The sequence below is a fragment of the Oculatella sp. LEGE 06141 genome (assembly GCF_015207605.1).
Classification (GTDB): Bacteria; Cyanobacteriota; Cyanobacteriia; order Elainellales; family Elainellaceae; genus Oculatella.
Map to the genome: position 1 here is coordinate 287,050 of NZ_JADEWO010000001.1, position 57,671 is coordinate 344,720.

The 57,671-nt window shown below is 52.2% G+C and carries 49 protein-coding genes and 1 tRNA gene (1 of these 50 running past the window's edge); 20 read left to right on the forward strand and 30 right to left on the reverse strand.

Annotation, left to right across the window (positions count from 1 at the left end):
- Positions 1-399: 399 nt before the first annotated feature.
- Together IQ268_RS01320 and IQ268_RS01325 are read left to right on the forward strand one after the other, a co-directional pair.
- Positions 400-1,071: a bifunctional 4-hydroxy-2-oxoglutarate aldolase/2-dehydro-3-deoxy-phosphogluconate aldolase gene (locus IQ268_RS01320; protein WP_193874855.1), complete on the forward strand. Its 672-nt coding sequence runs from the start codon at positions 400-402 to the stop codon at positions 1,069-1,071.
- A 346-nt stretch (positions 1,072-1,417) separates the two neighbouring features.
- Positions 1,418-2,488 (forward strand): isopenicillin N synthase family oxygenase, encoded by a 1,071-nt coding sequence (locus IQ268_RS01325; RefSeq protein WP_193874723.1) that lies wholly within the window; start codon positions 1,418-1,420, stop codon positions 2,486-2,488.
- Between the two features lie 18 nt (positions 2,489-2,506).
- Here the strand turns inward: IQ268_RS01325 and thrB are convergent, their stop codons facing one another.
- The 3 genes from thrB to IQ268_RS01340 all read right to left on the reverse strand — a co-directional run bounded on the left by thrB (position 2,507) and on the right by IQ268_RS01340 (position 5,336).
- Complete coding sequence (gene thrB, locus IQ268_RS01330) at positions 2,507-3,436, reverse strand: homoserine kinase (protein WP_193874725.1); 930 nt, start codon at positions 3,434-3,436, stop codon at positions 2,507-2,509.
- Between the two features lie 293 nt (positions 3,437-3,729).
- The gene (mazG, locus tag IQ268_RS01335; protein ID WP_193874727.1) at positions 3,730-4,560 is read right to left on the reverse strand and encodes a nucleoside triphosphate pyrophosphohydrolase; all 831 of its coding nucleotides are present in this window, start codon (positions 4,558-4,560) and stop codon (positions 3,730-3,732) included.
- A 149-nt stretch (positions 4,561-4,709) separates the two neighbouring features.
- Positions 4,710-5,336, reverse strand: a complete 627-nt coding sequence (locus tag IQ268_RS01340) for a metal-binding protein (RefSeq protein WP_193874729.1) — start codon at positions 5,334-5,336, stop codon at positions 4,710-4,712.
- 106 nt (positions 5,337-5,442) lie between these two features.
- Between IQ268_RS01340 and IQ268_RS01345 the strand changes: the two genes are divergently transcribed.
- A tRNA-Val gene (locus IQ268_RS01345) sits at positions 5,443-5,514 on the forward strand.
- A 105-nt stretch (positions 5,515-5,619) separates the two neighbouring features.
- Here the strand turns inward: IQ268_RS01345 and IQ268_RS01350 are convergent.
- From IQ268_RS01350 to IQ268_RS01380, 7 genes are all read right to left on the reverse strand, one after another.
- On the reverse strand, positions 5,620-6,534 hold the full coding sequence (locus IQ268_RS01350; RefSeq protein ID WP_339383336.1) for a YihY/virulence factor BrkB family protein: 915 nt from the start codon (positions 6,532-6,534) through the stop codon (positions 5,620-5,622).
- Positions 6,535-6,643: 109 nt separating this feature from the next.
- The gene (gene ureC / locus IQ268_RS01355) at positions 6,644-8,353 is read right to left on the reverse strand and encodes an urease subunit alpha (protein WP_193874731.1); all 1,710 of its coding nucleotides are present in this window, start codon (positions 8,351-8,353) and stop codon (positions 6,644-6,646) included.
- A gap of 165 nt (positions 8,354-8,518) precedes the next feature.
- Entirely contained in the window at positions 8,519-9,130 is a 612-nt protein-coding gene (locus IQ268_RS01360) for a glutathione S-transferase family protein (RefSeq protein ID WP_193874733.1), read from the reverse strand.
- A 40-nt stretch (positions 9,131-9,170) separates the two neighbouring features.
- The gene (locus IQ268_RS01365; RefSeq protein ID WP_193874735.1) at positions 9,171-9,566 is read right to left on the reverse strand and encodes an urease subunit beta; all 396 of its coding nucleotides are present in this window, start codon (positions 9,564-9,566) and stop codon (positions 9,171-9,173) included.
- A gap of 9 nt (positions 9,567-9,575) precedes the next feature.
- Positions 9,576-9,878, reverse strand: a complete 303-nt coding sequence (ureA, locus tag IQ268_RS01370) for an urease subunit gamma (protein WP_193874737.1) — start codon at positions 9,876-9,878, stop codon at positions 9,576-9,578.
- Positions 9,869-11,200 carry a Na+/H+ antiporter NhaC family protein gene (locus tag IQ268_RS01375; protein WP_193874739.1) on the reverse strand — a complete coding sequence of 444 codons (1,332 nt, stop codon included), beginning with the start codon at positions 11,198-11,200 and terminating at the stop codon, positions 9,869-9,871. The genes ureA and IQ268_RS01375 overlap by 10 nt, the downstream gene beginning before the upstream one ends.
- 75 nt (positions 11,201-11,275) lie before the next feature.
- Positions 11,276-11,770 (reverse strand): GNAT family N-acetyltransferase, encoded by a 495-nt coding sequence (locus IQ268_RS01380; RefSeq protein ID WP_193874741.1) that lies wholly within the window; start codon positions 11,768-11,770, stop codon positions 11,276-11,278.
- Between the two features lie 160 nt (positions 11,771-11,930).
- On the opposite strand from IQ268_RS01380, the gene IQ268_RS01385 reads away from it, so the two are divergent.
- Positions 11,931-12,836 (forward strand): LysR family transcriptional regulator, encoded by a 906-nt coding sequence (locus tag IQ268_RS01385; RefSeq protein ID WP_193874743.1) that lies wholly within the window; start codon positions 11,931-11,933, stop codon positions 12,834-12,836.
- 6 nt (positions 12,837-12,842) lie between these two features.
- Here IQ268_RS01385 and IQ268_RS01390 read toward each other — a convergent pair whose 3' ends face one another.
- Positions 12,843-13,703, reverse strand: a complete 861-nt coding sequence (locus tag IQ268_RS01390; protein WP_228034976.1) for an urease accessory protein UreD — start codon at positions 13,701-13,703, stop codon at positions 12,843-12,845.
- A gap of 153 nt (positions 13,704-13,856) precedes the next feature.
- On the opposite strand from IQ268_RS01390, the gene IQ268_RS01395 reads away from it, so the two are divergent.
- From IQ268_RS01395 to uvrC, 3 genes are all read left to right on the forward strand, one after another.
- Positions 13,857-14,075, forward strand: coding sequence for a hypothetical protein (locus tag IQ268_RS01395; RefSeq protein ID WP_193874745.1), 219 nt, complete (start codon positions 13,857-13,859; stop codon positions 14,073-14,075).
- A gap of 396 nt (positions 14,076-14,471) precedes the next feature.
- Complete coding sequence (locus IQ268_RS01400; RefSeq protein ID WP_193874747.1) at positions 14,472-15,062, forward strand: sigma-70 family RNA polymerase sigma factor; 591 nt, start codon at positions 14,472-14,474, stop codon at positions 15,060-15,062.
- 109 nt (positions 15,063-15,171) lie between these two features.
- A complete protein-coding gene (gene uvrC / locus IQ268_RS01405; protein ID WP_193874749.1) occupies positions 15,172-17,076 on the forward strand; it encodes an excinuclease ABC subunit UvrC in 1,905 nt (634 codons plus the stop codon).
- A gap of 252 nt (positions 17,077-17,328) precedes the next feature.
- Here the strand turns inward: uvrC and IQ268_RS01410 are convergent, their stop codons facing one another.
- Positions 17,329-18,213, reverse strand: a complete 885-nt coding sequence (locus IQ268_RS01410; RefSeq protein ID WP_193874751.1) for a M48 family metalloprotease — start codon at positions 18,211-18,213, stop codon at positions 17,329-17,331.
- 643 nt (positions 18,214-18,856) lie between these two features.
- Between IQ268_RS01410 and IQ268_RS01415 the strand changes: the two genes are divergently transcribed.
- The 4 genes from IQ268_RS01415 (at position 18,857) to IQ268_RS01430 (ending at position 21,660) form a co-directional block, all read left to right on the forward strand.
- A complete protein-coding gene (locus tag IQ268_RS01415; protein ID WP_193874753.1) occupies positions 18,857-19,156 on the forward strand; it encodes a hypothetical protein in 300 nt (99 codons plus the stop codon).
- A gap of 24 nt (positions 19,157-19,180) precedes the next feature.
- Positions 19,181-19,546, forward strand: coding sequence for a hypothetical protein (locus IQ268_RS01420; protein ID WP_193874755.1), 366 nt, complete (start codon positions 19,181-19,183; stop codon positions 19,544-19,546).
- Between the two features lie 222 nt (positions 19,547-19,768).
- Positions 19,769-20,794, forward strand: a complete 1,026-nt coding sequence (locus IQ268_RS01425) for a permease (protein ID WP_193874758.1) — start codon at positions 19,769-19,771, stop codon at positions 20,792-20,794.
- Between the two features lie 71 nt (positions 20,795-20,865).
- Complete coding sequence (locus tag IQ268_RS01430; RefSeq protein WP_228034977.1) at positions 20,866-21,660, forward strand: TIGR03943 family protein; 795 nt, start codon at positions 20,866-20,868, stop codon at positions 21,658-21,660.
- 146 nt (positions 21,661-21,806) lie between these two features.
- Here IQ268_RS01430 and IQ268_RS01435 read toward each other — a convergent pair whose 3' ends face one another.
- Complete coding sequence (locus IQ268_RS01435) at positions 21,807-22,085, reverse strand: photosystem I reaction center subunit PsaK (protein ID WP_193874760.1); 279 nt, start codon at positions 22,083-22,085, stop codon at positions 21,807-21,809.
- Positions 22,086-22,637: 552 nt separating this feature from the next.
- Here IQ268_RS01435 and menA point away from each other — a divergent pair.
- Entirely contained in the window at positions 22,638-23,543 is a 906-nt protein-coding gene (gene menA / locus IQ268_RS01440; RefSeq protein ID WP_193874762.1) for a 2-carboxy-1,4-naphthoquinone phytyltransferase, read from the forward strand.
- Positions 23,544-23,803: 260 nt separating this feature from the next.
- Here the strand turns inward: menA and IQ268_RS01445 are convergent, their stop codons facing one another.
- A complete protein-coding gene (locus IQ268_RS01445; RefSeq protein ID WP_193874764.1) occupies positions 23,804-26,104 on the reverse strand; it encodes a glycosyltransferase in 2,301 nt (766 codons plus the stop codon).
- 414 nt (positions 26,105-26,518) lie between these two features.
- Here IQ268_RS01445 and IQ268_RS01450 point away from each other — a divergent pair, with 414 nt between their 5' ends.
- Positions 26,519-27,262, forward strand: a complete 744-nt coding sequence (locus tag IQ268_RS01450) for a DUF4079 domain-containing protein (RefSeq protein ID WP_193874766.1) — start codon at positions 26,519-26,521, stop codon at positions 27,260-27,262.
- Here IQ268_RS01450 and IQ268_RS01455 read toward each other — a convergent pair.
- The 4 genes from IQ268_RS01455 to IQ268_RS01470 form a co-directional block, all read right to left on the reverse strand.
- Positions 27,259-27,573 carry a TMEM14 family protein gene (locus tag IQ268_RS01455; RefSeq protein WP_193874768.1) on the reverse strand — a complete coding sequence of 105 codons (315 nt, stop codon included), beginning with the start codon at positions 27,571-27,573 and terminating at the stop codon, positions 27,259-27,261. The genes IQ268_RS01450 and IQ268_RS01455 overlap by 4 nt on opposite strands.
- Positions 27,570-28,334 carry a carbohydrate ABC transporter permease gene (locus tag IQ268_RS01460; RefSeq protein ID WP_228035004.1) on the reverse strand — a complete coding sequence of 255 codons (765 nt, stop codon included), beginning with the start codon at positions 28,332-28,334 and terminating at the stop codon, positions 27,570-27,572. The genes IQ268_RS01455 and IQ268_RS01460 overlap by 4 nt, the downstream gene beginning before the upstream one ends.
- A gap of 172 nt (positions 28,335-28,506) precedes the next feature.
- Entirely contained in the window at positions 28,507-30,132 is a 1,626-nt protein-coding gene (locus IQ268_RS01465) for a 2-isopropylmalate synthase (RefSeq protein ID WP_193874773.1), read from the reverse strand.
- Positions 30,133-30,434: 302 nt separating this feature from the next.
- Positions 30,435-31,100 carry a pseudouridine synthase gene (locus IQ268_RS01470; RefSeq protein ID WP_193874775.1) on the reverse strand — a complete coding sequence of 222 codons (666 nt, stop codon included), beginning with the start codon at positions 31,098-31,100 and terminating at the stop codon, positions 30,435-30,437.
- Between the two features lie 318 nt (positions 31,101-31,418).
- On the opposite strand from IQ268_RS01470, the gene IQ268_RS01475 reads away from it, so the two are divergent.
- The 3 genes from IQ268_RS01475 to IQ268_RS01485 all read left to right on the forward strand — a co-directional run bounded on the left by IQ268_RS01475 (position 31,419) and on the right by IQ268_RS01485 (position 36,107).
- Positions 31,419-31,727 (forward strand): hypothetical protein, encoded by a 309-nt coding sequence (locus IQ268_RS01475; RefSeq protein WP_193874777.1) that lies wholly within the window; start codon positions 31,419-31,421, stop codon positions 31,725-31,727.
- Positions 31,728-31,924: 197 nt separating this feature from the next.
- Entirely contained in the window at positions 31,925-33,652 is a 1,728-nt protein-coding gene (locus tag IQ268_RS01480) for a succinate dehydrogenase/fumarate reductase flavoprotein subunit (protein ID WP_193874779.1), read from the forward strand.
- A 763-nt stretch (positions 33,653-34,415) separates the two neighbouring features.
- A complete protein-coding gene (locus tag IQ268_RS01485; protein ID WP_228034978.1) occupies positions 34,416-36,107 on the forward strand; it encodes a HAMP domain-containing sensor histidine kinase in 1,692 nt (563 codons plus the stop codon).
- Positions 36,108-36,253: 146 nt separating this feature from the next.
- On the opposite strand, the gene IQ268_RS01490 is transcribed toward IQ268_RS01485, so the two are convergent.
- The 5 genes from IQ268_RS01490 to IQ268_RS01510 all read right to left on the reverse strand — a co-directional run bounded on the left by IQ268_RS01490 (position 36,254) and on the right by IQ268_RS01510 (position 41,752).
- Positions 36,254-37,654, reverse strand: coding sequence for a 2-succinylbenzoate--CoA ligase (locus IQ268_RS01490; protein WP_193874781.1), 1,401 nt, complete (start codon positions 37,652-37,654; stop codon positions 36,254-36,256).
- Complete coding sequence (locus IQ268_RS01495) at positions 37,639-38,640, reverse strand: o-succinylbenzoate synthase (RefSeq protein ID WP_339383337.1); 1,002 nt, start codon at positions 38,638-38,640, stop codon at positions 37,639-37,641. The genes IQ268_RS01490 and IQ268_RS01495 overlap by 16 nt, the downstream gene beginning before the upstream one ends.
- Before the next feature lie 222 nt (positions 38,641-38,862).
- Positions 38,863-39,501 carry a DUF3318 domain-containing protein gene (locus tag IQ268_RS01500; protein ID WP_193874783.1) on the reverse strand — a complete coding sequence of 213 codons (639 nt, stop codon included), beginning with the start codon at positions 39,499-39,501 and terminating at the stop codon, positions 38,863-38,865.
- A gap of 236 nt (positions 39,502-39,737) precedes the next feature.
- The gene (locus IQ268_RS01505) at positions 39,738-40,982 is read right to left on the reverse strand and encodes a DNA double-strand break repair nuclease NurA (RefSeq protein WP_193874867.1); all 1,245 of its coding nucleotides are present in this window, start codon (positions 40,980-40,982) and stop codon (positions 39,738-39,740) included.
- A gap of 125 nt (positions 40,983-41,107) precedes the next feature.
- A complete protein-coding gene (locus tag IQ268_RS01510) occupies positions 41,108-41,752 on the reverse strand; it encodes a pre-peptidase C-terminal domain-containing protein (RefSeq protein ID WP_193874785.1) in 645 nt (214 codons plus the stop codon).
- A gap of 226 nt (positions 41,753-41,978) precedes the next feature.
- On the opposite strand from IQ268_RS01510, the gene crtO reads away from it, so the two are divergent.
- Positions 41,979-43,670: a beta-carotene ketolase CrtO gene (gene crtO, locus IQ268_RS01515; RefSeq protein ID WP_193874787.1), complete on the forward strand. Its 1,692-nt coding sequence runs from the start codon at positions 41,979-41,981 to the stop codon at positions 43,668-43,670.
- A 155-nt stretch (positions 43,671-43,825) separates the two neighbouring features.
- The gene (locus IQ268_RS01520) at positions 43,826-44,971 is read left to right on the forward strand and encodes a saccharopine dehydrogenase family protein (RefSeq protein ID WP_193874789.1); all 1,146 of its coding nucleotides are present in this window, start codon (positions 43,826-43,828) and stop codon (positions 44,969-44,971) included.
- Positions 44,972-45,005: 34 nt separating this feature from the next.
- Here the strand turns inward: IQ268_RS01520 and IQ268_RS01525 are convergent, their stop codons facing one another.
- From IQ268_RS01525 to IQ268_RS01535, 3 genes are all read right to left on the reverse strand, one after another.
- A complete protein-coding gene (locus IQ268_RS01525; protein ID WP_193874791.1) occupies positions 45,006-46,031 on the reverse strand; it encodes a long-chain acyl-[acyl-carrier-protein] reductase in 1,026 nt (341 codons plus the stop codon).
- Positions 46,032-46,267: 236 nt separating this feature from the next.
- Positions 46,268-47,977, reverse strand: coding sequence for an ABC transporter ATP-binding protein (locus IQ268_RS01530; RefSeq protein WP_193874793.1), 1,710 nt, complete (start codon positions 47,975-47,977; stop codon positions 46,268-46,270).
- 145 nt (positions 47,978-48,122) lie between these two features.
- The gene (locus IQ268_RS01535; protein WP_193874795.1) at positions 48,123-52,205 is read right to left on the reverse strand and encodes an ATP-binding protein; all 4,083 of its coding nucleotides are present in this window, start codon (positions 52,203-52,205) and stop codon (positions 48,123-48,125) included.
- 235 nt (positions 52,206-52,440) lie between these two features.
- Between IQ268_RS01535 and IQ268_RS01540 the strand changes: the two genes are divergently transcribed.
- Positions 52,441-52,659, forward strand: a complete 219-nt coding sequence (locus tag IQ268_RS01540; RefSeq protein WP_193874797.1) for a hypothetical protein — start codon at positions 52,441-52,443, stop codon at positions 52,657-52,659.
- Between the two features lie 138 nt (positions 52,660-52,797).
- On the opposite strand, the gene IQ268_RS01545 is transcribed toward IQ268_RS01540, so the two are convergent.
- The 3 genes from IQ268_RS01545 to IQ268_RS01555 form a co-directional block, all read right to left on the reverse strand.
- Entirely contained in the window at positions 52,798-53,400 is a 603-nt protein-coding gene (locus tag IQ268_RS01545) for a sulfite oxidase-like oxidoreductase (RefSeq protein WP_193874799.1), read from the reverse strand.
- A 146-nt stretch (positions 53,401-53,546) separates the two neighbouring features.
- Positions 53,547-53,723, reverse strand: a complete 177-nt coding sequence (gene rpmF, locus IQ268_RS01550; RefSeq protein WP_193874801.1) for a 50S ribosomal protein L32 — start codon at positions 53,721-53,723, stop codon at positions 53,547-53,549.
- Between the two features lie 81 nt (positions 53,724-53,804).
- Positions 53,805-54,272, reverse strand: coding sequence for a hypothetical protein (locus IQ268_RS01555; protein ID WP_228034979.1), 468 nt, complete (start codon positions 54,270-54,272; stop codon positions 53,805-53,807).
- 329 nt (positions 54,273-54,601) lie between these two features.
- On the opposite strand from IQ268_RS01555, the gene IQ268_RS01560 reads away from it, so the two are divergent.
- Positions 54,602-56,788 (forward strand): caspase family protein, encoded by a 2,187-nt coding sequence (locus tag IQ268_RS01560; protein WP_193874805.1) that lies wholly within the window; start codon positions 54,602-54,604, stop codon positions 56,786-56,788.
- A gap of 76 nt (positions 56,789-56,864) precedes the next feature.
- Here IQ268_RS01560 and IQ268_RS01565 read toward each other — a convergent pair whose 3' ends face one another.
- Positions 56,865-57,671, reverse strand: the 3' portion of a protein-coding gene (locus IQ268_RS01565; protein ID WP_193874807.1) for a hypothetical protein. The gene runs 279 nt beyond the window's last position; only the last 807 of its 1,086 coding nucleotides appear in the window; its start codon lies beyond the right edge, outside the window; the stop codon is at positions 56,865-56,867.

A 57,671-nucleotide genomic window follows, 5' to 3' on the forward strand; every position in this document is an offset into this window, starting at 1 on the left:
AAGAGGGTCATTTTGGCTCATCCTCCTAATGACTGAACGCTCATTTAACTAAGTGGATAGAGTAGCGTTGTAGCGATCGCTGCCTCCATGATTTGCAGTCAAATGATTGAAATGACTGGCCTCCAACTCGTTTTCATCTATGTTGTAACGAAGCAAATTAGCTATCAGCAAATGTCGAGATGGCAACAGAGTAGTTAGTGTTCCTCAAAACCAAAACACTCTCTGATAAACGAAAAAATATTGTAGACTGTACATCTCTATAAACAAACATCTCTATTGAAATCATATGAAATTACATTGAATTGAACTTAAGCTAAATTTCATTTTTTGACGCAAATTAAATTTCGTTTATCTTAATTTCTGAACTCAGCAACTCTAAATACTTTGTAGCGATCGATGATGAGCGATAAACCTGTGCCTAAATTCAGTGCGGCCTGGTTGAATATGGTGCGACAGCAACGGGCAATTGCCGTCATTCGAGCAGACCAGATGGAACAGGGACGAAGAATGGCGCAGGCGGTGGCAGCAGGCGGCATGAGGCTAATTGAAATTACCTGGAACAGCGATCGCGCTGCGGACTTAATTCGGCAACTTCAGCAAGACCTGCCGGACTGCACCATTGGAACCGGAACGCTATTAACGGCGGATGACGTGCAGCAGGCGATCGCCGCTGGGGCACAGTTTTTGTTTAGCCCACACACAGATGCCACTCTAATTCAGATTGCGGTTACAGCCGATGTGCCAATGGTACCGGGGGCGCTCTCACCTTCCGAAATTGTGGCGGCATGGCAAGCGGGTGCCACGGCTGTCAAAGTGTTTCCCGTTCAGGCAGTTGGGGGCGCAGGCTATATCCAGAGTTTGCAAGGTCCACTGGGGTCGATTCCGCTCATTCCCACCGGTGGCGTGACGATCGACAACACTCTGGACTTTTTGGCGGCTGGCGCGATCGCAGTTGGCCTGTCGGGGCAACTTTTTCCAACACAGGCGATCGCCACCCATAATTGGGCACTAATTACTAATCGGGCTAAAACATTAATGCAATATCTGCAAAATTCCGTACCGCCTATTTAGATCATCCTGAACGGTAATCTTTAGCACCCATTTGCGCTTCAAGAACAACTGCCATTTGGGAGATATTAAAGACATCGGAAACAGAAGCGGCTACGTGCTTTTTCAGCCCGTTGGCGAAGGCTCATGAAGAAACGAAGGGGCTGAGGCAACTTTGAACACTCGTAGAGAAAACCAGGATACGCAGCAGAGCGTGTAGTGTTTTCTGAGGCAGTGGAGTACGGCGAATTGCAAATCATCGATCGCAGCTAGTTGCGGCCAGTTGGAGCTGTTAGCTTTGCTTGATCCTGGGAAAAGTGGAAGTAGATTTTGACATCCTCTGCCCCACAAGTAGCCATAAGGACTTGAGATGACTGATTTGAAAACGTTGCATCTACCTCAAACCATCACGGGAACGCAATCTGACATCGACCTGGCACATGAAATGATTCAAGCCTGGAGAACCGACGGAATTGTTCAGGTTGCGACTAACGCCATTCAGCATCAAAAGACCGAGCGTGCCTTTGACGCAAGCAAACGGTTCTTTCGTATGCCTTTAAACTTCAAATCGCAATGCATCAGCGATCTAACCTACAGCGGGTATATTGCTTCGGGTGAGGAAGTTACCGATGGGCAAGCCGACTACTCGGAAATATTCACGGTCTGCAAGGATGTTCTGCCAGATGATCCCCGTGTGCAAAAGCAATGGCCGTGTCATGGGCCAGTACCCTGGCCAGATCAGAACTATCAGCAAAGCATGACCGCATTCATGGATGAACTGGGTTGCATTGGCAATGTATTGCTAAAGTTACTCGCCCTTGGTCTGGGGTTGAACAACATCAATGCTTTAACAGAACTGACAGACGATGGTTGGCACCATATGCGTGTGTTGCGGTTCCCAGCAGCATCGGCACACTCGGCGAGGGGAATTGGTGCCCACACCGATTATGGGCTGTTGGTGATCGCCGCCCAGGACGACGTAGGCGGTCTCTATGTTCGTCCCCCTGTTGCCGGAGAAACGAGAAACCGAAACTGGCTACCCACTGAAAGTTCTGCGGGTATGTATGAAAACGAGGAGCCGTGGACGTTTGTAAAGCCCGTACCAAAGGTGCTGACCGTATTTCCTGGCGATATTCTACAGTTCATGACCCACGGTTACCTGCTCTCAACGCCGCACAAAGTCAGGCTGAATACAAGAGAACGATTTGCGCTGGCATACTTCCATGAGCCTAAGTTCAGCAGATGCGTTCGTCCGTTGTTTTGGCCGTTGGGCAATGACCACATTGACTACGGGACGCACTTCACTAACATGTTCATGCGGTCTTACCCCGACCGGATTACAACACGACGCATCATCGCCGAAGATCGCCTGACGAACTGGACTCGTTTTGCTCAAAGCCCCCGCGAACGGGTAGCGGGCGGGCAACCTGCTATGTTGTAGCGATCGCCCCTGGACGGATTAATCCTGTAGATGAATGCTGGCACCATAGGTATCAATTTGCAGCGATCGAACATCTACTGCAATTCCATGAGATCTCCAGGCTTCGGTTATGGCTGTTTCTACACCATTGGCCTGCGCCGAGTTGGCTAACGCCAATAACGTTGGGCCTGCACCGCTGATGACCAGGCCATACGCCCCGGCGGCCATCGCGGCAGAATGAACGGCTTCGTATCCCACAATCAGGGATTGCCGATAGGGTTGGTGGATGCGATCGTGCAAGGCCGTTTGTAGCCAGTCGGCACGTCCCGTCTCCAACCCTCTCACTAACAAACCCAGGTGGGCAACGTTGAAAATGGCGTCAGCACGGCTATATTGGGTGGGCAACACCCGTCTTGCTTCAGCGGTGGACAGTTCAAAGTTGGGAATAGCCACGACCGGAACGAGGTCTTCGTGCCAGGGAATATCGCTAATCATCCAGTCTCCAGCGGTGCTGAAGGCGGACAAGCGGCAGCCCCCAATTAAGGCAGGGACGACATTATCGGGATGACCTTCAATGGCGATCGCCAACTGCATAACGGCATCTCGGTCGAGCGGCGACTGTGCCAGCAGGTTAGCACCAATCAGACCGCCCACAATTGCAGTGGCGGAACTGCCTAACCCTCTAGCCAGCGGTACTTCTAGCTGAATAGTGATCTGAACGGGTGGTACAGGCTGATTGAGATGCTCGTAAAGCTTAACAAATGCCTGATAGGCCAAATTACTTTCATCTGTTTTGACGCGATCGGCTTCTGCGCCACTCACTTCAATGTTGACGGTTGCAGGCGTGGCCGATTCAAGTAATGAAAACTGAAATTGATTATGCAGCGACAAAGCCGCGCCAACACAGTCAAAGCCAGGGCCTAAGTTGGCTGTGGTTGCAGGAACACGGACAGTTACGGTTTTAATCATGCTAAATCAGCGATTTGACTCTTTTTCAGGGAGAGGCAGCGGGCGGTTCACCGGGACGGAAACTAGCCTAATGGAATCAGGCGATATCGATAAAGTCGGCAGTTAGGAACGGTTGAGGAGCAACGTTGGCAGTTGGTGGAGATTCTTTAAAATCAACTATGTCGCTGCGATCGCCTGATGGCTCTCTATCCAGCCTGGTTTGTTCAACTCTGTACAGATAGATCACTGTATCAGCTCTGGCTACTGCTGCGGGAAGCAACTGCTGCGGTTGGCGAGGCGGGGACAGTGTTAATTTACTGACCAGCCAGACGAGCCTTAGCTTGCTGCCAAAAAGCTTCCAGTTCCTCTAAGGAATAGCTGGAAAGGGGGCGATCGATCGCTTCTTCGACTTGAGTAAACCGTTGAATAAAGCGGCGATTGGTTTCCTGTAATGCCTCAGATGGGTCGAGGTCGTGCCAGCGAGCAATGTTGATTAGCGTGAACAACACGTCTCCCAGTTCCGCTTGCTGTCGGGCTTTACTTTCTTCGGCAATTGCATGGTGAAATTCGGCTAGCTCTTCATGAAACTTCTCCCAAACGCCCTCGATGCTGTCCCACTCAAATCCTACCGCAGCAGCTTTTTGCGAGATTTTCATTCCGGCCATCAGCGGCGGAAGCGATCGCGCATAGCGGCTGAGCCGGGGCGAGAGCCGCTGATCGTCTGTTTTTTCAGCTTCTTCAACGGCCTTAATTTGCTCCCAGTTTTGCCGCACCTCGTCTACGTTCTCAACGTTGATGTCTCCAAACACATGCGGGTGACGGCGAATTAGCTTTTCGCTGATGTGGTCTGCTACGGTTTCCAGCGTAAATTGTCCTGACTCGCTGGCAATTTGTGCGTGCAAGACCACTTGCAGCAGCAAATCCCCCAGTTCGTCGGCGATCGCGCTTGAATTACCCTGGCGGATAGCGTCTACCACTTCGTAGGCTTCTTCAATTACGTAGGGCATCAGCGATTCGGGCGTTTGGGCGAGATCCCAGGGGCAGCCACCTTCGGGCGATCGCAGTTGAGCTACCACCTCAATCAACCGTTGCAGAGCGGCAAGGGTGGAAGCGCGATCGGGTGACTGAGATGCAGGTGAAGCCATAAGTGATACCTATTCAAAAAGAATTGCAATGCCTTGTAAGACACGTTGAATCACAGCGATGCAGAACGAAGTCGGCTCCAGATACCGCAGACCGTTCAAGCGAACCCTCAGCAGGATAAAACGACGCTGTTGGTCATTCTAAATAATTTTCAACGGGGCATTGAGGACTTCTTAGACCCTTTGCGGCGTTTGGGGGCATTGGGCGATCGCGGTTTGGGTGGTCGCCCAGCAGAACGGCGTTTGGCTGGCTTGGGCAACAGCGCTTTCCACCCCTTTGTCTTGACGCGCTTATAGCTTGAAACCGTCCAATCGGCGGTGTAGTGGCTCAGCGCTCCCAGTTCCAGCCCAATCAGTAAAGCAATCCACTCGGCCTGGTGGTGTTGCAGCCCATTTCGCACTCGCTCAACGAATTCTGACCAGGTTAAGCCAAGCTGCCCAATCTCGTTGGCGATCGCCACACCGACAAAGCTCACCAGCCCAACCCAGAGCAGCAGATAAGCAACTCTCAGCACAGTTCCTGTAATGGGAGCATGGGAAAGGGGCGATCGGTGGCGGACACTGCCCCGATAGGGCAGCCAGATCCAGCGCAGCCAGCCCCAGCGTTTGTAATGGACGGAGTGGGTGTCTAAGTCGGGGCCAAGCATTAACCCGCCAAACAAGAACCCGGCACAAACGATGAGGGTAATGGTGCCGCTACGAGACAGCAACAGGGCTGCGATCGCCGTCACAGGCAGAGTCCAGAGTGTGATGCGATCGTGCGTCCGACCTGAAGGCATAGAATTCTGGGGGGTTTAGCCGTTTCACATTAGAATTTTCACATTCTCTTGAGCGATTTAGTGAAAGTTAGCTCGTTCGTCTGCTACAATCAGTTACTGTGTGAACGGGCGATTAGCTCAGTGGTAGAGCGCCTGCCTTACAAGCAGGATGTCACAAGTTCGACCCTTGTATCGCCCATATTGAGCAAGGATTTTGTCCAGCGCATGTGTAACCTGCTTACATAGGGCAGTGTTTGTGCGTGCAGGGGATCTGTTTGACCAGATATGGAGCAACCGCCTGACCCTACTTTTCCTGAAGGCTGGGGGAGGCGATCGCCATTTGCGGCACCCGCACCGCCTGTTCTGAGGGGACGATCGGTGTGCCTCGCCGTTCGGCATACACCTGGGTAAACTCAGCCCCTAGCAAGAGCAGATGAGCGGCGTAATAAATCCAAACAATGACAATCACCAGAGAACCCGCTACACCATAGGCCGACCCCAAACTGATGTGGCCGAGAAATTGACCAAACAAAAACTGCCCAATGCTAAACAGCAGTGCCGTGATGGCTCCTCCCACACCCGCCGCTTGCCATGCCACCCGCACATCGGGCAGCACTCGATAAATTAGCGCAATTAGCAACGTGGTTACGGAAAAGGAGACCAAGAAGTTAACGACTTTCCAGAGATAAATCAAATCAGAATTGATCGCGCTCAGTGCGTCTACGAAATAGCCTAAAACAGCGCTGAGAATAAACGATACTAGCAACAAAAACGCAATCATCAGCACCATTGCAAAGGACAAAAACAGTTTGCGGAAAAAGTAGAGAAACCCATGCTTTGGTGTTGGCACAATGTTCCAAACCTGATTCAGCGCTCGCCGAATTTGAAAAAACAGATTGGATGACCCCACAATCAAAAAGGTGATGCTGAAGAGAACCCCAACCGGGTTGCGGCTGTTGGTGGACTCTCTCATATTGACGATCGCCGTCTCAATCACCTGCGCCCCGTCCCGACCCACAAAATGCTGAAGTTGCTCTACAACCCGCCCTTCTGCACCCGCCTGCCCAAAGAGAACGCCAACCACACCGATGACAATCACCAGCAGCGGTGCCAGCGAAAATACTGTGTAATAGGCCAGGGATGATGCCAGCAACGACGCTTGCCTGAATTGCCATTGAGCCAGCGTGGTTCTCAATAGCGCCCACATTTCCTTGACCACCCGTTCGCTCTCCACCAATCCTTATTGTGTTAAGGATAATGATTTCTGAGTGTTAGTGGCTACAGGGGACGATCGCTACCTCCCTATTTCTGCGAACCCACTAAATTGTTCAAAACAGAAAATAGCGCTGTGCCATTGGCAAAACGGTGGCAGGCTCGCAGGTCAGCAACTCACCATCTGCACGCACTTCATAGGTTTCAGGATCGACCTCTACATGAGGGGTCAGGTCATTCAGCTTCATCTCTTTTTTGGTCAGTTGACGAATGTTAGACACCGCAACCGCCGCTTTTTGAAGCTTGAGCTGGTCTGGAATACCGTCATCTAATGCGGCTTGCGAGACAAATGTGAAAGACGTTGCGGTCATTGCACCGCCAAAACTGGCAAACATAGGACGCATGTGGACGGGTTGAGGGGTGGGAATGCTGGCATTGGCATCGCCCATTTGCGCCCACGAAATCATGCCGCCTTTAATTACCAGTTCGGGCTTCACCCCAAAGAAAGCCGGTTTCCACAAACACAGGTCTGCCAGTTTGCCCACTTCAACCGAGCCGACATGGGCGGCAATACCGTGGGTAATGGCTGGATTGATGGTGTACTTGGCGATGTAGCGCTTGGCGCGAGTATTGTCGTTGCGATCGCTATCCTGACTCAACACACCGCGCTGCACTTTCATCTTATGCGCCGTTTGCCAGGTGCGAATCACCACTTCGCCAATGCGCCCCATGGCTTGCGAGTCGGACGAGATCATGCTGAAGGCTCCCAGGTCGTGCAGGATATCTTCAGCGGCGATCGTTTCTCGCCGAATGCGGGATTCGGCAAAGGCTACATCTTCTGGAATGCCGCGATCGAGATGATGGCACACCATCAGCATATCCAGGTGTTCTTCCAGGGTGTTAACGGTATAGGGACGGGTGGGATTGGTGGAGGACGGTAACACGTTCAGTTCGCCGCATACCTTGATAATGTCGGGCGCGTGGCCGCCTCCGGCTCCTTCGGTGTGGTAGGTGTGGATGCAGCGATTTTTGAAGGCCGCCACCGTGTCTTCGACAAAACCTGATTCGTTCAGCGTATCGGTGTGGATAGCCACCTGGATATCATACTCATCTGCAACGCTGAGGCAATTGTCGATTGTGGCTGGAGTGGTGCCCCAATCTTCGTGCAGTTTCAGCCCCATTGCCCCTGCCCGCACCTGTTCCACTAAGCCCTGCGGTTGAGCGCTGTTTCCTTTACCCAGTAGGCCAATGTTGATCGGAAAGGCATCAGCCGCTTGCAACATGCGATAAAGGTTCCAGGGGCCGGGGGTGCAGGTGGTGGCATTGGTGCCGGAGGCTGGCCCCGTACCGCCACCAATCAGGGTGGTGACACCCGAAGCGATCGCCACTTCAATTTGTTGGGGGCAAATCATGTGAATGTGAGCATCAATGCCGCCTGCGGTGAGGATCATGCCCTCGCCTGCGATCGCCTCTGTACCGGGGCCAATCGTGATGGTGACATCATCTTGAATGTAAGGATTTCCGGCTTTGCCAATGGCGGCAATTTTGCCATCTTTGATGCCGATATCGGCTTTAACAATGCCCCACCAGTCTAAAATCAGCGCATTGGTAATGACGGCATCCACCGCACCATCGGCGTTGGAAATGGGCGATTGCCCCATGCCATCACGGATGACCTTGCCGCCGCCAAACTTGACCTCATCGCCATAGGTGGTGTAGTCTTGCTCCACTTCAATGATCAGATCGGTGTCGGCTAACCGGACGCGATCGCCCACGGTTGGGCCAAAGGTTTCAGCGTAGGCGCGGCGATCCATGCGGTAACTCATAAGCACTCCCCAAAGATATCTGAAGCTCAGAAGACCGATCTTCCAACCAAAACAGCCCACTCATTGTGTGTTTGGTTACTAACCAGGCCAGAGTACCACGCCAGATTTACTGAACTCTCGAATTTGCCCAAAAGTTAAGGTTTGGGTCGAGCGATCGCCCTCTCATTACTGGAATTGTGCCTGCGTGATGGGAACGTGGCGCGGTTGGGCTTGTATGCGTTGAATCCAGGCCTGAATGCCGGGGTAGTGGTCTAAACTAAACCCGCCTTCACTGGCAACGTGGGTGTAGGCAAAGAGGGCAATGTCGGCAATGGTGTAGCGATCGCCCACCAGAAAAGGATGCGCCTTCAACCGTTTTTCCATTACACCCAGAGCCGCATAGCCAGGGTCTCTCTTCTCCTCTAGCGCTTGCCGCTTTTGCTCTGCCATGTCGTGCATCAGCCAAAAGCGAGAGGTGGCAATGTACGGCTCATGGCTATATTGCTCAAAAAATAGCCATTGCAACACTCGCGCCCGTTCCAGCTTGTCATCCGGCAAGAAAGGCGTGCCTTCACTGAGGTAAACCAAAATGGCGTTGGATTCAGACAGGTAAACGCCTGATTCTAGCTCCAGTACTGGAATACGGCCATTCGGATTTTTTTCGAGAAAGTCGGGGGTGCGAGTTTCGCGCTTGATAATATCCAGTTCAATGAACTCAAAGGGAATACCAAGCTGAGTCAACAACAGACGAACCTTGTATCCATTTCCAGAGGGACGAAAATCATACAGTCGATACATATGGAGGCTTCTCGGCTACGTGTGCCATTGCTGCGATCGCTCACTTTTTCTTTTTCTTGCCGCCTTTCTTTTTACCATCTTCCTTAGGCTTACTCTCGGATGATGGGTCTTGCTTGGCTGTATCGGCTGCATCTAATGAGCCATTGATTAAACCGTTCAGCCCATACACTTCACGGCTGCCCACCAGCGCTACCAGCGTTACCTCTTTTTCGTCCCCCGGTTCAAACCGAACCGCTGTTCCTGCGGGAATGTTGAGCCGCATTCCTCGCGCCTGCTCTCGCTCAAAGGAGAGGGCTTTGTTCACTTCAAAAAAGTGAAAGTGGGAGCCAACCTGAATGGGGCGATCGCCCGTATTGGCGACCGTTAGCGTTACCGTTGGGCGACCCACGTTCAGTTCAATCTCGCCCGGTTCAATCAGCAGTTCACCTGGAATCATGATTCACCTCTAGCGAATAGGATCGTGAACGGTCACCAGTTTGGTTCCATCGGGAAACGTCGCTTCCACCTGGACCTCATGCAGCATTTCGGAGATGCCGTCCATCACGTCATCTTTTGCTAACAATGTGGTGCCGTAGCTCATCAGTTCAGCCACGGTGCGACCCTCTCTGGCTCCTTCTAAAATGGCCGCAGAAATGTAGGCCACCGATTCGGGATAGTTGAGCTTTAACCCTTTATCTTTGCGGCGTTCTGCCAACAGAGCAGCAGTGAAGATCAGCAGCTTGTCTTTTTCCTGGGGCGTTAGTTGCATAGTCTCAGCTTGGGCGGCGTACTTAGTCTAATCTGAATTAGGTTTATTAAAGGAATAAGATACAGGTAAAAGGCATAGGGAATAAAGCCCGGATCGGTCATCAGAATAGTAGCGGGCACTAACCCGGCAATATTCCAGGGAATTAGCGGCGCAATCACCACTACTGTATTCTCCAGGTCAAGCGCCAGTTTGTAGTGGCCCTGTTCGTTTTCTTTATACTTGTTTTCGACGAGCTGTTGGGTCAGTAAGATGGCGATCGTTTGGGTACAGCCAAAGGCAGCAGAACCGATGCCAATTAGACAGGTGCTAAGAAAGCGATCGCGTCGAGATTTGACATTTACCAAAAACAATTCGATACGCTGCAAGGCTTGCGTTCCAGCAAAGATGCCGACAAAAGCCGTAGAAATAATCACCACAATGGAGACCTTCACCATTGAAAGGACTCCCCCTCCCAGCAGAATTGATTGCAGCGGTGTCTCTTCTGCAATGCCAAAGCCGAGCAGCATAAATTGGCAGAGTTCAATGACCGAGTAATGCTGATAAAACAGGGCGATCGCAATCGCAACCACAATACTAATCACCATTGATAGTTTCACTTCAACCCGCAGCACCGACAGCAGCAGAATTGCGATCGCAGGTAATAAATCAATGACATTAATGTTAAACAGTCTGGCAATTTCAGCCGAAAAATGATCATTGGCAATCTGTACCGGGTTGAGTAACGACAGTATCCAGTACAGAAAGGTCGTTAGCAGCAATGGTACGATCGCCGTTAGCCACATGTTTTGAATATTGGTATAGAGCTTGGTTTTGGTGACGCTGGCAATTAAGTTGGCACTGGATGACATGGGAGAACAGCGATCGCCAAAATAGGCTCCGGCAATGATTGCTCCGGCAATGATGTGAGGATTTACAGTGCTGCTACTCGCCATAATCATCAGAGCAATGCCAATGGTGCTAACCGTACCAAAGGAGGTGCCAATGAGTAGCGACACAAAGCTGCTTAACAGAAACGTCGCCAGCACAAAGTATTGTGGATCAATGAACTGAATCCCGTAGTAGACGATCGCCGGAACCGTACCCGCCGCCATCCAGATGGCCGTTACTGCACCAATTAGCAGCAGAACGCTGAGAACTGAAAAGGATTTTTTACTGCCTACAACCGCCATTTTGAGCAAGCTTTTCAATGAAAATCCCTGGCGACATAACACCATCATGATCAGGATCATTGAAATGAACAGCGGATAAGCAATGAAATAGCCCTTAAAAGCGCTGAACAACAGAAGCAAGAACGAAATGAATAACGCGATCAACAGGTTCATATTCACTCATTCACCCAACATCAAATCCGCTTGGCCTACCGTCGAACCGTTTCATGTGGCCTCTCAGGGAATGGCTCAAACGGGATGACCACTTAACACGGCAGCTTGGGCGATCGCCTCTCCATCCAAACGGCACAGCCGCACAGACTCCTGAATCGACGCGCCCAGGCGTTGATAGAACCGAATACCGCCTGCATTGCCTGTAGCCACCGTCCAATCAATTCTGCCGCATCCAGTGGCGATCGCAATTTCAGACAAACGAGCAATCAGCGCCTGCCCAATGCCGTGATTGCGATAATTGGGTTTGAGATAGAGATCGTCCAGCCAGATACCCGGTTTTGCCAGAAAGGTGGAATAGATGGAATGATAGGTGGCAAAACCAGCCAGTTCACCGTCTACGTCAGCCAGCAATACGGATGCCAGAGGGTTCTCACCAAAGAGATCGGTTTCTAACGCCTCAGCCGTTGCCAACACTGAATTTGGGCAACCATCAAATTCTGCTTTTAAATGAAGTAATTCCAGAATGTGAGGGAGATCGCTTAAAGCCGCATCTCGAATGATAACTCTCATACGTAATCGTGCGATCGAGCCGACACCGAAGTAATGTCTTCACCCTAGTAGAGCGAGAGTGGGAAATCAAAGCAGGGGCTAGATGGTGTCCTATCGATAAAATCGATAGATATTCCGTCAGTAATTCTGTATTGGTGTAGGTAACACAAGGGTTGCCTCCATGAATGACATCAGCGGCTATAAGTTAAAAGTCTCGCAGCTTCAGGCATTTGTCACCGTGGTTGACTTTGGCAACTTCAGCCTGGCGGCGCTTCATCTGGGGTTATCGCAATCTACCGTGAGCCATGCGATCGCCACCCTGGAAGACGAGCTTGGCGTGGTGCTATTAGCCAGGGGGCGGCACGGTGCCGTGCTGACCTCCGAAGGGGAAGAAATCATTGAAGACGCGCGGCGAGTGTTGCAGTTGTTGGACTCGATTCAGCACAAAGCCAATTTAGCCAAAGGGCTGCAAGGGGGGCAGGTGCGGGTGGCCTCGGTTCGCAGTATAGCCACCCACCTGTTGCCAGAGGTGATTTCTCAGTTTCGCGCTAAGTTTCCGATGATTAGCGTTGCCCTTTCAGAGTTCGATCGCTACGTGGAAGTGGAACAAGCCCTGCGCGAGGGACAGGCCGAAGTGGGCTTTACCTCGCTGCCCACCACGGCTGATTTTCAAACCTGGGAGTTAATTCGCGACGATTTTGTGGTTCTGCTACCGCCCGACGCTCATCACACGGCTCCTCCCTTAACCTGGGAGCAACTAGCCACCTATCCCATGATTGTGAACCGCCGCACCTCCCAACATAACAAAGCCGTTCGTGACCACTGTTTGCAGTTTGGCTGCACGCTCAAGGTCGATTATGAAGTGCGAGAAGACTCTACCATTATCAGCATGGTGAAACAGGGATTAGGAGCCACCGTCATGGCGCGACTGGCCGCCAAGCCGATTCCACCCGAAGTGCAAATTAGACCGTTACCCGTACCGCTGGAGCGAGTGATTGGCGTTGCCATCCTGGCCGAGGCGCTCTTGCCCCGCTCTGTTTTTGCGTTTCTGGATGTCCTCAAAACGGTGGGACAGCCTTCTACCTAACAAGATTCATCGCTGCCAAACCCTGGGAGAACAGGCCGGACGCTGCAAGAGGTCTAGCCGCGCTAAATTCCATACCTGGGTAAACCAACGACGCACTTCTGCCGTTGAACTGCCGCGATAACGGCACAGCAGCCCTGCCATCAACCGAGTCACGCCCGCTTCCCCGTGATAGTTGCCGTCTGTCCAGAGCTGTCTGGCTTTTTCGACCATGTCTTGAGAGGGCGATCGCCCCACAATGGCAAAACTGCCAATCACCGGATATCCTGCTAACCCGTGTGGACTCGTTAACATCTCGCTGCCTCCTTGCAACCACTGGGCATCAATCCACAACGGAGCGTTGTGCTGCCACACTTCGATGCGCGATCGCCACTCCCCGGTTAAAAACTGTTCGCCTCTGGCACTTCGCCCCAACCGAGCCACATCCCACCCCAGCCACAGCGCATCCGCTGCTAAATCGACCCGCAGCTCTTGCCGATAGCGTGCCCCATCAAACACGATCGCCTCTTGCGGCAACCATTCCAAACAGGCACCTGAAGCGACGTGAATCGCTGTGGATTGGGTGGCTTCTGCACCATTACTGCGGTAGACCTTGGCGGCAGCAGCCGTTGTGATCAGGGCTTGAGCCTGGGGATGAAGCTGAATATCAACAGAGAGGCGATCGCCGCCCACAATTCCGCCCGCCGTGTGCAGCATAACGGTATGACAAACGCCTTCACCTTCCGGATAAAAGGGACGCTGCACTTTCAAAGGGGCTTGGGCATAGCTGCGGCTGAGCTGCGTCTTGTCCTGCGAGTGGGCAAATTCCAGTTGTAAGGTGCCATGCCAGCGGCTGGTGGCGATGTTGCTGATGTCAGGAGAAAGGGTCAATGGCTTCGACTTGAGGGTTGATTAGGTTAAAGGTTGATTAGGTTAAACGTATCATTCCTGTGAGCCGGAGGCGCGATCGGGGCGCAGACTGCGGCAACGCTGGCACCGTTGCTTTATTCAACAAAAGAGAAGTTGGTACGCTGCCACCCTGTCATGTTGCAGCAGACATCACCTCTAAACGTACTGTATAGGGCGATCGCTGCTCTCGATCTAACGTATCTATCCCGACAATTCTTGCAGTCGTTGCGGAATACGAGCAATCGAGTTGAATTAGGAATAGAGGCTCGAAGAGTGAGGCTTTCGGTGGTGCAGGCAAATGCAGGTGGTTCATACCGTAAATCAGCCGTAGACAAAGTAGCCAAAACAGTATGACCCGATGCCACAGCCATCAAAATTGGGGTGCCAAAGCCAGGGTGTGTTTGGCTAGAGACCTTGTCTGAACAGTTGCCCTCTTTTCTACTGGGTTAACTGACCTGCTCAGAGGTGCAGCGTGTTTTGGCAGCAGCAGGCTCGTTCCTGTGGCTCTGGACTTCAGTCTGTGGGTTATATTTGCTGGGATGCTTCTGCAAAACTGGCGAATTCCAAGTTCAGACGTTTGTTGACCGTTCTACAGGGTCTACCGTGTTGGTCGTAGCATCCTCTTCTCAGTAACCGGAAATTAACCTGGCAGTGTTCAGTGCCGAGAAGCGATCGAAATGGGTTTAAGGGTTCAATCGGGGAATGCCAGCTCAAGATTGCCGGGTTAACAACACCTATTCTTCAGAACACATGCATTCTGATTCACCTGGTAACCAACCGCGATCGTTACTGCAACAAACCGATGCAGAACTATTCGTATCCCTCAAAGCTGGGCGGACTGGTGCGCTTGGTATTCTGTACGATCGCCATTCTGCATTGGTTTACGGATTAGCGCTGAAAACATTGGGCAACCCGCAAGAAGCAGAAGATTTGACCCAGGATATTTTTGTAACGCTGTGGCGCAGCAGTTCCTATGATCCGAGCCGTGGTTCGTTGCGAACCTTTTTGGCGATCATGACGCGATCGCGAGCCATCGACCGGGTGCGATCGCGGACAGCAGCTCAACATCGGTTGGAACAATGGCACCCCCGCCGCTCAGAAGATGTTACAGCCAATCTTCCATTTGAGCAGGTCGCGCAGGGCGAACGCTCTCAGGAGGTGCAAGCGGCGCTGGCGCAGTTGTCAAACAGCCAGCAACAGATTCTGAAAATGGCGTATTACGAGGGTCTCAGCCAGTCGGAAATTGCCAAGCAGTTAGCCATTCCGCTGGGCACAGTCAAAGCCAGAGCAAGGCGAGGTTTGTTGAAGCTACGCCAAACGCTGGCCGATGTTTTGAGTTAGCTAGTACCCCACCCCCAACGTTCGGGAATTGTTAAAGGTCAGATGTACTGATGTGGCAGTATCCTGAAAAGGTGGACTGTATGACCTCGTACATCATTCGCGATCGCCCGTGACAACGTCTCCTCAATCCATTTCTCTGGTGAAAGACCCCGATCGTCTGGAGGCTCGGCTCAAGGAAATTCCGCTGGAGCCTGGGGTTTATTTCATGCGCGATGCTGCCGACAACATTCTTTACATCGGCAAGTCGAAGCGGCTACGGGCGCGGGTTCGCTCCTATTTTCGAGACAATCACGACCACAACCCGCGCATTGCCCTGATGGTGATGCAAATTGCCGAGATTGAATTCATCGTTACGGATTCCGAAGCAGAAGCGCTGGCGCTGGAAGATAACCTGATCAAGCAGCACCAGCCTCATTTCAACGTGCTGCTGAAGGACGACAAAAAGTATCCGTATCTCTGCATCACCTGGAGCGACGACTATCCCCGCATCTTTATTACTCGCAAGCGCAAGTTAGGCAAAACAAAGGATCGCTATTACGGCCCCTACGTGGATGTGGGCGCGTTGCGGCGCACGCTACACATGGTGAAGCGGATCTTTCCACTGCGGCAGCGCCCTCAGCCGTTGTTTAAAGATCGCACCTGTTTAAACTACGACATTGGGCGGTGCGTTGGGGTGTGCCAGGGATTAGTAACCGTAGAGGACTATCGCAAGATCATGCAAAAAGTAGCGATGATCTTTCAGGGGCGAACCCAGGAACTGGAGGACGTTCTGGCGGCTCAAATGGAAAAAGCGGCTGAAGAACTGAACTTTGAGTATGCGGCTCGGCTGCGCGATCAAATTCGCGGTTTGCAATCGCTTCATTCGCAACAAAAGGTGTCTTTGCCCGATGATACGGTGTCGCGAGATGCGATCGCCCTGATGGCAGACGATCAGCACGCCTGTATTCAACTGTTCCAAATTCGAGCGGGTCGCCTGGTGGGGCGCTTTGGTTTTGTGGCCGATGCTCAATCCGGCTCACCGGGAGCCATTTTGCAGCGGGTGTTGGAAGAACATTATCAAACGGTTGAAGATGTGGAGATTCCAGCCGAAATCTTGGTGCAGCACGACCTGCCCGAAGCCGAGATGCTGGCAGAATTTTTGTCAAAGCGCAAGAGCCGTAAAGTCACTATCTTGTTGCCGCAACGGCAGAGCAAAGCCGATTTAATTGAGATGGTAGAGCGGAATGCAGGGTACGAACTGGCACGCACCCAGCGGTTTGCCGATCGCAACCACCAGGCCATGCTCAACCTGGCAGAACTGCTCGATCTACCCGACTTGCCCCACCGAATTGAGGGATACGATATTTCTCACATTCAAGGCTCGGATGCTGTGGCCTCTCAGGTGGTGTTTGTGGACGGCATTCCCGCAAAGCAGCATTATCGCCATTACAAAATTAAAAATCCAACGGTGCGATCGGGTCATTCCGACGACTTTGCCAGCATGGCCGAGGTGATTGGCCGTCGTTTCCGTCGCTATGCTCAAGATCCGGAAATGCAGCGGGCAGGCAATCCAGACTTTCCCGATTTGGTGATGATTGACGGTGGTAAAGGGCAGCTCTCAGCGGTGGTTGAAGTGCTGCGCCAGATGAATTTAATGGAAGATGTACGTGTGGTGAGTCTGGCAAAGCAACGGGAAGAGATTTTTCTACCAGGAGAATCGCTGCCCTTAGACACCGAAGCGGAGCAGCCGGGAGTGCAGCTCTTGCGACGGTTACGGGATGAAGCCCACCGCTTTGCCGTTAGCTTTCACCGACAGCAACGGAGCGATCGCATGCGCCGTTCCCGGTTGGAGGAAATTCCCGGTTTAGGACAGCATCGTCAAAAACTGCTGCTAGGTCATTTCCGCTCGATCGATTACCTGCGAGAAGCCAGCCCCAAGCAAATTGCTGAGGTTCCTGGAATTGGGCCGAAGATGGCACAGCAAATTTACAACTACTTCCATCCCCAAGCGACGGAAGAGCCATCCGTCTCTTAGAGGACGTTCAACAGTCTAATTTATAGCCCACCCCCCGTAGGGGCGTAGCATTCGGGCAATACGTCTGGGTCTATTTCAAAGCTGTTTGCCGAATGCTACGCCCTTACACAGTTGATAGATTCCAAGCAACCTCCAAACGGAATTTGGCGTTTTTGATTCAAATGAGCTGCGATCGCAACAACACCCCGTACTGATGCGATGAATGGCATCGTTACAGGGTGTCGAAGGGTGGCTTGCCGTAGCCGATTAGAACTAAGCCGTAGCGGGCTGAGGCTGTTGTTTCTGTTGTGCCATTTCTAACAACCGCCGAATCCGATCCTCAGTGGGTGGGTGAGTGCGGAACAGCGACTGCAACCCTTCCCCAGACAACGGATTAACAATTAGCAATGGTGAAAAGGCAGGATTGCCGTTCATGGGCAGCTGTCGTCCCATTTCTTCCAGCTTCGTGAGCGCACTGGCCAATGCGCCCGGATTTCCGGTGATTTCTGCCGAACCCGCGTCTGCGGCATACTCGCGAGTGCGCGAGATCGCCATCTGGATCAGAGCGGCTGACAGGGGAGCCAACACAATCAGAAACAGCACGCCTAAAGGATTTCCGCCCTGCCGATTGTTACGGGTAACTGGCCCATACAATGCGCCAAAGGTTAGAATGCGCCCGACAAACGTAATCGCGCCACCCAGCGTTCCGGCGACGGCTTGAGTTAGAGTGTCCCGATTTTTGACGTGGGTTAGCTCATGCGCCAAAACCCCTTCCAGTTCTTCCTGGGACAGCAGTTCAAGAATGCCTTCTGTCACCGCAACGGCAGCATGTTGGGGGTCGCGTCCGGTGGCAAATGCGTTTGGCGTTTCGGTCGGAACTAGGAAAACCGTTGGCATGGGAATACCAGCGCGATCGCTCAACCTGGCGATCGTGTCATACAGGTCTGGTGCTTGTTCGCGGGCGAGGGGTTGCGCTTGATACGCCGCTAACGCCGCTTTATCGGAATAAAACCAAGACCCTAGCGTGGTGAATGCTGCAAACAGCAGCCCCAAATAAAGTCCTTGCTCATTACCCGCCAGATAATAGCTCACCAATACAATCAAGCCGCTTAAAAGCCCCAAAAGGGCGGCTGTTTTAACCTGGTTTATACCCAACATATGCTTATACCCAATGCAGTTTTAGTAGCAAATCAAATTATAGGTTGATCTTAAAATCTCAGATTTTGTTAACGTCTTGTCTCTATCTAAACGTTGAACATTGGTCTTTCGACTGGTATAGATTCCCCTGTCCTGTTGAACGGTTTCTGAGAGGCTGTCTTACAGCAGTTCTCAATCGAGTCAGCCACAGTCTCGCCAGGATAGGTGTGAGGTGTAGGGTTTGGGGTGTGGTGAATGCAAATGGCTGTAAAAGCATCAACGGTCTCTTCCACGGGCGCAGCATTCGGTACGATCATGCTTCAAACGCCCTGCTGGCTTGCTGCAAGGTACGCCACGTCCCTACCAGTGTTAAGGTGGAAGATTAAACTATCGGTTAATTTGTTAGAGGTTGTTTGAACAGGAGCAACTGTGCTGCGGGTGCCCCTTAAACAAATTCCCCAGCGGGGGCTTCCGGCCAGTTCGATGATCACCATTCGGCTAAACGCTGGCGCTGAAGCCCGAAGTTGGAGGATTTTAGGGCAATCTAAGGAATACTCAGCACCTTTGAAGCATCCTCTAGCAGGATCATGATGTACTATTCGGTTGCTGATGTCATTCAGCACTGATTCAGAACAGGATGAGTGGAACCTCAGGCTGTAAAACGATGTCAAGTCAATCAGATAACCAGTCGGATCACGTTCATTACGAGGTTGCACAACCTCTTGTGAGTCGCAGCGAACGATGTGACAGGCATGATGCGATTCAACAGTTAGAGGATTACCTGGAAAACGACATTAAACCTGCCGTTCATTCGCTGGTAACGTCCTCTAAACCTCTTTGCTGGAACGATGACCTGGCAGATTGGCTCGATCGCCAACGGTTAGAGCTGCATCGGTCTGCGGTTCAGGCTGGGCAAGCAGCGAGAAAGACGAGAGCGGTATTGCTTAGGAAGCAGCCGCATTAAAGCGGCAGTTTGAACAATAGTTCTATGGGTGATTTGTCGAGCGGTGGGCCAGATCTCGATGATTTGAAAAGCTGCCTTTCAGACTTGGAGGACGTTGTCACTACTTTTTCAGAATTGATCGACGAAATGGAAGCGGTCGATCGCGCCTCTCAAGCATCACGGGTTTCGCAAAAATTTCATCAACTCGTTACCGATCTGCGGCAAAATTGCGATCGCTTCCGCAGAGATGTTGCCGATTATCGCACTATTTTAATGGCGGAAGAGACGCTCTGGTCTGCGTCCGAGTTAGAGGAAGCGTATAGTAATCTCACCGATCAAATCCTCAAAATTAGGCAGTACGTGATGCTGTCAGAAAAAGTGTTTTTGCGCTTCTTGAGAGAAGAGATTTGAAATTGTATCGACTTGTATCGACTCCAGTGGAAGCCGAGTCAGAGCCGGGTTATGCCAAACTCCTACGAACGGGTTTGGTACCCCTGAGAACGTGATTCAAAATGCTGGAGTGATTCAGTTAGAATAGCTTGGCAGACATTGGGCCGGTTAGTTTCACGCACTCAGGTTAGGCTGAGCAGCTTGCGTGAGGCGATCGCCCCATCGACCGAGGAGTGAGCGGACATGACGCAATTGAATAACGCCCTGACCCTCTTTTTTAGCCTGCTGGTTGAGGCGGTGCCATTTTTGCTCATTGGGGTCGTGTTTTCCAGCCTGCTGCTGCTGTTTGTTGACGAACGCAAGCTCGTAGCTGCCGTTCCTCGACATCCGCTGCTCGGCGCGCTGGCAGGGAGCCTGATTGGTTTTTTGTTTCCAGTGTGCGAATGCGGCAACGTGCCGGTGGCAAGGCGGTTGTTGGTGCAGGGTGCCCCGGCATCAATGGCGATCGGCTTCTTGCTAGCGGCTCCTACCGTCAATCCGATTGTCCTGTGGGCAACCTGGACTGCCTTTCGAGATCAGCCCGAAATTGTGTTTATGCGGCTTGGCTTTTCGCTGCTGATTGCCGCCACGATTGGTTGGGTTTTTAGTGCACAGGCCGATTTGCGTCCACTCTTGCAACCCAGTGTGGCGCGATCGATGCTACCCCCCCAGGCAGCGGCACGTTCTAAACCCCATGCTTCAGAATCGACGCTGCTTCAATCTGGGACATTTATGCTGGGTCAACCCGGCAACCCGGTGCGTCTCGATGCCAGCGGAATGCAGGCGGCGGCGGTTGCCAATCCGGCGTTGACTCAGCCGTGGTCGTACCGGATTCAGCTTGTGCTGGATAACATTGTGCAGGAGTTGCGGGAGTTGGGTGGCGTGCTGGTAATTGGTAGCGCGATCGCGGCTATTGTACAAATTGCTGTTCCACGCGACATTATTTTGGGACTGGGGCAAGGGCCAATCTCGTCGATTGTGGCGATGATGATTTTGGGCTGCGTGGTTTCGATCTGCTCGACCGTTGACTCGTTTTTTGCGCTGTCGTTTGCTTCAACTTTTACCAGCGGTTCGCTGCTGGCGTTTCTGGTGTTTGGGCCAATGATTGACCTCAAAAATATTGGTCTGTTGCTCTCGATTTTTCAAGGTAGAGCCGTTGTTTACCTGTTTGCGTTGGCTGCCCAAATGACCTTTTTATTCACGTTGCTGGTGAATTTGTACATGAACTGAGGCACACTCACAACCAACCAGCGGTTTAATGACTTCCCCCTCTCCCTGTTCTTCTATTCGGCTGAACCAATATGACCGTAAAATCCAAACCCCTTGATTCTTCTCGCCCTCGGCGCACCAGAATGGCCTGGTCACGATGGCTAGACATAATGGCGATCGGTGCCTGGGGTACTTTGCTGCTGAAATATTGGTTCACTGGCAAAATGAACGTTTTGCTGCATCCCGACTATATGTGGCTGGCCAATTCTGCTGGCGTTTGTTTAATCGCCCTCAGCGGGTTCAAAGCGTTGCAGCTACTTGTTCCCCGTTGCAGCAAAGGGGTGCGGTTGCCGTCTATGCAGCACTTCTCGGTCTTTCCACCCGGATTAGGCAGCGCCATCTTGCTCACCGTCGCGATTGTGGGTCTACAATTCACACCCCGTCCGTTTTCGAGCCAGGTTGCGGTCAACCGGGGCGTGACCGAGACCCTGTCGATGACGCGATCGCAACCGCAAGCCTTTCGTGCCTCAACCCGCCCGGAAGACAAATCTGTAATCGATTGGGTGCGAACGCTCAACGTCTATCCTGAACCCGATGCCTACACTGGGCAACCTGCGAGGGTTGAGGGCTTTGTTATCCAGTCGCCAGAGCTACCCGACGGCTATTTTATGATTTCTCGATTTATTATTACGTGTTGTGCCGCAGATGCTTATCCCGCTGGCTTACCCGTCAAGCTAGCCGAGGAACAACCGTTGCCCAATTCTGATACCTGGCTGCGGGTTGAAGGCTCGATGACTACCGAGAGCTACAACGACAGCCGCCATTTAGTGATCCAGGCTAGCTCGTTGACCACTATCCCCGAACCCAAAAATCCATACGATTACTAATTTTTGAGGCGTTTCTGGAGCGTCTCTGGAGACGGAGACAATGGAGCCATGCCTGAAACCTCTCTCCCTATTCTGGCATCAGCGTCATTGTAATTACAGGGTGCGTTGCATCTGCAACGCACCCTGTTTAAGTCGAATTCAAGCGCTTAGGTAAATGAAGCGACAGCCAAAATCGCAAGCGTGCCTAACACATGCCCAAAGCTCATAGCACCTAAAAAGCCACCAACGCTGACGTCGTTGAAGAGAACCGATGATAGAGGCAAGGGCATCTTGGGCGCATCGTGAGGACGATCGATCGACCGACTGGCGATAATCAGCACCAGCAGACAGGTCACCGTCATAATCACTGGCTTTTGCCAGTTTGCAATAAAGCCAGTTGATGTAACGGGAACTTGCGCTAGCTGCAACAAAAGGTCGTGAAACAAAGCTTTCTCCTAGATTTTCAGCAATGGTTTACGTCACAGGCTGTTAGGTGAGAACTGAATCTGTTCCAAGCTGTGATTAAACTATCGTTATTGCTACAACTAAAGTTGAACTCCTTCTACCGAAGGATTTGAAAGGATGCTGCAATGATTTCACGCGACCAGTGGTGTTTGCTTGTTTGCGTTGCTGCGGCCTGTATTGGATTTATTTCACTTGCCTGGTGGTGTGCTGTGCTGCCACCGTAAGGTAGTACGGCACTCATGTTGCCCCCGTAGGCAGAACGCAAAGGATTCGGCACCGAAGACCTCACAGAATGGTGCGAGCGATCGCCGATCATCCATTGGGTTAGCTCCACACTGCGGTCAAATTCGGCTCCGGAAACAGCCGAGCGTGACTGTTAACCCAATTTGAACTTTTGTAACTGAGATTGCGCTAACTGCTGTACTGGAATCGAAATATTTCTAAAGATTGCTAAATCCACCCCAACTCAGCTTGAGAGTACCCGCAAAGTCGTAGAATTATTAGGCTTCTGGCAACCTCAACTATTCCAGGCAATGACCACAAAGTCTCTTACCTACCCTAAGTCTAAGCTTTGGCTGGCGGCAATTAAGCCACCGATGTATAGCGTCGCCATCATGCCAATTGTATTAGGAACTGCCATTGCTTTTGCAGAAACAAATTCGCTTCAGATTGGTACCTTTCTCATTTTTTTAATCGCCGCCATTCTCATTCTTGCCTGGGAGAATTTGAGTAACGATGTGTTCGATTCAGAAACAGGAATTGATCTGAACAAACACCATTCTCTTGTGAACTTAACCGGTAACAAACGGCTAATTTTTTGGCTCAGCAATGTGTGTTTAGGTTCAGGCATTTTAGGTATCCTGGCGATCGCCCTATGGCAGCGGGATATCACCGTGTTAGGGCTAATTCTGCTGTGTTGCGCCTTGGGCTACATCTACCAGGGGCCACCTTTTCGCTGGGGGTATCGTGGCCTGGGAGAAATTCTATGCTTCTTAAGCTTTGGCCCCCTGGCCGTTTCAGCAGCGTACTACAGCCAAACTCAATCCTGGTCAGCCGTTAGCCTCACAGCCTCACTGCTCCTGGGCATCAGCACCAGTCTCATTTTATTTTGTTCCCATTTCCATCAGGTTGAAGATGACCTGGCTGCCGGGAAGCGATCGCCCATTGTTCGTCTTGGCACCCGTCGCAGCGCTCAACTACTGCCCTGGGCCACCGGGGGGATTTTTGCCTTAACCCTGCTGTTTGTGGTACTTCATATCTTCCCCCTCTCCACCCTGTTCATTTTTGCCAGTTTGCCGTCTGCCTATAAACTTTGCCGTCACGTGCAGATGTATCACAACCAACCAGAACGAGTGAGCAACTGCAAGTTTTTGGCCGTCAATCTCCACTTCTGGAGCGGTGTGTTGCTCAGTTTGAGCTTTGTGTTCGCAGCCCGATAGAAAACAGAACCAGAGATTAAGAATCTTAAGGGGCGAGAATCCCATCCGAAGTGCCCCAATGCCCCCTGCAATGCGAAGCGACTTGTCCCCCTCTTCCCCCATTCCTTGCGGAGGGGGACTGGGGGACGCGCTTCGTCCCTCAGTGGGGGTCTGGGGGCTAGCCCCCAGATCTTTAGCTCATCCAGTCCCCCCCACCAAATCCTGCAAAAGAGTGGAAGATCGCATATCCACCCTTCTCCCAACAAACCACCCAAAGACAATCAGGTTTTAGCAACCGCGATCGCACTCACATCAACCGTGCGAGCAAACAACACGCGAGGACGCAGCAAAATGCGAAACAGCAGCATAAACGATTGCAGTTCACTAGGCGTATGATGGCTCTTCCACTGCCCCGGTCGGCAGAATAGGATCGCCACCAGTTGCCGCTGCTGCTGCAAACTCACCTGCTCAAACGAGATCCGAACCGTTGGAAACTCATCCTTTATCCCACTCGCCGTTGCTTGCCCCTGCAACACCAACCCTTCCTCTAAAATATCGAGCTGCACAGGAATCGTTTCATCCCCTACCAACCCTGGAAAACCAGACTGGGTTAATGCCACTTCAGCACCCACTTCCGACAGCATCGTGGTCACGCCCCAAAATAGCTGAGGATGAGGTGTTGTAGACGACTGAGGCACTTGCAACCGCACCGTTCGGCGTAAATCAAACCAGTCATAGAGGTTCGGGCGGGGCGCATCTAGCAAAATGAGCAGCGCAATCCCCAACATCACCAGGTTATAGCCACTCCAAATCCACCCCAGGCCAATGCCCTTGACCTGCATCGCCACTTCTGGGGGAACCGTCGCCTGCCATGCCCCCTTGATCATGCAGACCCCTAAATTGATCCACAAACTCACCGCCGTTGCCACAAACATCACCAACAACGGGGTCGCCAGTGACCAATTGAAGGAGTAGCGATCGCTGGCTGTGCCCTTGGGCGTTACTTTAAACCCCTTGGAAAACGGATTGAGCATCGATTGAATCACCGTTAGCGCCAGCGGAAAACACAACACCAGTGAGTAGATATCCGAGAGCAGAGCCGAGCGAGAACGGTAATTTAGCCAGGCAAACACCGAGAGTTGCACCAAATAATAGGGGAAAAAGAAGTAGAGCAGCTCATTTGCCGTGGCGCGTAAGGGAATCACCTGTAGAAAAGAATAGGTCAACGGCATCATCAAAAACCCAACCCGCGAGATACTGGTAAACCAGTGCAGCAACCCTTCCAGGTGTGCTAACCGCTGCAACGGCCTCAGCCCAGGAATCGTTAATGGATTGGAATGAATGAAAAAGGCTTGCAGCGTCCCCTGTGCCCAGCGAATTCGTTGAATAGCGTGGGCTGCAATATTTTCGGCAGCTAACCCAGCACTCAGCTTTTCATCGAGATAGATCAGGTTGTAGCCCTTAGCCGACAACCGAATCCCTGTGAAATAATCTTCACTGAGCGAATCGGTCACAAAACCGCCAGCCTCTTCCAGAGCACGACGGCGCAGCACAAACGATGTGCCAGAACAGATCACGCTTCCGGCTCCATCGCGAATTGGCTGAATTTGGCGGTAGAACACTTCTTCTTCAGGAGTCAGGACGTTTTCTAGCCCCAGGTTACGAGCGATCGGGTCAGGATTGTAAAACGTTTGCGGAGTTTGCACCAGGGCAATTTTGGCATCCTGGAAAAAGCCAAGCGTGCGGTGCAGAAAGTTTTTAGTAGGCACAAAGTCGGCATCAAACACAACGAGAAATTCTCCCGTTGTCCGGGCGATCGCGTGATTCAAATTTCCGGCTTTGGCGTGCCGATTATCAGGACGAGTCATGTACTCGCATCCCAACTCTTCGGCCAACGCTTGAATTTCGGGTCGGCGCGTATCATCCAATAGATAAATCGTGCGGTTGGGATACTCCAACGCCTGACAGCCAATCACCGTGCGCCGTAAGATAAATGCTGGCTCGTTGTAGGTGGGAATTAGTATGTCTACTGTCGGCATATACCGACCTTCACGCACATCCATTTCTAACCAGTCGGCCTCACGCCGCCGATCGCGCACACGCAGCATCAGCAACAGTTGAATGGTGCCACTCACCAGCATCAACAGTTCCAGGAAAAATAGCCCCAGACTAAACACCCCGTTCAACGGAGTGTCCAGGTTTAGAGTAGAAAGCGATCGCCACAACAGATACCGCACCGTTAACATCAACAAAATAGTGACAACGATGGCTCGCGACCAGGTTCGTGGCTGAGGAGACACCCTCATCACCACCAGCACCAGCACAAACAGGGCTACGGTTGGAACTAACAGATATTGACCAGCCACCATTGGCACTTCTAGCCAGAGAGGAGGGCTGGTCTGCAAAGCATTGAGCTGGGCAAAGATACGGCTGATGGTTCCCTGTCCGGCAAACCAGGCCGCAGCAATAGCACCTGAAAGCGCAATGATGCTGAGCAATACAACTGTGGTCACTTGCGGTTTGGCGAGTGCCTGCTGCTGAGAGTGCTTTGACGGACGGCCTTCTGATGATGAAGTAGTCATTGGCGTTGCTCTAACACATACTGAGTAAGTACAAGTCAACAGTGGTCTAAGTACGTCTCATGGGATTGCCGCTGTCTAACTTTCTAAACAGCCCTCGCACCCGAAATACCGGACATTCAGCAGCCTATGAGTAATCTTCTGTATAACTGCTCAGTCTTTTGGCAGCATTTTCTCAAGCTGAGCTGAGAATGAGCTGAGTCATACCTTAACGGATCTGGCTTCAATTCTTAGTAAACTATCATCCGGTTTCCCACTCAGTATGTCCCAATAGATAACAGTGTGCTAACACACCACCTCTAGCTAAATTCAGGCGATATGATGCTGAACAGCGAATAGCTGTGGCTAAATTGCTAGTATCCGTGGTGCTGAGATGGCCCATCGTCTCATCAAACCAACCGACTTAAGAGAGCGAATATGAGCGCTAAAGATATTGCAGCTTTAATCCATCCAGCGATCGCGATCGCCTTTGTTTTTCCGCTCATTGGCATGGTGGTCTATTTTTCGTTGCAAACCCGTCAACGCCGCTTAGCCGTAGTTGCAGGCGACAAAAGCAAAATTCCGCCCACCGTTGGGCCAGAACACTTAAAGTTGGGTCGAGTGCTGAGCGGTGCCGTCGTGGGGTTAACCCTGATCGGACTGGCGTATCCCTTGTTCACAAAAATATCGGCCAATCAAACCTGGAATGATGAACCGCTACGCATCGGCTTTGTGAGCCTGATCTACCTGGCGACGATCGCCTCTTTGCTGTTACTGTATCGAGCCAAGCCAAAACTGTGGCGCGGCGTTTTTGCAAGTTTAACGGGGATGGGGTTGATTCTGCTGGGGTCGCAACCTGAAATTTATCGGCGCGGCTTTGAATGGTATATCTCGCACTATTATTACGGCATCGCCGCCGCATTGCTGATGATCTTCTCGCTGGCGATCGTGCAGGACATCTACCAGGATCGGCAAAACCGCTGGCGCACGGTTCACGTTGTTTTGAACATCTTTGCCGTCTTGCTGTTTATTGGACAAGGCTTCACCGGAACGCGCGATTTACTGGAAATTCCGCTGAGTTGGCAAGAACCCTACATTCAGCAGCTATACGAGCAGCAGTGCCAAACACGCTCCTGCACCGTTCAGCCGGACGAAGCCAGCGAATCGCAGCCGTCGGGTTAGGTGGGTTGCGCCAACCAAATAACCAGGAGCGTCACCACACCAGCAACAATCATCAAACCCGCAGGCATCAACTTGCGGGTTTTGAACAGGCGCACAGCAAAGACCACAACTAAAACGGCAGCCACGATCGCCGCCAGGATCAGCCCCCCCGTCACGCCAAACCACTCCAGCGCTCCACCCAAAATCAGCAAGATACCGCTAATACTGCCTGAAATGAGCGATATCTTACTTTGGGCTTGAGCGTAACCCATGATGCCGCCAACAATTGATAAAATCCCGTAGGCGATCGCCGCAATAATTCCTGAGATCATCCTTTTACACCACTCCCAGATTCGGTTGGCACAATATAGTGTTGCATGACGATGAAAAACAGCAAAATGGGAGCGACCGAAATCACCGAGCCAGCCGCAATTAGCCGCCAGTCGAGCGAGAAAGCCCCCGCCAGTTGTGCCACCCCTAACGGCAACGTGTAAAACTCTGGCCGATCCAAAATGATTAGCGGCCAAAGAAAATCGCTCCAGGAACCAATAAAGACAAAAATAGCCAGCGTTACCAATGCCGGACGAATCGACGGCAGCATCACAAACCACCAAATTCCCACTTCCGAACAGCCATCCATCCGCGCCGCTTCTTCTAGCTCTTTGGGAACACCCTGAAACGCCTGACGCAGCAAGAAAATGCCGAAAGCTGAGGCGATCGCCGGAAAAATCAAGCCCAAATAACTGTTTCGCAAGCCCAACTGCACCGCAAGGATATACAGCGGAATCATCACAATCTGAAACGGTATTAAGATCGTGGCCACAACCAGCGTAAAGATGAGATTTTGTCCCCGAAACCGCAAACGTGCCAGCGGATAGGCCGCCAGCGAACAAAACAGCAGATTTAGCCCTACTGTTAACACCGCAACCAGCGTGCTGTTGAACAAATACCGCCCAAACGGATTCGTCTGCCACACGGTGACAAAATTTTGCAGAGTGGGCTGAGCCGGTAAAAATCGTGGTGGAAACTGAAAAATATCTTCCGTGGGCGCTTTAAAGGCGGTACTCACCAACCATACCAGGGGCAACAGCATCACACAGGCGATCGCCCCCAGCAGCACATACGTCCAGAAGTAGTGCCAAAACGGTTGAGACAGGTAGGAAGAAAAACGAGATGCCGATTCAGCCGTGGACGCTGAGCGTTGCAGATTAGGCTTCAATTTCCCACCCTGATTCATCCCGTTTCCTCAGTCTTAACGTTGACCACTATGCAACGGGCTGAACCACCTCTTCTCCATGCTGTGGATGCAGAGATTTGCCCCGTTGCATCGATGCGTACAGCCGATTCAGCGCATTAATATACGCATGAGCCGAGGCCACAATGATATCAGTGTTTGCCGCATGGCCTGAGAAAATTCGGTCTTCGTGCCGCAGCCGAATCGTGACTTCGCCCATCGCATCGATGCCCTCAGTGACAGACTGAACCGAGAACTCGATGAGCTGATTGGGAATTTCGACCACCCGGTTAATCGCTTTGTAAACCGCATCTACTGGCCCAGTGCCGATCGCCGCATCGGTTAGCTCCTGACCATCCAGCGTTCTCATGATCACAGTGGCCGTAGGACGGGCATGATCGCCACAGGACACTTGCACATGCTCCAGTTTGAACAGTTCTGGTACCTGCTGGCTCTCGTCATTGACGATCGCCTCTAAATCCCAATCGGTGACTTCTTTCTTGTGGTCACACAGTTCTTTGAAGCGCAAGAAAGCCCGGTTTAGCTCCTGGTCTGCCAACTCGTAGCCCAATTCTTTGAGGCGCGTACGAAACGCATTGCGTCCCGAATGTTTGCCCAACACAATTTGATTGTCGGTTAAACCAATGGACGTGGCATCCATAATTTCATAAGTCAGCTTGTGCTTCAGCACCCCGTCTTGATGAATGCCAGATTCATGAGCAAACGCGTTAGCTCCCACGATCGCCTTGTTGGGCTGCACCAACATGCCCGTCAAATTGGAAACCAACCGGGAGGTTTTATAAAGCTGCCGCGTATCAATATTAGTGAGAGCCGCTTCCGACTCTGGGGCACGACCCAAAAACGGGTTGAAATACTGCCGCCGCACGTGCATTGCCATCACCAGTTCTTCTAGTGCTGCGTTACCGGCTCGTTCGCCAATGCCGTTGATGGTGCATTCTAGCTGCCGCGCCCCATTCTTCACCGCTTCCAGGAAGTTAGCCACCGCCAAACCCAGATCATTGTGACCGTGGACGGAAATAATGGCGTTGTCAATATTGGGCACGTTTTCTTTGATGCCACGGATAATCGCCCCAAATTCTGCCGGGGTGGTATAGCCAACGGTATCGGGAATATTAATAGTAGTGGCACCTGCTGCGATCGCCCGTTCCAACACTTCATACAAAAACTCTGGATCAGAGCGTCCCGCGTCTTCTGGCGAAAACTCGACATCTGCCACAAACGACTTGGCAAAGGCCACCATCTCTTCCGCGATCGCCACCACCTCTTTACGAGTTTTCTTCAGCTTGAACTCCAGGTGAATATCCGAAGTTGCAATAAACGTATGAATGCGGGGATGAGCCGCAGGCTTGAGCGCATCTGCCGCCGCTTGAATGTCCTGGCGGGTGGCTCTAGCCAAGCCGCAAATCGTTGGCCCATCCACAGTGCCCACCTGCTGAGCAATGCGCTGCACCGCTTCAAAATCGCCAGGACTCGCAAACGGAAAGCCCGCTTCAATCACATCCACACCCAGTCGTGCCAGTTGACGAGCGATCGTTAGCTTTTCATCAACATTCAGGGTCGCTCCCGGCGACTGTTCGCCGTCTCGCAATGTCGTGTCGAAAATAATGATGCGGTCTTGCTGAGATTGAGTCTTCATGGCACAAAAACGGTAGGTTGCTGCGAATAAGGACGGTGTAGCTCGGAATTACGGCGGAAAACGTCAAGACGATATAGCTATTTTAGTGCTTGCTTTTGCTTTCGTTCGCCGCTTTTTAGAACGGATTGGGGTTGGCTCAATCACCGAATGCAAACGCCCACCGCCCCGTTCCTGCGTTGATTCACCCAGGCCACTCACTCGTGTTGTCATGGCTTGCTGAAATTCTGGCGACCCCTGCCTATATATATTTATCCCAAAGGTTTAACCCCTGGATAAGCAGGAGCATCCTCACTGCACCCCAGTTACCTGGGCAGATGCCCGGATTTTCTGCGCCGCAGATGTGCCGCCCTGGGCAACGTGGGCTTACCCAGTTGCAACAGCGGTTCAACTTCATCGCGGGTCAGTTCGCGCCACTGTCCCGGTTCTAATCCGTTGAGATGGAGGTGGGCGATCGCCACTCGCACCAACCGCAGCGTTGGAAACCCGATCGCCGCTGTCATGCGGCGCACTTGCCGATTTTTGCCTTCCGTTAAGGTCAGTTCCAGCCATGCGGTGGGCACCGATTTGCGAAAGCGGATAGGCGGATCACGGGGCGGCAACGCTGGCTCCTGGTCGAGCCGTCGAACGATCGCCGGACGGGTGCAATACCGCTGAATGATGACACCGCGCCGCAGTTGCTCTAGTGCTGTGTCATCGGGAATTCGTTCCACCTGCACCCAATAGGTGCGGGAATGCTCAAACTTAGGATCGGACAAATAATGCTGCACCCGCCCGTTATTCGTTAGCAGCAATAAGCCTTCACTGTCTCGATCCAATCGTCCCACTGGATATACGCCTGTTACCGGGATGTAGTCTTTGAGGGTTCGTCGGGTAGAGGAACCATCAGAAGCTGTCGAGGGCGATCGCTCATCGGTAAACTGCGTCAGCACATCATAGGGTTTGTAAAACAAAAGGTATTGATCAGGCACAGCAAAAATAGAAATACATACGCTATGTGAACCGCTAAGTTTTAAGATATAGCCCCAATTCGTAACCACTTGAAACAGGCCACGGGGGTGATTGTCTGTTCCTTATTCCATCCTCAGACATAGCTGGCAGTGCCCACCCTACTTAAACCCCGTTGCCATGATCCAGCGAGCATTGATACCGCTTTTTCTCATTGCGCTCGATTCATTCATTTATGTAAAAACTTATTGCAACTCATTAAGAAAAGATTTAGCCAAATTGTCTATTCCCATGGCTGGGCTTTACTGTAGAACTTTAAGGGATCTCGCTGGGGTAACGTTATGGACATCAAAAAATATCGCGTTGTTTGCACACTCTCCTTTGGAGACATTTATGGACAGATTATCGTCTGGCTCATTGTTATCTTCTTGAGTCTGGCTGCTGCTCTGGCGTTGATGGGAGCCAGTCGTCCGATTTATGCCCTGGCAACAGTTGGCTTAATTTTGGTACTATCCCTACCATTTTTGCTGTTTGCCTTCGTGACAACGCTGTTCAATCATATTGAATTCTCCTCGGTTGATCCGGCAGCAGAACCCAGGGGAGCAACGTCATCAGTGACCAATCAGCGTCCCGCAGAAGCCGCAGGCTGAAATGGAATGGGGAATGACATTGATCTACCAAAAACAATTTGCGACTCTTTAAATTGAGCTAAAACGGCTTTTGCTCCGGTTCGATCGCTGATTCTGAATCTCCATTTCTTAAAAACTCCCCTGCCTTTTGGTGGGGCTTTTTTATTTGCGTCACGATAGATCTAGATACCTAAAAACGTTTCAAACACCGTTGAAGCATGATTGAACACGACGTTGTCATTGTAGGTGGTGGACTGGCCGGGTCACGGGCTGCATTAGAAATTGTTCGTACGAACCCTCGTTTAAGTGTAGCTGTAGTGGCTAAAACCCACCCCATTCGCTCTCACTCTGTAGCGGCCCAGGGTGGAATTGCAGCTACGTTGAAAAATGTGGATGATGCCGACCATTGGGAGGCTCATGCCTTTGACACAGTTAAAGGGTCAGACTATTTAGCCGACCAGGATGCGGTAGAAATTCTGACGCGCGAAGCGCCTGACGTGGTGATTGATCTAGAACACATGGGTGTGTTGTTCTCTCGCCTGCCGGATGGCCGCATTGCCCAACGGGCGTTTGGAGGGCACTCCCATCGCCGCACCTGCTACGCCGCCGATAAAACCGGGCACGCCATTCTGCACGAACTGATCTCCAACCTGATGCGTCACGGGGTGACGATTTATGACGAGTGGTACGTGATGCGGCTGATTTTAGAAGAGGGACAGGCCAAAGGACTGGTCATGTTTCGCATCCTGGATAGTCAGGTTGAAGTAGTGCGAGCCAAAGCAATTATGTTTGCGACCGGCGGCTATGGACGCGTGTTTAACACGACATCCAACGACTATGCCTCCACAGGGGATGGTTTGGCGATGACTGCCGTCGCCGGGTTGCCCCTGGAAGATATGGAATTTGTGCAGTTTCACCCCACGGGATTGTACCCAGTCGGGGTGTTGATTTCTGAGGCCGTTCGGGGTGAAGGCGCTTACCTGATCAACAGTGAGGGCGATCGCTTCATGGCTAACTATGCGCCGAGCCGCATGGAGTTAGCGCCTCGGGATATTACCTCTAGAGCCATTACCCGAGAAATTCGAGCTGGACGAGGTGCCCACACCGATGGCAGTGCTGGCGGCCCGTTTGTGTACCTCGATTTGCGCCACATGGGTCAGGAAAAGATCATGAGCCGGGTACCCTTCTGCTGGGAAGAAGCGCATCGTCTGGTGGGAATTGATGCCGTGCATGAACCAATCCCAATTCGGCCTACAGTGCATTACTCGATGGGTGGCATTCCAACCGACACCGATGGACGAGTGCGTAGCGGTGCCGATGGCTTTGTCGAGGGATTCTTTGCGGCAGGTGAAGCGGCCTGTGTTTCGGTGCATGGCGCAAACCGCCTGGGCAGCAACTCTTTATTAGAGTGCGTGGTATACGGTCGGCGAACGGGAGCGGCGATCGCTCGCTATGTCGAGTCTCGTAAACTGCCCGAAGTCAACGAACAGCACTACATTGCCCAGGCGCAGCAGCAAATTCAAACGTTGCTGGATCAACCTGGAGACTATCGTATCGATCGCGTCCGACAAGCCTTCCAAGACTGTATGACCGAGCATTGCGGCGTTTTTCGCACCGAGGCAGTGATGAGAGCAGGTTTGGAGAAATTGCAGCAGTTGCAGCAACAAGCACAGCGAATTTATCTGGATGATAAACAATCGCTCTGGAACACTGAGATTATCGAAGCGCTAGAGCTGCAAAGCGTGATGATTGTCGGTGAACTGATTCTCACAGGTGCCCTTCAACGGCAGGAAAGCCGGGGTGCCCACTACCGAGAAGATTACCCCGATCGCAACGACGAGCAATTTCTTAAGCACACCCTGTCCTACTACTCCTCTGCTGGCATCGACATTCGCTATCGTCCCGTCAGCATCACGCTGTTTCAGCCACAGGAACGGCGGTACTGAAGAGGATTAATCTGTTTTGTGTAATATAAACAACGCATCTTGTAGGAGGAAAAATACGCTGAGTTAGTAAACGCACACGCTTACCGTGTTTTCACCAGTACCCATATCCCCCGAACCCGCAGTTTAAGCAATTGCTCGGTTAGGAATGTGTTTGAGCCAGGGCATATTTTACACATGGGACAAACCTGGTGAAAACATGGACGTTATTCTAACAGCGGTTATTTTTTTAACATCTTTCGTTTCGGGAGGAAATTTCTTTTCTCCCAATGATCAAGACTGGCAAGCCAAGAATCCACCGTGCGACCCGACTATTCCAGCAGATTGCCAGAGTGCCTCATTGCTATAAGCAGGTTTGCCAAACTCACCTTTATGGTTTGAACCCTATGTAGCCCAACGTGCCAATGGCACTGAAAAGAGGACATCCAGCTAACCTGGCTTTTGTCAGTACTAAACCTTATTACCTGAATAGTTCATCAGAATCAGGCAAGTCATCTTATTCACATTAAAAAACCCGGCAAGTCCTAACTTGCCGGGTTTTTCGCGTTTAATGGACGATGCGATCGCTGTGTACTCTAAAGAATGAGCAAGATTGGGTTGGCAACCCCTCAGAGTTTATTGGGCTGACAGAGTTAAACTATCTGAGTGTTAGGCTGGTATGCAGCCAGTTTATGCAGCCAGTTGAGTAACTGATCTAAGATTTGGTTAATCTATAGGACAATACTACGCCAGGCGTTGTATTGCTAATTATGCCTTCGAGGTGAATTTGCAACGTCGATTTCGCCATTCGCAACAAACGGCTAAACCGCAGGCCAATGCAACGTACGTTCAGCCTGTCAGCTTGCGTGTAAAGCTGTTAGTTGGATTTAGCATTGTTTTTAGTTTTGTCTTTGCCGGTGCGTTTTACTGGTTTTACACCTTTGCCACCGACAAGATCATGACTCAGCTTCGGTCAGACATGCAAGCGACCTTGGCTGGAGCAGTGCAGGGCGTGGACGTAGAAGAATTGTTAGCGCTGTATCGCAATGGCGATCGCAACGCTGCCGGGTTTTCTGACGATCCTCGCTACCAAAACCAGCTAGCCTGGTTCAAGACGATACACAGCATTGAACCTCGGGTCTGGCTATACTCCTTTGTAATTAATGAATCGACCCGCAACCGTCGAGTAGGCGCAGCGGCAGTGGCACCGGGTGAGCTAGAAGTGGTCTACCTGGTTGATCTATGGTCACTGAGAAACCCAACCAAAGCCGCAAAGTTTCTGGAAGCGGAAGCACCAGGAACGCCAATCGTTCGGGTGTTTGAAGAGAACCGAGTCGTGGAGACTCCGTTGATTTATCGCGATCGCTGGGGAAAGTGGCTCTCGGCTTTTGCACCGCTGCACGACACCAATGGCAGAGTCGTCGCCGTTTTGGGATTAGATATTGAAGCAGACTACGTGTTTGAGGTGAGAGAAGCCATTCGCAATCGCGTCATCGTTGCGTTTGTCACCACCTACGGCGTTTTGTTTGTTTTGATTTATTTCTTGTCGGGTGCCCTGACGCAGCAACTCACCGACTTGACAGAATCCGCCGCCCGCATTGGGGCTGGAGATTACAACCTCAATTTGGCGCTTGTGAGCAAGAGCAAGTTTCCCGATGAGATGGATTTGCTGGCTCAAGTGTTTGAAGCGATGGTGGACGGCATTCGCACCCGAGAACGACTGATTCGGGAAGGAAAACGGGCTGAAGACGAAATGCGGCTGGCTTTACAGGAGGAAAGAGAGCTAAACGAACTAAAGTCGCGGTTTGTTTCAATGGTCTCTCACGAGCTACGAACGCCCCTGACGGTGATCAAAACATCGCTAGAGTTGCTCGATCGCTACGGTGATGTCGCATCGGAAGACAAAAAACGCGATTATTTCAAGCGTGGGCGATCGGCGGTTGAGAATATGACTCAGCTACTAGAGGATGTTCTGACCCTCAGCAAGGCAGACGCAGGCAAGTTGGAGTGTAAGCCGTCTGTCCTCAATTTGGAAATGTTTTGCGAGGAAGTCGTTGAAGAGGTTCAAATGGGGGGAGCCAGCCACAACATCGTTTTTAGCACGCAGGCCAATTGCGAAGATGCCTATCTCGATCGCACCTTGTTGCGCTGGATCTTGACAAATTTACTGTCCAATGCGGTTAAATACTCGCCGATTGGCAGCACCATTGAACTAAAACTAACCTGTTTAGATGACACGGCTATTTTTGAAGTGCGCGATCGCGGTATTGGTATTCCGTTAGATGACCAACCGCGCCTGTTTGAATTGTTTCACCGCGCCAGCAATGCTACAGCCATTCGAGGAACGGGGTTAGGGTTGGCGATTGTGAAGCAGTGTGTTGCCCTGCATCAGGGATATATCACCTTCACCAGTGAGGAAGGCATGGGCACGACCTTTAAAGTTGGCTTACCGCTTCGCCAAACCAGCTTAACGGCATGAGTTAGAGGGTGTTTGAAAAGTATCTTTTACGTCTCGGTAGGGGCGAAGCATTCGAATCAGGATGGCTGGAACAACCGAGACATTGTCTACCGAATGCTTCGCCCCTACACCTATCGGGTAACTAATCAAACTTTTAAAACATCCTCTTAGCGGTTTTGCTCTGCTTGCTGAAGTACCTGCATGGCGATCGCCCTCAACTGTGGCAGGTTAATTTTTCCCTGAGCATTGCGCGGCAGGCAATCGAGAGCAATCCAGTGCTTGGGCTGTTTATATTTGCTCAACTTTTCAGCGATCGCTGAGCGCAAATCGGATGGCAACACATGGGAGCCATCAGGGACATACACCGCCACTACCGCTTCTCCCCAGGTGCGATCGGCAAGCCCCACCACGCACACATCCAGCACCAGACGAGTAGCACGAATCACAGCTTCCACCTCGGCGGGAAAGACATTCTCGCCGCCCGAAATAATGGTGGTGTTGCAGCGTCCAAGCACCGTTAAGTTACCGTTATCATCCAAAACACCCATATCCTCTGGCTGAAAGCGATCGCTCGGGGCAACGGTCACCGGGTAGTAGCCCAACATCAGGGACGTTGCCCGAATCGTGATGCGACCGGGACAGTTGGGCAACAGTAACCGATGGCGGGTATCTTGAATCGTCACTTGAGCGTGGGGCAGCACCTGACCACAGCCCGTTTGCCCCTGCAAAAACGCTTCTGGCTTCAGTGTTGCAATTTGTGCGGCTGTTTCGGTCATGCCGTAGGTTGGTGCCAGCCGAATAGAATGCTGTCGTGCCCAATCCAATAACTCCGACCAGGCAGGCGCACCGCCCAACATCACCGTTTGAAACTGAGCCAGCCACGTTCTCAGGTCTACTGACTGTAAAAGCCGCTGTAATTGGGTCGGCACCAGCGATAGAAAATACGAAGCAGGATCAAGTTCCGGCAACATTCCAGCTTCTATGGACTTAAACGGCACCACCGCCAGCCTGCCACCCGACAGTAACGAGCGGAGAAACTGCATCAAGCCACTGACGTGATACATCGGCAAGACGCAGCAAGAGTCAATTTGTTTAACTTGAAAATAAGACTGGAAGCCCTGCACGGCTGCCATCAAGGTTTCCAGGGTATGAATGGCGAAGCGAATCTGCCCAGACGAGCCTCCCGTTGGAATCATAATCCAGCCGCGAGCAGGAGGAGACGGCAGCGGCTTTGCGGCAACCTGCGCTGCGCCATCCGGGAGCCAGGGCGATCGCGCCCCCCAAATTAAATCAGGTTGTACGACATCCAGGACAGCTTGCCACTCCACACTACCCCAGGTGGGATTGCCTAAAAAAACCGGACACCCGGCACAGCAGGCGGCGCTAAAACTGGCCAGAAACGTTAGCGGCTCGGGTTCAACCAGCAACAGCGTTGGCAACGATCTGGCAGTCGCTCGGTTGAGTTCCTGCAACCGCTGCGCCGCCAGTTCTGCAAATTGACGGCTATCATGCCCGACGAGCCAATTTTCATTGGCACGCTGCCAAACCTGGCTTAAAGGCTCTGCCATAGCTGCTCGAAGTTTGTCTGGTTCAGGGCGGAGTCGGCAAACCAGTGCCTGACACCAAACCCAATCGCTCTGGACGATCGCGAAATGGATGGAATCAGCCGAGTTTTGATGAAATGCTGCGCGATCGCCGTCTCAAACACAGATGACCACACAATGTCCGGGTTTGCCGTTTGACAAAACTGCTGCAACCGCACCGGAGAGCCAGCGATCGCGGCTTTGACAATAACCATTCCTCGCCAGCCTTGCTCGTAACACGCTTCTAGCTGGTCAATTGTCGCAACCGATTCATCTAACGCGATCGCGGTTTCATACTGGTCGTTCAGTTTTAGCATCACCTCAAACTGGTCGGGCGGTAGCGGCTGCTCGATAAATTCGACCCGTGCCTCAGGTATGGTCGCCGTATTCAAGGCATCACAGGCTTGCAGCCATTGACAGGCTTCGTTCCAGTTCAACCCGCCGTTGGCATCCAACCGCACGTTCGCACCGGCCGGCAATGCATACAGGAGTTGTTCTACCTGCTGAAGTTCTTGCTTGAGCGAAGCAACGCCAACCTTGAGCTTAAAGGTGCGATCGCCCTGCTCCCAAAAGGGTTGCCACGATTGCAACGCCGCCGCACCCGTTGGCAAGAGGTGGCTATAGGAAAGCGGAGCCTCTAGCGGTTCTGGTTTGGGGCAAGTAAGCAACTGCCATGCCGACCCAAAACCAAACTGACAGGCAGGCAACGCGGCAGGAATTGCGGTCAGGGTAGAGGCATCAATTTCACCCGGCAACTGACGGCAAAAGCGCAATGCGTCTCGAATGCTTTCACTACCAAATAATTTGATGGGAGCAATTTCACCCAAGCCAATGTGACCCTGCTCATCGGTCAGTTTGAGAATGATGCCTTCGCGGATATTCCAAAGACCATGACTCGTTCGCAGCGGTTGCCGAAACGAGCGACGGTAATAGCGAAACTCAAACCCATACCGCATCAGCAGGACTGTCACCCAACTCGTGCGCCGAAACCATAGCGCTGGTTGCAGACAAGGGCACTCTTCGCCCTTGCCCTTCATCCAGCCGTAAGATGAGAAGATTTTACGCCTTCGGCCTGGTTTGATCCGCTTTAGAGTTTTTTGTCCCTGGGGGCATTCACCTCAAAGGGCAACTCAGGCAAACAAACCGCGTTCCAGAAGTTTCAATCTCTCGTTCAACCTGCATCAACCCAATCTCTACGCCGGGTTGGCCTTGGCTTTTGCCTTGGCTCTGGCTGCACTCTTCTTCAGTGCATCCAGGCGAGATTCGTACTTCTTCCGCTGCCGTTTCTTCGGCGTTTGCTCAATTAGCACCTTGAGCGCACTGCCCAAACTTTTGTAGGCATTGGGCAAACTGTAGCCAAATCGGGTTGCCAGGGCGATCGCTTTTTCGTCTGCATCAAACGCTTCGCGCAGCACCTTTTCGCCGCTGTTGCGCTGGTATAAGCGAAAACCAGATACACCGCAAAGCGCCAGCGCTAAGAACAGCAGCAAGCCGTCTTGTACCCACAGTTCCCCAACCGCACCACCCAGGCCAATAGCCAACGCGGCCATTTCCCATCCGTCTCTGGGAATGGTGTCATTTTGAATTCGAGCCACTTCATGCCAAAATAGCAAGTTCCGCTGGTCGAGAGCCAGATTATCCCACTTCATCAGATCCACTTGAATTTCGACCTGATCTCTGCCAATTTCTTCGGAGACAACCAGAGGTGGATTCACAGCCGTAGAGGCTTCAACGGTGACCCAGCTTTTTAATTCAGGAGGCAACAAGCCTTTCAGCCGCCGCAATTCACCAATGTCAGCTCTGGCAGTAGAAGTTGCGTATGATGAGGTCATGAATTCAGCCCTAAGGAAACTCAGATTGAATTGAAGTGCTTTAAGGAGTATAACGAGGTTTTGCGATAGCGAATGGTCTAAACCGTTGCCGATCGCAAATGTTTAACGTAGAGATACTCAAGCACCTCATTATTTAAATATTAGCTTCTGCGGTTTACATCCGTGCAGCAGTTGCAGACGATCGGTTCACAATCATCCCAGTGACATAGCGCCACATCGCTGCCAGCCGCCGCACACTAGGCAATACTGCCGCGCTTCCGCGTTTCCTTGTAGGATGTGCCGACGTTTTTCAGTCCGGCTCGAATCATTTGCTGTTCTAACATTGCAAAAAACCGTGCGCGATCGCCCCCACGCACCACCGCTTGATTGTGCGCTTCCGCCAGTGCCACCGGGTAACCATACCCTTTTTGCACCTGAGCCATCGTTAAACTCAAGGCCATGTCAAACAGCCGTGCATCTTCGGCCACCCACGCCGGACACTCCACCCGAGCAATCTCGGAACCCACGTGGACGTAGCAAAAATAAATCGCCTGCTCTCCATAAAACTCTTGAATTTTGGCAGAGCTACGCCACAGGCAACTGCGCTGTCCCGGTTCTAGCAACAGCGACCAGAGCGCCGTATCGCGCAGCGGTGCAAACACCTGGCAGGGAGCCTGGTCCGTCTGACCAGAACAGTGCGTTTGACAGTCCGGTTCGGCATAGGGGCAGGTATGCAGACGCAAGAAGTTGAGCGCTTCACCGCTACGAGCCGCGCTGAGGTAGCCCACGATCGGCATGTTGATCGATCGCATCTGCTCCCAGGCATCCAGAATGGGGAGCAGAATACAGTCACGTGCCGCCGCAGGCAGGGGTTCTAGAAACCAGTGAATCAGAGAGCCGTCTACCATAGCCATTGACGGTGGCGACATCCTGGCCGTTTGGCTGGGGGATGGTTGAGCGGCAGATGAGGGGACGGGCAAGGGCGATCGCGCTTCTGCCGCAAGGGCACAGGCTAATTCAGCCAGAACTGTGGTTTCCGATGCGGTGCGACGATACCCCATCCACTCTTCAGTACGGATACCCCACTGCCGAGATGCGTATAAATCTTCCGGTCGATAAAACACCTCTGGCAAGCTATCCAGCAGCGGATAGCGGCTTTGCCCATAGTGCAACACCACCCGACCCACGTTAACCAGATAGCAGTAAGCAATTTCATGATGGCTGGGAGAAATCTGGGAGCCATCGGTAGCGATGACGGTATGCACGGCTGGGGCAGCGGCGATCGCCACCCGTGTATCCAGGGGTTCCAGCGGTTCTGCTGCGGTAAAACCAAGCCGATCGCGCCAGGTTTGCTGCTGAGTCACCAATTCGGCCTGGTGCGATCGCGCCTGTTCTAAAAACTGTCTGGCTAAATCTAAACGCTGACGGGTGGCCTCCGCTTCTTGAGTCAAATGGTGGCTAATGCCTTGCATTTGTCGAGCTAGCTTCGTCAGGTCAAGCATAGGAATTAAACGACTGAAACGAGCTACTAAAGTAACTGAGTTTAGCGATCGCCACAGACTGAAGCGCCAACCCATATCGTCTTTATCTTAATACGAAAACTTAATACGGATGTTCTGGTTCCCATTCAATCTCTGTATACCTGCTTTGCAGTGACCCCGCGAATCATCAGGTTAAAGCGAATATGGCTCGAACCGTCGTCACTCCATCCAGTGACTACATCCTCGTCCAGGGTTGGGCTATTAGGCCAGGTAGTGACCACCGCAAAGTAGGTATCGCTGCGGGGAACGACAAAGGCATCAATCAACGACTCATAGGACGAGCCATCGTCATCGTTTTCAGCCAGCAGCCGACCAGCGCTATCAAACAGAAATAGATGAGAGTCATCATCGGTATAACTACCACCGGGCAACGTTTCCACGACATCAACATCCAGGGTGATGCGATCGCCAGCCAGCGCCTCGAACTGAAAGACCTGGTGCCCATTGCTGACCGTCGCGGTTGCCGTACCAGACCCACTTGAAACATCTATGGGTGTTGCCGGACTTAACGCCAGCGGTAAATTGTTAGCGAATAGAGTTGGCAAAAATGGCCGCTGGCTTGGTTCAGGGACAGGAAGGGGGTGGGCGATCGCCGCAGACCTCTGCATTCCAACCAAACCAACGGCCCAGAGTGAAAGGGTGGCGATCGCAGTCATTCCATACCCCAGGTTCAGCATAGTAAAACGGGTTGAATCAGCAATGGTGTTTGAACCAGGTAGCCATCCAAGCATGTTGTCCTTAAATTAAACCTCCTGTACCAGAAAATTCAAGCAATTCACGATCTCTTCGGCTTCTGGACAATCCGGACAAAGGGTTTATTGACTGCAAACACTATATGTCCACTGTTTCCTGGCGCTTATTTCTTTAATTGGATAGATCCTGTTTTTTTCAATTTCCTTACGATGAGTTGTAATAAACAAACGACTTCTTTCTCACTCATTAGCCGGAGCGTCATTAATGCAAACCTATGATGTTGTGATAATCGGTGCAGGTCACAACGGTTTAGTATGTGCTGCTTACCTCCTCAAAGCAGGATATAGCGTGTTGTTATTAGAAAAGCGGTCTGTGCCTGGCGGAGCCGCAACCACAGAAGAATGTATGCCCGAAGAGGCACCTGGATTCAAATTCAATCTGTGCGCGATCGATCATGAGTTCATTCACCTGGGTCCGGTTGTTGAAGAGCTAGAACTCGGCCAGTATGGCCTGGAATACCTGTATTGTGACCCGGTTGTATTTTGCCCCAACCCCGACGGCAAGTACTTTTTAGGACATCATTCCGTCGAAAAAACCTGTGCTGAAATCGCCCGCTTCAACCAGCGTGATGCCCAAAAGTACGCTGAATACATTGCCTTCTGGCAACGGCTGACCAACGCCATTACGCCGATGTTTAATGCGCCACCCAAATCCATTATTGATATCTTGGGCAATTACAGCCTCAACAAGTTTCAGGATTTGTTTGGTGTACTGGGTGGTGTGGACAAAACGCTGGATCTGATTCGAACCATGATCACCAGTCCAGCAGATATTTTAGATGAATGGTTTGATTCAGAGTTTCTTAAAGCTCCACTGGCACGTTTGGCCTCTGAGTTTGGCTCCCCTCCATCCCAAAAGACGATCGCGATCGGGGCAATGATGATGTCAATGCGGCACAACCCCGGCATGGCACGTCCCAAAGGCGGCACCGGGGCACTGGTTACAGCCCTGCTCAATTTAGTGAAAGCGAAAGGCGGCACGGTTTTGACCGAGCAGGTGGTTGAAAAAGTACTGATCGATGACGGTCGCGCGGTGGGCGTGCGGGTGGAGGGTGGCACCGAATACCGAGCCAATCATGCTGTAATTTCTAACATTGATGCCAAACGCCTGTTCCTGCAACTGGTCGATGCACCCGATATTGATAGTGCCGATCCAGAACTGCGAGAGCGGCTCGATCGCCGTATCGTCAACAACAACGAAACCATTCTCAAAATCGACTGCGCCCTTTCAGAAGCCCCGCGATTTGAACGCTACAACCATCAGGACGACTACTTGATTGGCTCGGTGCTGATTGCCGATTCTATGCGGCAGGTTGAAATTGCCCACTCCGAACCATCGGTTGGCAATATTCCTGACTCCGACCCATCCATGTACGCCGTTGTGCCGACCATGCTCGACCCATCAATGGCACCCGACGGCAAACATACGCTCTGGATTGAGTTCTTTGCACCTTACCAGGTCGCTGGAGCAGAAGGAACCGGGCTAAACGGCACGGGCTGGACAGATGACCTAAAAAACAAAGTGGCCGATCGCGTTATCGACAAGCTGGCTGAATACACGCCCAATCTGAAACAATCTATCATTGCGCGTCGAGTTGAAAGTCCAGCAGAGTTGGGTGCCCGCTTAGGAGCCTACAAGGGCAATTATTACCACCTGGATATGACGCTCGACCAAATGATTTTCTTGCGTCCGTTGCCCGAAATTGCCAACTACAAAACACCGATTGACGGTTTGTTACTCACTGGGGCAGGAACCCATCCCGGTGGTTCCATTTCGGGGATGCCGGGACGCAACTGTGCCAGAGTGTTTTTGGCCTCGCAAAAGCCACTGGCTCAAACCTTTGCCAAGGCTGGAAAATCAATGAAAGCAATGGCAAAATCGTTAGGTTTGGTCTAACTTAATTCAGCGCACCATCCCAATGAAGGGTAAACTGAGCAGCTTGTGCCGTTAATCAACCTCTTTTATCCTTCATCTGGTAAATTCATGCTTTCTGCCGATGAATCGAGTAGCAAAGTCTAGTGAACTGAAAGGGATGACACCCCACTGTAGTAATGGCTAATCGGGTTTTAATATTAGGAGGCAGAGGGCGCATTGGCAGCAGCGTTGCGCGCGATCTGGCAACTCATACCAAGGCGCAAATTGTAGCGACCGGGCGCACGCCTGCCGCAACGGATCTAAATGCGATCGCCCATGACGATCATCCCATTCAGTTTTTGTCGCTCGATCTGGCAAATTTGGCGGAGGTAGAAGCGGCGATCGCGTCGTTAGACCCCGCTTCTGCCAATACTCCAGCAGATCTGGTGATTCACTGCGCGGGGCCATTTCACTATCGAGATGCCAGTGTTCTAAATTACTGCATTGAACGGGGCATCAACTATCTGGATGTGAGTGACAATGTCACTTTTACCCGCAAAGTGTTAGCTCGCCACGAAGATGCAGCCGCAGCGGGCATTACGGCTATCGTCAACTCCGGCATTTTTCCGGGCATTTCAAACAGCATGGTGCGCCGGGATGTTGAGCAGCTTGACTCTGCCGAGAAAATTCACTTGAGCTATGTGGTAGGCGGGTCGGGTGGAGCCGGAATCACGGTGATGCGAACTACCTTTTTAGGGTTAATGCATCCCTTCAAAGCCTGGATTGACGGCACCTGGCAAACCATTAAGCCCTACAGCGATCGCCAATTGCTTCAGCTACCAGATCCCTACGGCAAGGTATTTGTGTACTGGTACGAGATGCCCGAAACGTTTACCCTGGTGGATTCGTTTCCCGTTAAAACGGTAGTGACCAAGTTTGGCTCGGTTCCCGATTTTTACAACCGTCTGACCTGGATTGCGGCTCATATCTTTCCTAAATCCTGGATTCAGAACCCGAGCGGAACAGAGTTTTTAGCCAACGTCAGCTACCGCATGACCCAAACCACCGATCCCTTCAGCGGCATTGGGGTCGGGATTCGCTCGGAAGTAACGGGGCAAAAAGATGGAGACGCTTGCCGCATTTGCTCCACACTTGTACACAACAACACGGCGATCGCTGCTGGCTATGGAACGGGCAGTATTGCCGAACTTCTGCTATCGGGGCAACTGCACCAACCGGGCGTTTATCCCGTAGAGCAGGTACTCTCCACGCCGCTGTTTGAAAAAACCATGCGCGATCGGGGTATCCATATTCAGCATGAATGGTTACCCCCAGAAGGATAACCATTCGTGAATGTATCAAACGTAAAAAGCAGGTTTAGCAGAGATCGAGCAGGGGACGAAACCCATGCTTGACCGACACCTGACCGATTAGATCCATTTTTTCCAGAGTGATCTGGTTCCGTCCCCAGGAAAAATTGGTATATAGCTTTTCAAACTCCAGCAGCATGGATTCGGCAAAACAGGCAAACAGTTGACGGGCAGGTACATCCATATTGACGATGCTCATAATCTTCCAGTCGATGTCGAGAGAATGCTCGACAATGCCGCCGTTTAACACGTGAATTCCTGGATGTTTCAGCGTCTTCGACAAGTTCTTGGGATAGCCACCGTCAATTAACAGGCAAGGTTGCTTCAACGTTGTCGGGTCAATTTCAACGCCTTTGGGCATACTGGCAACCCACACCACAATATCGGCCTTGGGGAGCGCTTCTTCCAGGCTCATAACCTTGCCCCGCATTAGCTCAGACTGAAGCGCCTGAAGCCGTTCCTGGTTACGGGCGACATAAATCAGGTCAGCAACATCCGTTCGCGCATCGAGCCAGCGGCAAACCGCACTGCCAATATCCCCCGTTGCACCGCACACCAGCACCGTGGCCTCGGAGAGGTTAATGCCTAGCTGTTTAGATGCCTGTTCAACCTGACGGCAGATAATGTAAGCCGTGTGGGTGTTGCCCGTGGTGAATCGCTCGAACTCCAGCTTGACGTTTCGCACCTGGCGAATTTGCTGCAAGTTAAAGTTTTCGAAGATGATGGACGAAAACCCACCTAGCGCCGTGATGTTGATCCCGTGCTTTTGAGCGTGCGCCATCGCGTTGATGATCTTGCGCGTTGCCGCCTTGATCCGTCGGCTAGCCAACATTTCAGGGAGAAAGCAAGACTCGACATAATGCCCCTCAATTTGCTGACCGGTAACACTAGTCACTTTGATAGTGTCTACGATTTGCGGTGGAGCGCTGCACCAAAAATCTAGGCCCTGATCGGCATATTCGGGATAACCTAGCTCTCTAGCAACCGACTGGGCATGTTCCAAACTGGTAAGGTGACCTATTAGACCAAACATGGATAGCTCTAAATATGCCTAAAACGAGGCGAAATTGGATAAAAGCAAGCAATAACGCGAAGCACTTCTAAAGATATTACACAAAATTAACGAAATCTAAAGCTGTATTGTGTAATGAATAATGCGTTTCGAGGTTGAAAAACTCAGAAACGCAACGGAAGAGCCTAGGCTCATTCTAATCCAGACCCAGGCGACCGGGGGTTAGTTCCATCCAGGTACTGAGTGCTGCAACAGATCTACAGCCGAGTCAGCAGAGGCGCAGCATCCAGCAAGGTTTTGGTGTAAGGGTGTTGAGGTTGGGTGAAGATGTCTTGAGTTAAGCCAAGCTCCACAATTTGTCCAGCGTTCATAACCGCAATGCGATCGCAGAAAAAGCGAGCCACCCAAAGGTCATGGGTAATAAACAGGTAGGTTAAGTCAAACTCTTGCTTCAACTCCAGCATCAGGTTAAGCACCTGAGCCTGGACACTAGCATCCAGCATACTTACTGGCTCATCGCAAATCAGCAGTTTGGGATGGGTGACTAAAGCACGGGCGATCGCCACACGCTGCTGTTGCCCTCCCGATAAATCACCGGGATAGCGATGGTAGTAATCATCCGCCGGAGCCAACCCAACCCGCTCTAGCATTTGCAGCGTTCGAGTTTTTGCCTCCGCCGCATGGGCTAAGCGATGAATCAGCAGGGGGTCGGTAATGCTCTGGCCTACCGTCATCAATGGGTTGAGGCAGGCATGGGGGTCTTGAAAAATCATCTGCATCTGCCGTCGCTGCTGCTGCATTGCTTGCCGAGAGAGTCGTGTCAAATCGTGCCCCAGGAACTCAATTCGTCCAGCCGTAGGGTGAATCAGCCGCAAGATAGTGCGAGACAGAGTACTTTTGCCGCACCCCGATTCGCCCACTAACCCTAAAATTTCGCCTGCGTGTAGATCCAGGCTAACTCCATCCACAGCTTTAATGGTTCGGTCGGCTGTGTTGCCAAACAGCCGAGTGACGAAGTTTTGCTCTAGCGTGTAGTGTTTTTGCAGGTTTTGTAACCGCAGCAACGGTGCAGCGGCCACAGCAGTTGAGGCTGGAGTTAGCGCTGTTCCAGCTCCTCGTTGGTCTGGTTCGTCCTCGGTATGCAGGTGTAAAGCGGCCTGCAACAGCGATCGCGTGTAATGGTGCTGGGGTTGAGTCAAAACCGACTGCACTTTTCCCAATTCAACCAGTTTGCCGTTGTACATCACAGCAATGCGATCGCAATATTCGCTGACCAGTGCCAGGTCGTGGGAAATCAGCAGTAGCGCCATTTGCCGCTCTTTGCACAGGCGAGTCAGCTCCCGCAAAATTTGAGCAGATACCGTCACATCCAGGCTGGTGGTTGGCTCATCCGCCACAATTAGTTTGGGGTTGAGCAACAGCGCCAGCGCGATCGCCACCCGTTGCCGCATACCACCGCTAAATTCGTGGGGATACTGCGCCCATCGGCTCGCCGGAATGCTAACCGCTTCCAGGGTCGCCAGGGCGCGTGTTTTGGCCTCCTGATGAGAAAGCTGCGGCTGATGTGCCAGCAGCGTTTCGATACAGTGATCGCCAATGGTCATCACCGGGTCAAGCCGCGTCATGGGGTCTTGAAAGATGAGGGCGATCGCTTCTCCCCGAAACCGCCGCAGTTGAGTTGAATTGAACTCGAAAACGGGATTGCCTTCAAACAACACTCGCCCTTCTGTGCGAGTAGACGCAGGCAACAGCCGCATTGCCGCCCGTCCCAGCGTTGATTTACCACATCCCGACTCACCCACCAACCCCAGCCTTTCTCCAGGCTGGAGCGACAGGGAAACACCGTCAACCGCCCACTGAGTTCGGTCGATCGGGACATATCCAGCCTCAGCCGGATCAGCATTCTTGGAATGGCGCTGGTGGGGATAAGCCACCCGCAACTGCTCAATTGAAAATAGGTCGGTCATCTAAAGGCACGACAAACGGCAGATCAGGTTTTTGATGATACGCTAGACGGGCGCTTTACAGTGTCCATCTGACACAAGGTTCGCTAGCTATTATACGGGTCAGTCTCAGGTGGAAGTACTGAACGTCGCCCCAGGGGTGCCTGTGTCAGGTGATGTCATCTGAAGTCCAGCCCTCGGCTGTAAGGGTGTCCCGGAGCGGCAAAATCACGCTAAACGTTGCGCCCTGCCCTTCCCCAGGGCTGTGAGCCTGAACGGTGCCGCCGTGCAGTTCTACCAAATGACGCACGATCGCCAATCCTAATCCCAAACCGTTGTGGGCGCGGCTGATGGAACCATCCGCCTGCCGGAAGCGATCGAACACATGGGGCAAAAACTCAGGGCTGATGCCCTGCCCGGTGTCGCTAATTTCAATTCGGACATACTCCACCGTTGCGTCATGGGAACCCGCTACTACACTTTGAGCCTGACCAGAGCCATGTGCCGCTGCCACAACCCGGTTTTCAACTCGCTCCAGATGGACGGAAACCTTTCCGCCTTCCGGGGTAAATTTAATAGCGTTCGACAATAAATTCCAAAATACCTGCTGGAGGCGATCGGCATCACCCAGCACCGACAGCGCTGCCTGGTCATACGCCGACTCGATGTGAATGCCCTTTGCGGTTGCTGCCGGACGCACAGAGTCTAAAGCCGCTTCGATCGCAGCCACCAGGCTAAACGAGCGCAGGTTGAGCCGAACCTTGCCCCGAATAATGCGCGACACGTCCAGAATGTCATTCACTAGCTGCGCCTGCGATTTGGCATTGCGCTCGATCGTCTCCAGAGCTTTGTGTCTGGTTTGTTCATCCAGCTTGCGGCTCCGCAGCAGTTGTGCCCAGCCCAAGATGGCATTCAGGGGCGTTCGTAGTTCGTGCGACAGCGTCGCTAAAAATTCGTCCTTGGCACGGTTAGCGGCTTCTAGCTGAGCCGTGCGCTCAATTACCCGTTGTTCTAGCTCGGCGTTAAGCTGCTGCACTTGCTCCTCGGCGCGTTTGCAATCGCTGATATCATGCATCACGGCAACCGCACCCAGCTTTTCACCTTGAGCATCAACGATGGCTTGCCCACTCGTTAACAGAGTCCGAGCCACACCCTGTTGCGAAACAATCACAATTTCCTGATTGTAAACTCGCTCGCCCTGCCATGCCCGTATCAGCGGAATTTGATCGGATGGCAGGGGCGTTTTGCCATCAGGCCGATACAGGTTGTAGTACTGCGTCCATTCTTCCAGAGGAATGGGCTGTTCAGACAACCCGTGCAGATCGCGAGCCGCCTGATTGAATAAGGTGAGAATGCCCGCCGCATTGCAGGCAACAATCCCAGCATTCACCGTGTTCAACAGCACTTTCAAAAATTCTCGCTCTTGCGCTAGCGCCTGCTCGGTGCGCTGACGGGCAATTTCCCCTCCTACCCATTGCGCCATAAGCTGTAGAAACTTCTTATCTTCAGCAGCAAATGGCATCTGACGCGGAGTTGGGCTGGAAAAGTTTAATGTGCCATACACCTCACCTTGAACCCAAATGGGGGTGCCAATATAGGCTTCCAGTTGGGTGTTGAGATAGCAAGGATGGCTGTGCCACTCGTCGGTTTGTCCTGCATGTTCGATACTCAGCGGTTTACTCGCTTCAATGGTCTGGCGACAGAAAGTATCCCCTAACTCAAACACAGCCCCCAATTCGATCGCAGGCAGTTCAGCAAGGGCCGATGCACACGGCTGCGATCGCACCTCAATCACTTCGTAGCGGGCTTGCGTCAACGGCACGGCACCCAAACCCGTCACCTGCGCCAAAATTCCCAAATGGCACTGGAAGCGATCGCACCCCAGTTCTAGAATGGCCTGAACCTTGTCACTAAAGCTGAGATGTTGAGCGGCCACAATCTCATAAAGCAATTGAATCGACTCCTGGCTGACGCGCAGTGCCGCTTCTGCTTTTTCCCGTTCTGCAATTTGCTCTTGAAGCCGCGCATTCGCTTGCGACAGTTCAGATGTGCGTTCTTCTACCCGCAGTTCCATCTCGTCATACGCCGCCTGGAGAGCCGCTTCTGTTTGCTTGCGCTGGGTAATATCCAGCACAAAGGCAACACCCTGATCTTCTTCGTCTTCTAGCAAAGCCGCTCCAATTAAAACAGGCACCCGGCTGCCATCCTGACGAATATATTCTTTCTCAAAAGGTGTAGCGACACCCTGAACGGCCATTTCGGCAAACGCCTGCTCGTCTTGAACCCGAAATTCTGGCGGTGTCATTTCATGCCAGCGCACCCGACCTGCTTTTAGATCCGCCTGGGTATAGCCAACGGTTTGTAAAAAGGTGTCATTCGCTTCCAGCACATCACCGTTGCGGTTCCAGAACAAAATGCCAATCATGTTCGACTCGGCCACCCGTCGAAATCGAGCTTCGCTCTGCTGCAATGCAACCAGAGCCGCCTGCAATTCCTGCTTTCGCAGGCTGACGTTGCTCACCAAGGCCGAGACATCCTGCCGCTGGTTGGCTAATTCCGCTTGCAGTACGTCTCGCACATGCTTAATTTCAAGCAGGTTATCGACTCGAACCCGCAGTTCCTCAATTGAGAAAGGCTTCATTAAATAATCCTGTGCGCCCGATCGCAGTAATTCGATTTGCAGTTCACTACTGGCTCGTGCCGTCAGCAAGATGATAGGAACCGTATCTAATTCGGGATGGCAGCGGATGGTTCGCACCAGCTCGTCCCCTGAGGTTTGGGGCATCATGATATCGGTCAGAATCAGGTCAGGCTGAAGCGACAGCGCTTTTTCTAGCCCATCCTCCCCGTCGATCGCCGTCACAATTCGGTACTCTTTGCCTAATGTTTTAGCAATCAGCCGGGTCATATCGAGGTTATCTTCAACCACTAATACCAGCGATCGCCTGTCATCCTCGGCAGCCAATGCCTCACCTACCCCATCCGCCTCAAGTTGGGGCATCCCAGTTTGCAGGGTGGCGATTGCCTGTTGCGCTACGGATTCAAACCGAACTGTTCTGGGTTCAGTAGCCGCGATCGCCCCCTCAGACTCAGCAACCATTGCAGCCACCGGCTCGGACACGGTGCCCCACGGCAACGCCACAGTAAAGATAGCGCCTCCCCCTGCCGCCTCGTCCACGGTGATTTGACCGTGATGCAGTTCAACAAATTCTTTAGCGATCGCCAGACCCAGGCCCGTGCCGCCAGACAAATGGTTGGCTTTGCGGTTTCCTTGCTGAAAGCGATCGAAAATGACATCTTGCAGTTCAACCGGGACACCAGATCCGTTATCCTCAACCGCTAACGTAACGACATCGCCCGCCACCAAACGACACTGAATTTTGCCATCCACCGGGACAAACTTAAACGCGTTAGAGAGCAGATTGAGCAACACCCGCTCCATCTTCTCGGCATCCACTTCAACCCACAGCGAAGCAGGTACGTTAACCACTACTTCAATCTTGCGTTCAGCAGCAAAGGATTCAAAACAAGACACGGTCTGCCGCACCAACTGAGCCAGGTCAACCTCGGTGCGGTGCAGTTCCATCATGCTTGCTTCCAGTTTCGACATATCAAGCAAGTCATTGACGTACTTGAGCAAGATGTGGGCATTGCGATTCACCGTATCCAGATCTCGATACGGCTCTTCGGCAAGGGTGCATTCGGCCAGCAGATTTTCAGTTGTGCCTAAAATTAGCGCCAGGGGAGTTCGCAGTTCGTGGCTGATGTTGGTAAAAAACTGAGTTTTGAGTTGGTCGAGTTGCTTAATCCGGTCGTAGAGTGTCTCTAGCTCCTGGTTGGCCGCTTCTAGCTGAAGACGACGTTCTTCTGCCAGAGCCGCACTCTGTACCAGGGCTATCACTTTGGGAACGAGCGGTGGCAGCAAAATCGCCGTAGTTACAGACGCGATCGCCGTAATTAGCTTGACCTCACCTGACAGCCAGTACACCGGATACCAGAGGGTCAAAATCTCCATAAAGTGGGTCGCGCCGCAGCTCGCAATAAACAAGCCAAACGCCAGAAACACTCCCTGAAAAGGCAGCTTGGCTTTGCGGACTAAATACACCAGCGTTAAAGAGATGGCGACATACGCACAGCCAATCCAGAAATCAGAGAGGACATGTAAACCAACCAACTCTGGCTTCCAAAGATAGCAATGCCCGTGAGGAATAAACCCATTGGCAACGAAGACAGACCTAAGAAATTCCAACATGTAACCCTGCCAACCGTAGGTAGAGCACTGCACCTCAGAGGATGTCTAAAAGGGATGCAATGGTTCGCATTCGCCCCTACCCCCTAGAACTAGGGTTTTTAAGACAGAATTGGCTCGAAAGTCCCCCAAACTTAGGAACTTAGGAGGCAGTTCGCTTGGGGCTTAGCACGTTTCAGACATCCGCACAGGCACAACTAGCTCTACAAAAGAACTCAACCTTCATAATGACGAAAAAATGACCCACTTGGTCGCCTCAAGATCGCGCCTGAATGAGCCGCAGTGTCAAGGTAATAGCGCCAACGACATCAAAGCAGCAGACGCACAGCTTTATGATTTGTATTGCATTCGATCGCCTTTTCCTGACTCTGTAATGAAATGTAGCGATCGCCCCCGGAAAAACGGCGATTCCTTAAGTCCAGCAGTCAAGCCAATTAACCCCAAACTGTACTGTTAACAGTTTGGGGCACTTCAATACCAGAGCTGTGCGGAGCAGGCAGCATGAGGGATGCAGCCATTGTGCAGACTAAAATGCGGCACCCTCACAGGAGAGCTTTAAGCCGTTTCAACCCAGCCACTATTGCAACTCTTCAGATTACGAGAAGCGATCGCTATACCGTTCCTCTGACCACGGTTCACCCCGACGATGATAGCCATTCCGTTCCCAGAAACCGAGGTCTTCTTGGCTCAAAAACTCCAGACCGTTAATCCACTTAGCACTTTTCCAGGCATATAAATGCGGCACTACTAACCGCAACGGCCCGCCATGCTCGGGTGGTAATGGCTCACCAAACAGAGTATGAGCAAAGAAGTTTTCCTCTTTTAGAAAATCAGCCAACGCGAGATTGGTGGTGTAGCCACCATAGCAATGCTCCATCACATATGCAGCATCAGGAGCCAGATCCACCTGCTGCATAAAATCAACCACCTTCACTCCAGTCCACTGCACATCCAGCTTCGACCAGGTAGTGACGCAATGAAAATCAGCCGTGAACTCGCTTTGGGGCATCGCCATGATGTCGTCCCATGTGAACGTTTTAGGCGTTGCTAATCCCCAAATTTTAAACTGCCAGTCGTTAGTAGTAACGTCGGGTGTCTGCCCATAGGTCAACACCGGAAACCCCTTAGCCAGGTGCTGTCCGGGTGGAACTCGGTCTTGAAGGTCGGGGTCTGGTTTTTGGAAGAATTTTCCTAGCATAAGTGTTCAGAATAGCGGCAGATTGAATGATCAAATCCGGCTGATTTGCCCTCTCTCTACTCTAAAACCAAAAAGCGGGGTACAGATGCACCTCGCTTTCGGAATGGCTATACAGAATTGTAAAGACAGCAAACTTCTCAATTTGCTTACTCTTCTTCCTCTTCTTCTTCGTTACCAGGATAAACAAAGCTGTTGGAGCGTCCAGTCAAAATAGATTTGCCGAGCGAAAGAGCTTTTTGAGCTTCTAATGCTGCTTTACGCTTCCACGTTGCCTTTCGCATATCCCGCTTTGAGCTGGATGTTTTCTTCTTAGGGACTGCCATAACGTGAATGTTTAAGTTTGCACAACCTTTCAATAATAGTCCATGTCTTTGGCAAGTGGATCGATTTGGCGTAACCCAACACTAGGGCGTTGGGGCAACAACTGGCGCAGCGTCTACATTTGGTAAAGACGGTACTGGAGCAGAAACCGGAATCGGCGCAGCTTGCCCCCCTGTGGCCGTTGGCTGGTCGAGGCGCAACAGCACTCTGGCATTTTCAAAGTAGGTTGACCACCGCTGCGGATCGGGAAGGCGACGCCATTCTGTCCGGCTAACGGCCAGGGCAAGCACCGGCGCAATTAGTCCTTCATCGGTTTCCGCCACGATCGTCACCGACACATCTGTTACCAGCAGGTCGCGATCGAACGTTTGTTGCGTTGCCGCTCGTGCAGCCGCTTCCGCCCGACGCAACAGCGTTTGGTATGTCTCTCCCGGTTGGCGATCGAGCGTAATGGTAGCCCGATTGGTGTAAGCATGGGCGATCGGAGCAACCAGGGTTGCGGTTGTCAACCACACACCCCCCGTCAAGCCTAGAATTGTAACTAACGCCAATGAAGCAGGTTGGTAGCAACGCCATCGTTTTCGGGATGGGAGTGGCAGGCAATGGTGTGACGAACCGCCTACTTGAGTCGAGCTGAGTGCGCTAGCAGACGTTTCCAGTTCCGCGGGGTCATAGGATTGCATTTCTACCGTTTGCTCCTTAGAGGGTTGATTTAACGGATGATAACGAGCCACTCAAGTGATTTGGTAAAGATATCTGGAAATGCTAGCAACTGGTTAGGGTTTGCTAGCGATTTGCAACCTAAGTTATTTTGGCGATACATGACTGGCCTGTGCTATCTTCTGGGCACCCTGAGATGTAACTGTTAAGGGCATCTGTAATGACTAACTACTGGGCGATTGCGATCGGCATCAATCAGTATCACCACTTTCAGCCACTGATGTACGCACAACACGACGCAATGGCGTTGCGTAACTACTGGGTTGGCGAAGCAGGGTTTGCGCCCAATCGCTGTCTGCTCTTAACAGATACATCGCCCGCATTCGATGAAACCGCCATTCATCCCAGCCGGGAGAACATTCAATCCCATGTCGCTCGGCTGTGCCAGCACCGATTGCAGCCTGACGATTTTTTATGGTGTTTTTTCAGCGGCTACGGCGTACAGTGCGATGGTCGAGACTATTTAATGCCGATGGAGGGAGACTCTACCCAGGTTCCGGCAACGGGCATTTCGGTAGAGGCGCTATTCAAAACCCTCCGCACGGCTCCAACCGATAATATTCTGCTGGTTCTCGATATCAACCGCAGCCAGGGCGCTAAAGCAGGCGATCGCGTCGGCGCTCAAACCGCAGCCCTGGCAAAACGCTACGGGATTCCAACCCTTTTATCCTGTGCGCCCGATCAGTTTTCCCACGAAACGTTGGCGCTACGGCACGGACTGTTTACAGCCGCACTGCTGGAAGGAATGCGCTACCACGGCTGCATCACTCTGGATCACTTAGAACACTATGTCAGCGATCGCGTTCCTGAACTGAGCGAGCACCACTGGCGACCCAGGCAAGACCCAGCCGCGATCATTCCCGATACCAAACGCTATCAGTTTGCCTTACCGCAATCCAAGAACGCACCCGTGGGGGCAGCAGTTGGCGCAGGGATTGGGGCGGGTGTGGTTGGTGCCGGAGTAGCCCATGCACGGCCTAATGATACGGCCTGGGATGAACTCCATTCCGCTGCGACTTCAACCCATCCGGCAACGAATGGGTTTGTGCCCGCCAATGGCTCTAATACCAACGGCACTGGAGGTTACGACAATGGAACCGCCTCAACTGCGTTGATTCCGGTGGCAACGCCGCAGGAGCCAACAGCAGCCAATGATGCTATGAATGCTGGTGATTCCACCAATGTGGCAGACGATCTCTTTTGGCGACGACTGCTGCTGTGGGGAGGGGCGATCGCGCTGGCGCTACTGCTGCTGGTGTTGTTACGCAACCAATCTGTTCTCTTTCGTCCTGCGACTCCTGACCCACCGCCTTCTGACGCAACCAGCACCACCCCACCCGGTTCTCCCCAACCGGGTACATCAGCGGATACTGCGACTGGAGAAGGAGCCACGGGCGAACCTGGAAATGGCTCAGCAGGAGACGGTTCAGCAACAAACTTTTTCAACCTGGAAGATTCGACTGACCCATCTAATTCATCTGATTCATCTAATTCATCTGATTCATCTACGTCTGTTTCGCCCGAAGGCACTCCTGCCCAACCACCTCCTACCATTGGAGGAAACACAGGCAGTGAGCCAAATCCGCCAACGGGGCAAAATGGGCTGGCTGGCGCTCAATCCTCTAACTTGTTGAGCGGAGCGCGAACAGCTCTCCAGGCGCGACAATATGAGCCAGCCCTCAACATTCTGGATCAGGTTCCGCAAGCGCAGCGAAATCAAGAGTACAACCAGCTTCGCCAGCAGGCCAATCAAGGATTGTTGAACGAAGCGCGAGCGCTGCTCAACGAAACCAGAAATTCTAGCCGAGTCAATCAAGCGTCCGATTTTAGCCGCGCGATCGCCAAAGTTCGCCGGATTCGTCCGGGTGAGCCGCTTGCCGAACAAGCGGCACAGGATATTGAACGCTGGAGCCAGGTGATTTGGGACATGGCACAGGGACGAGCCAGCCGAGGGAATTTTGATTCGGCGATCGCAGCGGCTCGTTTGATTCCACCCGACCGAACGACAGTCTATCCGGCGGTGCAAGCGTCGATTGTGCAGTGGCAACGTACCAAAGCCAATCAGGCGATTTTAGAGCAAGCCCAAAATTCGATTCGGCAATATCAAGCCTCGTCCTACAATCGGGCGATCGCCACGGTTCGCAGTATTCAGCCCAACCAACCGCTGTATGCCGAAGCGCAATCATTCAAAAACCAGTGGAGCGCCGCCATTTTGAATATGGCTCGCTCTCGGGCAAACCAGGGCAGGTTTGGAGATGCCATCCAAACCGCTGCCCTGGTGCCATCCGATACGCCAGTCTATGCCAACGCCCAAGTGGCGATCGCCCAATGGCGCAGTCGGCAATAGATGTTGCTGGATTGTCCTATAAAGACGCGAGCGCTCGCATCTCTACGCAGGACGTACAGGGTTCAGAGAACGGTACTTAGTCTTGAGTTAGCGTGATTCGAGTTTCTGCGCTGGTTTCGTTACCGCTACGAGCCGTCGCCCGAACGGTGTAACGAGTGCCAGGAACCGGAATGCGTGGAGCAGGAACCGCCAGTTCAAACTCGCCGTTGTTATTTGCAGTCACCGTTCGATTGTTTACCAGCGTTTCACCAGCCACATTCAAACCCAACACAGACACCCCAGATGTAACGTCAACGGTAACAGTGGCGTTGGGGCGAGTTCGACCTGTCAGGGTGAAGCCTCTACCGCTGACCGAAGCTCCTTCACGATGACTCGTAAACTGAGGTCTAAGGTCGTTGCCGTTGGTTGGGCTGGTTGTGCCGCCCGTTGTTCCACTCGTTGTACCGCCCGTTGTGCCGCCCGTTTGAGGGGCTTCGGTGGAACCGCTACCGCTGGCGCTGAACACCACAGGCTGAGAAGCTGCGGCATAGGTGGTTTGGGTTTGCCGACGCAAGCGGGCGACGACAATCCCTTCGTTGACGCGATCGCTATTTTGCAATCTTAAGGTAGCGGTATAAACTCCCGTGCCAACCTCCTGGGCGGGTAGCTCACGCACCGTGCGTCCATCTTGAATCAGCAGTACAGTTGCCTGGGCACCGGGCGTACCGTTCACAGTAACCGCAAACGTTGCTCCGGGAGCCAGAGCATTACTGGTGGCGTTGTGGGTAACGGAATCGATTTGAATCGCGTTACGAGGCTCTTGAACAGTAAACGACCAGGCCACACTGCGTTGCTGACCGTTCACGTTGCGGTAATCGACCCGAACTTGAACGGCTCCAGGCGG

What these genes read in the sequence shown, in the direction of transcription:
- IQ268_RS01320 (WP_193874855.1), top strand. Translation starts at nt 400, where the DNA reads ATGAGCGATAAACCTGTGCCTAAATTCAGTGCGGCCTGGTTGAATATG.
- IQ268_RS01325 (WP_193874723.1), top strand. Translation starts at nt 1,418, where the DNA reads ATGACTGATTTGAAAACGTTGCATCTACCTCAAACCATCACGGGAACG.
- thrB (WP_193874725.1), bottom strand. Translation starts at nt 3,436, where the DNA reads ATGATTAAAACCGTAACTGTCCGTGTTCCTGCAACCACAGCCAACTTA.
- mazG (WP_193874727.1), bottom strand. Translation starts at nt 4,560, where the DNA reads ATGGCTTCACCTGCATCTCAGTCACCCGATCGCGCTTCCACCCTTGCC.
- IQ268_RS01340 (WP_193874729.1), bottom strand. Translation starts at nt 5,336, where the DNA reads ATGCCTTCAGGTCGGACGCACGATCGCATCACACTCTGGACTCTGCCT.
- ureC (WP_193874731.1), bottom strand. Translation starts at nt 8,353, where the DNA reads ATGAGTTACCGCATGGATCGCCGCGCCTACGCTGAAACCTTTGGCCCA.
- IQ268_RS01360 (WP_193874733.1), bottom strand. Translation starts at nt 9,130, where the DNA reads ATGTATCGACTGTATGATTTTCGTCCCTCTGGAAATGGATACAAGGTT.
- IQ268_RS01365 (WP_193874735.1), bottom strand. Translation starts at nt 9,566, where the DNA reads ATGATTCCAGGTGAACTGCTGATTGAACCGGGCGAGATTGAACTGAAC.
- ureA (WP_193874737.1), bottom strand. Translation starts at nt 9,878, where the DNA reads ATGCAACTAACGCCCCAGGAAAAAGACAAGCTGCTGATCTTCACTGCT.
- IQ268_RS01375 (WP_193874739.1), bottom strand. Translation starts at nt 11,200, where the DNA reads ATGAACCTGTTGATCGCGTTATTCATTTCGTTCTTGCTTCTGTTGTTC.
- IQ268_RS01380 (WP_193874741.1), bottom strand. Translation starts at nt 11,770, where the DNA reads ATGAGAGTTATCATTCGAGATGCGGCTTTAAGCGATCTCCCTCACATT.
- IQ268_RS01385 (WP_193874743.1), top strand. Translation starts at nt 11,931, where the DNA reads ATGAATGACATCAGCGGCTATAAGTTAAAAGTCTCGCAGCTTCAGGCA.
- IQ268_RS01395 (WP_193874745.1), top strand. Translation starts at nt 13,857, where the DNA reads ATGTTGCAGCAGACATCACCTCTAAACGTACTGTATAGGGCGATCGCT.
- IQ268_RS01400 (WP_193874747.1), top strand. Translation starts at nt 14,472, where the DNA reads ATGCATTCTGATTCACCTGGTAACCAACCGCGATCGTTACTGCAACAA.
- IQ268_RS01410 (WP_193874751.1), bottom strand. Translation starts at nt 18,213, where the DNA reads ATGTTGGGTATAAACCAGGTTAAAACAGCCGCCCTTTTGGGGCTTTTA.
- IQ268_RS01415 (WP_193874753.1), top strand. Translation starts at nt 18,857, where the DNA reads ATGTCAAGTCAATCAGATAACCAGTCGGATCACGTTCATTACGAGGTT.
- IQ268_RS01420 (WP_193874755.1), top strand. Translation starts at nt 19,181, where the DNA reads ATGGGTGATTTGTCGAGCGGTGGGCCAGATCTCGATGATTTGAAAAGC.
- IQ268_RS01425 (WP_193874758.1), top strand. Translation starts at nt 19,769, where the DNA reads ATGACGCAATTGAATAACGCCCTGACCCTCTTTTTTAGCCTGCTGGTT.
- IQ268_RS01430 (WP_228034977.1), top strand. Translation starts at nt 20,866, where the DNA reads ATGACCGTAAAATCCAAACCCCTTGATTCTTCTCGCCCTCGGCGCACC.
- menA (WP_193874762.1), top strand. Translation starts at nt 22,638, where the DNA reads ATGACCACAAAGTCTCTTACCTACCCTAAGTCTAAGCTTTGGCTGGCG.
- IQ268_RS01445 (WP_193874764.1), bottom strand. Translation starts at nt 26,104, where the DNA reads ATGACTACTTCATCATCAGAAGGCCGTCCGTCAAAGCACTCTCAGCAG.
- IQ268_RS01450 (WP_193874766.1), top strand. Translation starts at nt 26,519, where the DNA reads ATGAGCGCTAAAGATATTGCAGCTTTAATCCATCCAGCGATCGCGATC.
- IQ268_RS01455 (WP_193874768.1), bottom strand. Translation starts at nt 27,573, where the DNA reads ATGATCTCAGGAATTATTGCGGCGATCGCCTACGGGATTTTATCAATT.
- IQ268_RS01460 (WP_228035004.1), bottom strand. Translation starts at nt 28,334, where the DNA reads ATGCTGTTGCCCCTGGTATGGTTGGTGAGTACCGCCTTTAAAGCGCCC.
- IQ268_RS01465 (WP_193874773.1), bottom strand. Translation starts at nt 30,132, where the DNA reads ATGAAGACTCAATCTCAGCAAGACCGCATCATTATTTTCGACACGACA.
- IQ268_RS01475 (WP_193874777.1), top strand. Translation starts at nt 31,419, where the DNA reads ATGGACATCAAAAAATATCGCGTTGTTTGCACACTCTCCTTTGGAGAC.
- IQ268_RS01480 (WP_193874779.1), top strand. Translation starts at nt 31,925, where the DNA reads ATGATTGAACACGACGTTGTCATTGTAGGTGGTGGACTGGCCGGGTCA.
- IQ268_RS01490 (WP_193874781.1), bottom strand. Translation starts at nt 37,654, where the DNA reads ATGGCAGAGCCTTTAAGCCAGGTTTGGCAGCGTGCCAATGAAAATTGG.
- IQ268_RS01500 (WP_193874783.1), bottom strand. Translation starts at nt 39,501, where the DNA reads ATGACCTCATCATACGCAACTTCTACTGCCAGAGCTGACATTGGTGAA.
- IQ268_RS01505 (WP_193874867.1), bottom strand. Translation starts at nt 40,982, where the DNA reads ATGCTTGACCTGACGAAGCTAGCTCGACAAATGCAAGGCATTAGCCAC.
- IQ268_RS01510 (WP_193874785.1), bottom strand. Translation starts at nt 41,752, where the DNA reads ATGCTTGGATGGCTACCTGGTTCAAACACCATTGCTGATTCAACCCGT.
- crtO (WP_193874787.1), top strand. Translation starts at nt 41,979, where the DNA reads ATGCAAACCTATGATGTTGTGATAATCGGTGCAGGTCACAACGGTTTA.
- IQ268_RS01520 (WP_193874789.1), top strand. Translation starts at nt 43,826, where the DNA reads ATGGCTAATCGGGTTTTAATATTAGGAGGCAGAGGGCGCATTGGCAGC.
- IQ268_RS01525 (WP_193874791.1), bottom strand. Translation starts at nt 46,031, where the DNA reads ATGTTTGGTCTAATAGGTCACCTTACCAGTTTGGAACATGCCCAGTCG.
- IQ268_RS01530 (WP_193874793.1), bottom strand. Translation starts at nt 47,977, where the DNA reads ATGACCGACCTATTTTCAATTGAGCAGTTGCGGGTGGCTTATCCCCAC.
- IQ268_RS01535 (WP_193874795.1), bottom strand. Translation starts at nt 52,205, where the DNA reads ATGTTGGAATTTCTTAGGTCTGTCTTCGTTGCCAATGGGTTTATTCCT.
- IQ268_RS01540 (WP_193874797.1), top strand. Translation starts at nt 52,441, where the DNA reads ATGACCCACTTGGTCGCCTCAAGATCGCGCCTGAATGAGCCGCAGTGT.
- IQ268_RS01545 (WP_193874799.1), bottom strand. Translation starts at nt 53,400, where the DNA reads ATGCTAGGAAAATTCTTCCAAAAACCAGACCCCGACCTTCAAGACCGA.
- rpmF (WP_193874801.1), bottom strand. Translation starts at nt 53,723, where the DNA reads ATGGCAGTCCCTAAGAAGAAAACATCCAGCTCAAAGCGGGATATGCGA.
- IQ268_RS01560 (WP_193874805.1), top strand. Translation starts at nt 54,602, where the DNA reads ATGACTAACTACTGGGCGATTGCGATCGGCATCAATCAGTATCACCAC.